Consider the following 57,671-nt stretch of genomic DNA (forward strand, 5'->3'; position numbering starts at 1 on the left):
GATCCAAAGAGTCTCAATGAACCCAATGGCAAGCCCTGAGATTTTAGGAATTAGCTCTGGTGCGGCACTGGCATTAGTTTTAGGCGCAGTTTCTGGTATTGCAATAGATAGGCATGAACAGATGTTACTGGGTACTTTAGGGGCATTAATCGTCACGTTTGTTATTTGGATTATGGGAAGAAAACATCATTTTGCTCCAACTCAAATGCTACTAACAGGAATAGCCTTAAGCGCAGGGTTAGATGCGTTTTTACGAATTGCCTTATCATCAGGGCAAGATAACGTTAAAGCGCTATTAACCTGGTTGTCAGGTTCAACTTATTTAGTCTCGATGAGTGATGTGTATTTACTTGCGATAGGGGTGTTGTTGTTTTTTATTTTCGCGATGAAATCTCATCGATGGCTAGATTTAATGGGATTAGGAGACACAGTAGCGAGTAGTGTTGGTTTATGTTGTCGCCGAGTTCGATTGTTTTTATTGTTGTTTGTCGCCGCCTTAACCACGCTATGTACGATTATTATTGGGCCTCTTAGTTTTATTGGCTTATTAGCTCCCCACATGGCACGCTCTCTTCATCAATATCAAGCTTCACATCAACTCATTGCTGCGAGTTTGTTAGGCGGTTGTTTAATGATTTTAGCGGATTGGATAGGCCGAGTGATGTGGTTTCCATGGCAATTCCCAGCAGGATTATTAGCATCATTAATTGGTGGTATTTACTTCTTATATTTAATGCGAAAGTAATATCCTTGTTTTAATTATTGATATTAAACATATTTTTATGGTGTAGAACAAAATCCAAATTATTTTATAAATTCGTTAAAAAACAGTTGATCATTTTAATGAGAATCATTAGCATTCGCATTCGTTAATTAAAAACAACGGAAATGTTATGAAAACTAATGATGAGTTTGACTACGCAATAAGGGGAGGAAATGATGTTCCTGCTGCCTGTTTCCTTAATTCTTTGGCTAGAGAATGTGCTGCAATTCAAATAGTGAAAAATCAATATGAAGCTTATTATCGAATCCCTTTAGGTGGCTCTGATGAGATTCAAATTCCATTAAATTACGTTTCATCAGTTGGCTTACATGAGTATTGTTTCCCTGCTGTATTGTATGCCGAGAAGTCCAGAGCCATCGGCTTTGAAGAGGTCGTAGAGAAAATATTAGAACAACCAGCCTTGGTAGGGCTTATAACGAAAGAGCAGAAAGAAACGTTTCTAGAGCGAGTAAATGAAAGTTACAGTAATACGTATATTGGCGTCAGAAATAACCCATATTCAACGATTCTATTCTCTGAAGCATTAAATTTCCAACAAGCAGAACAAGGTTTACTGATTGGACATTCTTTCCATCCTGCCCCTAAAAGTCGTGAGCAATTCAGTGAAGAAGATGCGAGAAAGTATTCTCCTGAGCTAGGTGGTGAGTTTGCTTTATGTTGGCTGGCTGTTGATTCATCAATTCTTATTTCTGGTTCTTCTGGCCAGTACAATGCGAAAGAGCGATTAGAGCAACTGGTTTCTCAAGATCACCTTTTATCTTTAGCCTTGAGTGGTGTTATTCATGAAGGGGAACACCTTTTTCCCGTTCATCCTTGGCAGTGGACGACCTTACAAGAGCATGAAGATATTCAATCTTATATTCAGTTTGGGTTAATTAGAGAGCTTGGTGAGATCGGTTCAACATGGTATCCAACCTCATCAACTCGTTCACTGTATTCACCAACTTTACCGTATATGCTGAAGTTTTCATTAAGTGTGAAGTTAACCAATTCCATTCGTAATTTATCTTTAAAAGAAGTGATACGCGGAACCCGATTAAACCAATTATTTAATGATACTGAGTTAAATAATGAATTGGGACAAGAACAAGGGTTTCAAGTTATGCAAGAACCCAGTTATTTGGGATTAACCAACAAAATGGGTGAAGAGATAGACGATAGTCTTGTGGCATTTCGTGATAACCCATTAAGCTCAAAACCGGAAGAAGAAGCCGTTGTTCTTGCTACATTAACACAACAAAATCCTTATGGTGGTGAAAGCTTATTAGCGAAAAGAATCAAGCATTATGCAAATTTGTCTCAGTTGTCGTTATCTCAAGTCGCAGAGCAATGGTTTAGTGCTTATTGTCAGTATACGGTTATTCCTTTATTTAACCTTCAGGCTAATTATGGCTTGGTTTTTTTAGCTCATCAGCAGAATATTGTTATGCAGATGAAATCAGGATTTCCTATCGGTATGTATTATCGTGATTGTCAAGGGACGGGATACACGGACTTAGCGTTTGAGTGTTTTCCTGAAGCTTTAAAACAAACTAAGCAAGATATTGAAAACTATTGGAATTACGACAAGGTAAGGCGCTATTTTGCTTATTATTTAATTATCAACTCTACGTTTAATGTCATTGCATCTATCTCAGCTTATTGTGGCGTGAGTGAGCAAACTTTATTACAAGAGTTGCGCAAACAACTTGAGGTATTAAAAGCAAAAGGCGTAAAGGATCCTCGTTGTTTAGATTATGTATTAGAGAGTGAAGCGTTGTGCTGCAAAGGTAATTTTTATTGTTATTTGCAAAACATGAATGAGAACTCAATTCCTGATCCATCAGTTATTTATTTTGATTTACCTAACCCACTAGTTCATATAAAGGATGCGATGAATGTGTAAATATACAACGCTCATTTTTAATGTAGAGCCAAGCCCCACACTCACTTTTACGGTTTCAAATCAGGATCTTGAAGACACTCAGCTTATCAAGAAATCTTTACAAGAAATTGATCATATTTTTAGTACTAACTCAATTATCTCTGAAATTTATTTTGAATCCGAGATACCAAGCCTATTGGTTCAATCACTTCCTAGCCTTTATCAAAATAGGTTATCAAGAGAAGGGTTTTATCAACAAGTTGAACCATGGCATTTGCATTCACCCTCTACTCTGTTTCCTTGGAGAGAAGTTCAGACACTATTACAGTACCGCCATCATCCGTTGCGCCCTGAAATGTCAAAAGGAAAAGTGTATCAACGCTATGATCATAATATTGACGCAGAAATTAGTTTTAGAGTGTTTGATCTTGAAAAGGATTTAGAGCGATTTACTGCATGGATGAATGATCCTCGAGTTGCTAATTTCTGGGAGCAAGCATGGAGTTATGAAAAGTTGGCTGAATTCATTAAAGAACGGTTGGATGACCCACATATTATCCCTCTTATTGGTGAGTTTAATGGTGAACCATTTGGTTATGTTGAAGCATATTGGGTAAGTGAAGACAGATTAAGTCCGTATTACGATGTTCAACCTTATGATCGTGGGATTCATCTTTTGGTGGGGGAGCAAGCATTTAGAGGACCAGAGTATTTTAATTGTTGGATGCGAGCGATCAGTCATTACCTCTTTATTGATGAGGCGAGAACTCAGCGAATTGTATTGGAGCCAAGAGCGGATAATCACCGTTTATTCAATCGCATACAAGAAGTTGGGTACAAAAAATGTTTTGAATTTAATTTCCCTCATAAACGTTCAACATTAATGATGATTAAACGACAGGCATTCTTTTTGGAGCAGTGGTGATGGAGCAAATTGCGTTACATACTCACTGGCCAGCGGCAAACCGTAAAATGGTGGCTAAATTAATCAGTGAGTTAGCTTATGAACAAGCGTTTAAAATAGAGCAAAATAACCAAGGCTATGTATTGAGGCTGGATGATGGTGTTTGTTACCAATTCTTAGGTAAAACTAATATTTGGGGGCAAATAGTTATCGAACCTACTTCGTTAATTCGTAAACAGAAAAGTTTAAATTCTGATGTATTAGCAACGCAATTTATGATGGATGTTCAGCGTGTTATTAACATTGGTGATGAATCGTTAGCTGAACATTTTGAAGATTTAAATGCTACCTTGTTAGGTGATTGCAAGCTTGCACAGCGTAAAATGAATATGTCTGCAAATGAGTTGGCTTTTTTATCATGTGAACAACAACAGCTTTTGTTTAATGGTCATCCTAAGTTTGCTTTTAATAAGGGACGTAGAGGGTGGGGAACACAAGATCTTTCATTATACGCCCCAGAGGCTGAGCGGGCATTTCGGTTAGCTTGGGTTGCGGTACATGAATCCATTTTAGAGAAAGCGACCAATAGCAAAGTGGACTGGAAATGCTTGGTACTTTCTGCGGTGAGTAATGCTGAATTTCATGTTATGAATTCACAGCTTTCGTCATTTAATGTTGATAGTAGCGAATATACTTTTGTACCTGTGCACCCTTGGCAGTGGGAGCAAAAATTATCACTTCTATTTTCTAGAGAAATGGCTGAGAAAACGTTGGTTTACTTGGGGAAATTTGGAGATGAATTTTTACCGCAATTATCAATTAGAACGTTGAGTAATGTAACGCGTCCAGAGAGCTATGATATTAAACTGCCTTTAACAATCATGAATACTTCTTGTTATCGTGGTATTCCTGGTCGTTATATTCTTGCGGGGCCAATAGCATCCGATTGGTTGGATTCTATTTTTAAATCGGATCCTTTATTCGTTGATAAAAAAGCCGAAGTGTTACAAGAGCCAGCAGCAGGGTTCGTTGCTCAGGCTGACTATAAGCTATTGACAGATGCCCCTTATCGTTATCATGAATTGCTTGGTGTGATATGGAGAGAATCAGCGCAATCTAAACTTGGTGAAAATGAGAGTGCGATATTAATGGCCGCACTGATGGAGTCTGATGAATCTGGTGTGCCTCTGATTTCTGAGTATATTCAAGCCTCTGGATTATCAATAGAAGCATGGTTAGATAAGCTGTTTGATGCCGTTGTGATCCCTTTTTATCACTTACTCTGTAAATATGGTGTATCCCTCATTGCGCACGGGCAAAACGTAACGTTAGTTATGGAAGGTGGGATACCAAAGCGCATTTTATTGAAGGATTTTCAGGGAGATATGCGCCTTGTTGAGCGAGATATTCCAGAGCAAGAAACCCTTGCTCCTTTAGTTAAAGAAGTGACAGTTAAATTACCTGAAGAGTTAATTATTCATGATTTGCAAACAGGTCATTTCGTTACGGTTCTTCGCTTTATCTCGCCACTTGTCGAAACTTTAGGATTGCCTGAAATCGAGTTTTATAAGGTACTTGCTCAACGAGTTCACACTTATATGGCTATGACTCCTGAATATAAAGACAGATTTGAACGTTTAGATCTGTTTAAACCCAGAATATTACGTATAGGGCTTAATTTAGCTAAGTTTCGACATAGTACGGATTCGAGTGCTTCTCGTATGCTTCCAGATATGGACGATAAGGTAGATAACCCACTGTACATCGCTTTAAATCAATAACAATAATATTAAATGGAGAAATAATAACATGACAGTCAGATTGGATTTGGCAGGGATCGGTGTTGGTCCCTTTAACTTAAGCATAGCGTCGCTTTTGGATCCTCAAAAACACATTAATGCGACCTTTTTTGAAAGTCGAGAGTCTTTTGCTTGGCACCCCGGCTTGTTACTTGATAACACCAATATGCAGACGATGTTTTTAAAAGACTTAGTTAGTGCGGTGTATCCTGAAAGTCCTTACTCTTTTTTATCTTATTTAGTGAAGAATAAGAAATTCTATCGGTTTTTATCCGCAGAATTAAGTTGTATTAGTCGTCATGAGTTTTCAGATTATTTGGCATGGGTTTCTCAGCAATTAAGTAACGTGAAATTCTCAACCCATGTTGAGAATGTAGAATTTAACGGTGATTCATTTGAAATCCAAACGACTAATGGAGTGTATGAGGCGAAAAACTTATGCATTGGTACAGGTAAGGTTCCTTTTATTCCTGAGTGTGCCGTTCCACATATAGGTCCAAGTGCTTTTCATGCCGCGGAAATGGGATTACGTTCGCGTGATTTTACGAATAAGCGTGTTGTGATTGTGGGTGGTGGCCAAAGTGGTGCAGATATATTTTTAAATGTACTGCGAGAAAAATGGGGTAAACCTGCTTCATTAGATTGGGTTTCACGACGCTCTAATTTTCAACCATTAGACGAAGCATCATTTACTAATGAATTTTTTACTCCTGATTATGTGAATGCGTTTGTTAACTTGGCTCCTAATGTTAAACAATCAGAAATTGAGGCTCAAAAACTCACTTCAGACGGCATAACTCAACTTGCACTATTAGACATATATCGAGAGTTATACCATCGTTTTGATGTACTAAAAGAAGATAAATGGGTTCGTTTGTTACCACATAGAACGATGAATTCATTGAATATTAATGAGTTTGAATTTTCGCTAGGTATTCATAACGCATTAAGCCAGCAGTTAGAAATACATCAAGCGGACATTGTCATTTTAGCGACTGGTTTCAAGTCTCCTTATCCGGCTTGTTTAAACTCCATCCTTCCTTTGTTGGATCTTGATGATCAAGGTCGATATCAATTAACGCCTGAATTTGAATTGAAATGGAAAGGCAGCAAGAACAACAAGATATTTGCTGTTAATGCTGGTATGCATAGTCATGGTATTGCAGAGCCCCAGCTGAGCCTAATGGCATGGCGTAGTGCTCGTATTATTAATCAGTTAACAGGCACTGCGGTATATGACATTGCATCTAACCCTGGAATGATTGATTGGATCTCAGAACCTAAGGTGTGCGAACCCTCAACTGTGTAGATCTTTATAGTTTGGTTTTATAAAAATAGTTGAATACGGATTTTTATCATTCGTATTCATTTGTTGTGATAATAATATAAAAAGAGAAAGTAGATGAACGTTAAAAAAGGGAATTATCCGTTAACTTTAGTTGCAATGGCAGTCGCTGTTGCAACGACGAGTGCTGCTATGTCAGTTCAGGCAGAGGAATATACATCGACAACTGAAGAAACCATGGTGGTTGTTTCAAGCCGGACACCTAAAGCTATCAGTGAAATTCCAGGAACAGTATGGTTTGTTGATTCGGAGCAAATTGAACAAGAATACCGTGGTGGTAAAACACTGGGTGAGATTTTGGCAACGACGATTCCATCCTTAGATGTAAGTAGTGGTGCAAGAACCAATTACGGTCAAAATTTACGTGGCCGTGCAATGCTTGTGATGATTGATGGTGTTTCGTTGCAATCTTCTCGCCCAATCAGTCGTCAGCTTGATGCGATTGACCCATTTAATATTGAGCGAATTGAAGTACTCTCTGGCGCAACTTCGATTTATGGTGCGGGTGCTACTGGCGGTGTAATTAACATCATTACAAAAAAAGCAGACAGTGATGAATTGCAATTTGAAAGTTATGTGAGTGGTAGTTCGGGCTTTAATAGCGGAGATGATTTCGATTATAAACTCGCACAATCAATTTCTGGAGGTACAGAGAAAGTAAAAGCGAGAGTATCTGCCGTATATACTGAAACTCAGGGATATTATGATGCTAATGGTGATATTGTTACGCCTGATATATCTCAAGGGTCATTGCAATATAATGAGACAATTGATTTACAAAGTACGGTAGATGTCGCTATCTCTGATACGAAGAACATCAATTTTTTAGCTCAATATTATGATAGCCAACAAGACTCCCCTTACGGTCTTTACATTAAAAATTATAAGTTTATTGATGTAAGAAAAGGGTTTGAGTCGGATCGCCAACATGGTACTGAACGTATTATGTTAAGTGCTGCTTATAGTGATTCAGAAGTGTTAGGTCACCAGTTAGTTGTAGAGGCGTCTTATCGTAAAGAAGATCAAACTTATACGCCATATTATCAAAGTGCCTCTCAGCAAACGACGGATGTTATCTCTTTAAAAACAGCACTTGCGAAATCATTTGGAAAAGTGAATTTGGTTTATGGTGTTGATGCGTACATGGATAAGTTTGATAGTAATCAGGCTTTATTTGATCCAACCATTGCCAATAACTCTGGAAATTTGGTTAATCAAACGTATGCAAAAGTTGGGCGTTATCCCGGGGTAGAAGTTGGCTCTGTTGCTGGCTTTATTCAAGCCGATATTAATATCACTGATGATTGGTCTATTGAGGGCGGTTATCGCTATCAATATATGAATAATAAGATCGATGATTTTGTCGATTATAAGATTCAAAAGAAAATTGCTGCGGGAAATGGTGTTTCAGCTGATGTTGTACCAGGTGGTGAGACAGATTATACCGTTGGTTTGTTTAACCTTGGTACGATATATAAATTGACCTCAGAGTCACAAATATGGGCGAATTTCTCACAAGGTTTTGATTTGGCCGATCCTGCTAAATATTATGGGCAAGGTTCGTATTCTGCAGTTGATGCAAATGGTCATTATACGCTTCAAAATAGTATTAATGTTGCTGGTTCTAAAATGTCAGGGATAAAAACAAACAGCTATGAAGTTGGTTTTAGAACTGACCAAAGTGCTTTGAGTTTTCAAACTGCGGCGTATTTTTCTCAATCGGATAACTCAGTTAAATACAATAAGAAAACGTTGTTAATTGAAGATGTAGATAATGAAAAACGTGTTTACGGTGCTGAAGCATTAGTATCGTATTGGGTGATGGATAATCTTCAAGTAGGGGCTTCTGGTCATTATGTTATTTCAGAATTACAAACGGATGGGAAATGGGACGATTTAAGTGCTGGTGAGGCAAGTACATCTAAAGCAAACTCCTGGGTTGGTTGGTATGAATCTGATTTGGCGTTAAAAGTTCAAAGCCAAACCATGTTCGATTATAAAGATTCAAGTGATAATGAATTATCCGGTTATACCGTGTTTGACTTAGTGGGTAGTTATGAATTGCCAGTCGGAAGTTTAGGTTTTGGTATTCAAAACTTGTTTAATAAAGATTATACAACGGCTTGGGGACAACGAGCTCAGATCTTATATTCTAGCCACTATGATGCAGCTGCATATGATTATAAAGGTCGTGGCCGCACCTACACTCTTAACTACCAAGTAACTTACTAACTGATTCTTTTGTAAATAAAATCAATAAGGCTATCTTTATGAGGTAGCCTTATTTTTATTAATAACTGCCGAGTGTGTCCATGTATTGATGGTAATAATTCGGTATGATTGAAATATAAGCATTTTATTTATAAGGTGTAGAAAGTTTAGCTATTTATAAATTAGAAAAGGATGACAGCGAATGACATATGACACATTAATTACCATCGGCGTTTTGGTTTTCTTGGTCTTAATTCTTATTGCTCTAGGGGTTAAAATGGTTCCTCAAGGGTATAATTGGACCGTAGAACGCTTTGGTCGATATACGCAAACATTGCAACCTGGTCTAAATATTATTATCCCGTTTGTTGATGGTATTGGTCAGAAAATTAATATGATGGAACAGGTTCTTGATATTCCTGCACAAGAGGTCATTTCTAAAGATAATGCTAATGTAACGATTGATGCGGTTTGTTTCGTTCAAGTTGTTGATGCAGCAAAAGCCGCTTATGAAGTCAGTGACCTTCAACATGCTATTCGTAATCTTACATTAACGAACATGCGTACCGTTTTAGGCTCGATGGAACTAGATGAAATGCTAAGCCAGCGAGATATGATTAACGTAAAACTATTAGCGATTGTCGATGCAGCAACCAATCCATGGGGTGTAAAGGTCACTCGTATTGAGATTAAAGACGTGCAACCACCTGCAGATCTAACTGCTGCAATGAATGCTCAAATGAAAGCTGAACGTAATAAACGAGCAGATGTACTAGAAGCGGAAGGGGTGCGTCAAGCTGAGATCCTAAAAGCAGAAGGTCATAAGCAAGCTGAAATTCTTAAAGCTGAGGGTGATAAGCAAGCTGCAATCTTGCAAGCAGAAGCTCGTGAACGTGCGGCTGAAGCAGAGGCTAACGCAACCCGAATGGTATCAGAAGCGATTGCTCAAGGTGATGTTCAAGCCGTTAATTACTTTATCGCTCAAGGTTATACTGAGGCAATTAAATCGATTGGCCAAGCAGAGAATGGCAAAATTATTATGCTACCATTAGAGGCAACAGGTTTAATGGGCTCTGTTGCTGGCATTGCTGAGATGTTCAAAGCAGATAAAGAGGTCCAAAAATAGGAGTTCACCATGGAGTTTTTTGAACAGATGAATCATTGGCACTGGTTGACTTTAGGGTTGTTACTACTTGCTGGTGAATTATTAGGAACAGCGGGCTATTTTTTGTGGATAGGGCTATCAGCGGTGGCTGTTGGAGCGTTATATGCCGTGATACCACTTAGTTGGCAAATGCAGTGGATCAGTTTTGCTGTTTTTTCACTCTTTACGACTTGGTTATGGTGGCGCTATCAGCATAAAAAAGACATGAGTTCTGATGCAAAAAGAGCGCTTAATCAAAAAGATAAGCAACTGATTGGTCAAACATCTCGTTTGGAAGAAGATGTTCATGCAGGTTCTTGTCGAATTGTATTAGGTGATACCACATGGTCAGCTAAAAGTGCCGTTGATATAGAAAAAGGAACACTAGTTCGAGTAGTTTCTGTTGATGGTATTATTTTGACAATTGAACCAGTAAAAAAATAATTTAACATTTTCATTTAAAGTGGATAATTTGTTGTGTTTAACCGCAATGAATTATTCACTTTTTTCACATATTCTTTGTGAAAGATATTTCTTTGTTTCAAATATAATTATCTTGCATTCATATATTCATAAATTAATGTACTTTTGTGCCTTTTTATTTTATTTTTTGCATCCTAGCCAAAGAATATAGCTATGGCGATAAAAATAATTATAAGTTAATTCAATGGACAAAAATTATGGATTATAAAAACCTAACGGTGCAAAAGAAAATTGCTACTGTTTTTTCTGTTATTGGTTTGGTAATGGTGGCTTTTGCTCTATTTCTTTTACAAGAATTAAATAAAGTAGAAGCAGAAGTAATTAACTTTACTGACTCCACAGTACCGAGTGTGTTGTCTGCAGAAGAATTATATTTCGAAATGAATGCATATCGTCGAAATCAATATGCTGCATTAAATTATGAAACGAAAGATGCATTAGGCTTTTTAACTATTCTGTCGAAGCAAGAAAATGACATAAAAGCTGAACTTGCTGCGTATGAAGCGACGGTAATTACTGAGCATGAACGCCGTATCTTTAATCACGTTAAAAATAGTTGGCAAACCTATACGACTCAACTTAAAGGTTTTAATAGCTTAGTTAGTAACCAAGAAATCAAACAAGCACAGAAAGAGTTAGTGAATACATTCATTTTATTTGAAAATGTAGGGGCAGCATTAGATGGGTTAATACAAATTAATATAGGATTTGTTGCGAATAATCGCACAGCCATCATGCATAGTGTTGATAATGTAACCACCGCAACAAAAGTATCATTTAGTGCATTAATTGCATTTATGATTTTTGTAACCTTCTTTTTAGCTCGTCAAATTTGCCGTCCATTACATTTGGTTGTTGAACAATCTAAAGCGATCGCTGCGGGAGATTTAACTTTTGAACTTCGTCGTGAAGAAATTGGTAATGACGAATTAGGTGCATTAGCAGATACAAATATCGAAATGCAGCATCAACTGCGAACTTTAATTGAAAATACAATTTCAGCGGTAACTCAACTTTCAGTCGAAGTGAAAGAAATGAATGATAGTTCGGAAAAATCGTTCGATAATACGACTGCAATGTCAGATATTACGGTTGTTGCCGCTGCAATTGACGATATAAAAACAGCTATTGATGAACCTAAAAAAGAGTCAATTAAATTAAATAGCATCATTGAAATCATGAACAATATTGCTGAAGAAACGCATACATTTACGACGAATATTGCGAGTGAAGCAGCTGTTTTGGATAAACAAAATGCTCGTTTTGAGGTGATGGTTACTGAAGCCCATGCTCTTGCTAGTCATACTCAACTATCAACGAAAAAAGCAGTGACGTTTATAGAATCATTGCAAGAAAATATGACGTATAAAAACATAGAGCAATCGAGAATAAAATTATCTCAATTAGCAAATACACTACAAACATTTTTGTCTTATTTTAAAGTGTAACTATATAATAATGGATATAATTTTATTTGACGTTATTATTTTGACTTTTGAGCTTTAAAAAAGTAATTTCACAATTATATTATCTAAAGTGGATAATTTATTATATTCGATATGATAAATTGTTCACATTTTTTACAAGCCTGCCTCAATGCCTTAACTGGATTAATATCCACCCCTAATTTGCTGTAATTATTGATATTTATCATATTTATAATTTGATGTACTTTTATGATCATTTCGTATACCTTCCGCGCCCTTGTCAGATACCTAATAAAAATAATGACAATAAAAATATAAATTAATCCAAAGGTCGTGAATTATGAGTTATAAGAATTTAGCGGTTCGCAATAAAATTGCCGCTGTATTTTTAGTTATTGCATTAGTAATTGTAGCATTTGCTACTTTTTTATTGCAGGAATTAAATAAAGTTGAAGAGAGGGTTATTAACTTTGCTGATTCAACGGTCCCTAGTGTTATTTCTGTTGAGAATTTGTATTTTGATATGAATACGCATCGACGTAATCAATATGCCGGGTTAACACTTAAGCAAGAAGATTTACCAAACTTGATTGCGACATTGGCATCTCAGGAAAGTATGATAAATGCTGAGTTAGCAAAATATGAAAGTACGGTAAGTAGTGATAATGAACGTCGTGTCTTTGATCGCGTTTTAACACATTGGAGAAAGTATGAAGATCTTTTAAAAAACTTCCCAGTGTTGATTCAAAATAGAGATATTGAGCAAGCACAATTAGAGCTTTCTAAATCTATTACACAGTTTCTTGAATTAGGTGATGCGATGGATGCTTTGGTTGAAACTAATTTAGGTTTTGTTGCGAACAACCGTACCTCAATTATGCGTAGTGTTGATAGTGTAACGATGGCAACAAAAGTCTCATTCAGTGCATTAATAGCATTTATGATCTTTGTTACTTTCTTTTTAGCTCGCCAAATTTGTCGCCCATTGAACTTAGTTGTTGAGCAATCTAAAGCCATAGCATCGGGTGATTTAACGTTTAAACTTAATCGTGAAGAAATTGGTAATGATGAATTAGGTGCATTGGCTGATACTAATATTGAGATGCAAAACCAATTACGTATTTTAATTGAAGATACGATTTCGGCAGTGACACAGCTTTCAACTGCAGTTGAAGAAATGAGTGCGATTTCAGAGCAATCTTCACGTGGTATGCAGCAGCAACAATCAGACATCACAATGGTTGCCGCTGCAATGGAAGAGATGAAGGCAACGGTTGCTGATGTAGCAAATAATACAGAAACAGCATCGACGTCTGCTTTAGAAGCGTCAGAAGAAGCCAAGCAAGGTAACCAAGACGTTCAATCTAACATTGAGCAAATTCAGATTGTTTCTCGTGATATTGAGCAAGCAGGTGAGTTGGTTGAAGAATTAGAGCGCGAATCAAATAACATCAGCGTAGTTGTTGAAGTTATTCGTGGCATTGCAGATCAAACAAACCTATTAGCATTGAACGCAGCGATTGAAGCGGCACGTGCTGGTGAACAAGGTCGTGGTTTTGCGGTTGTTGCCGATGAAGTTCGCTCTCTTGCTGGTCGTACTCAATCATCAACAAGTGAAATCGTTGAAATCATTGAAAAGTTACAAGCAAGTGCTGCACATGCTAAATCAGCGACAGATCAAAGTTGTTCTAAGATCCGTGTTTGTGTAGAGCAAAGTGTTCAAACAGGTAACTCAATTCAAATGATTGAAGAAACCATGATGAAAGTAACGGACACGAGCATTCAAATTGCAAGTGCATGTAGCCAACAAGACTCAGTAACAGAAGAACTGGGTCGCAACATTCAAAGCATGAGCCTATCGGCAAGTGAAGTTGCACTAGGCGCAGAGCAAACGGCTCAATCAAGTGTTGAGTTAGCGCAGTTAGCAAATAAATTACAAACTTCTTTATCGTACTTTAAAGTTTAATTTTTGATTGAGTTTAAAGAGCAAAGTGATGGCAAATGTCATCACTTTTTTTATGAGTCCATAGGAAATCAATAATAATAGAAGGAATGAATAAAAAAATTTTTTCCAAAAAAAATATTGGCGTCTTTTTTGTTGGCGGTATAATTTTGACCTTTGAGCCGGAGTGAAAATTATTTCACATTTTTTCATTGAAATTAGGCAAATTATTACTCTTATCAATAACACCCTGCTTACCTTTTTTACTATTAAAGAAATGCAATGGTTTGCTTGTTGTAAGATTAAATAAGTGTTTCATTGTTTTAACTTTTATTGCAATTATAAAACCATGTGACTTTTTACATATTTTATTTTATTTTCTCGTTCACCTGCCGATAACGTTCGCAGATGAGTTAATTCGTTGACTCAAATAGCAATGCTCATGGAACGAGTGAGAAGAATAATTTATAAGGTTGTAAAATATCATGAGTTACAAAAATTTAGCAGTGCAAAAGAAAATTGCAGTTGTCTTTTCTGCCATTGGTTTGGTGATGATTGCGTTCGCTTTTTTCCTATTACAAGAATTAAACAAAGTAGAGTCAGAAGTTATTAATTTTACTGATTCTACAGTTCCAAGTGTGTTGTCAGTTGAAGACGTATATTATGAAATGAATGCGTATCGTCGTAACCAATATGCTGCATTAACTTATCAAGAAAAAGACTTACCTAATTTATTATCAACATTATCTAAACAAGAAGCTCAAATTAAATCTGATCTTGATGCTTATGAAGCAACGGTTGCGAGTGAAGATGAGCGCCGTGTTTTTGATCGTGTTGCAAATGGTTGGAATAAGTATTTAACTGAATTAAAAGAATTTAACGGCTTAGTTGCGAATAAAGATCTTAAGTTAGCCCAACAGGAATTGTTGGATTCTTTCTCTCAATTTGAAGAAGTTGGCGCAGCAATGGATGGGTTAGTTCAAAAAAACCTTAGTTTTGTTAGTAATAATCGCCAATCAATCATGAATAGCGTTAATAGTGTAACGTTGGCAACAAAAGTATCGTTCAGTGCATTAATCGCATTTATGATCTTTATTACTTTCTTCTTAGCTCGTCAAATTTGTCGTCCATTAAACTTAGTGGTTGAACAGTCTAAAGCGATTGCTGCGGGTGATTTAACGTTTGAACTTCGTCGTAGTGAAATTGGTAATGATGAGTTAGGTGCATTGGCTGATACTAATATTGAAATGCAGCATCAATTACGTATTTTAATTGAAGATACGATTTCTGCTGTTACTCAACTTTCAGCAGCGGTTGAAGAGATGAGTGCGATTTCAGAGCAATCTTCACGTGGTATGCAACAACAGCAATCAGACATCACAATGGTCGCCGCTGCAATGGAAGAGATGAAAGCAACGGTTGCAGAAGTGGCAAACAACACTGAAACTGCATCAACGTCTGCTTTAGAAGCGTCAGAAGAAGCCAAGCAAGGTAACCAAGACGTTCAATCTAACATTGAGCAAATTCAGATTGTTTCTCGTGATATTGAGCAAGCAGGTGAGTTGGTTGAAGAATTAGAGCGCGAATCAAATAACATCAGCGTAGTTGTTGAAGTTATTCGTGGTATCGCAGATCAAACGAACTTATTAGCATTGAACGCAGCGATCGAAGCGGCACGTGCTGGTGAGCAAGGTCGTGGTTTTGCGGTTGTTGCTGATGAAGTTCGCTCTCTTGCTGGTCGTACTCAATCATCAACAAGTGAAATCGTTGAAATCATTGAGAAGTTACAAGCAAGTGCTGCGCATGCTAAATCAGCAACAGATCAAAGTTGTTCTAAGATCCGTGTTTGTGTAGAGCAAAGTGTTCAAACAGGTAACTCAATTCAAATGATTGAAGAAACCATGATGAAAGTAACGGACACGAGTATTCAAATTGCAAGTGCATGTAGCCAACAAGACTCAGTAACAGAAGAACTTGGTCGCAACATTCAAAGCATGAGCCTATCGGCAAGCGAAGTTGCACTAGGTGCAGAGCAAACGGCTCAATCAAGTGTTGAGTTAGCGCAATTGGCTTCAACTCTTCAGCAGTCTCTATCGCGCTTTAAAGTGTAATTTGACGATTCATTGAATTGAGTTAGTGTGTACTAGAAACTAGAAACTAGAAACTAGAAACTAGAAACTAGAAACTAGAAACTAGAAAGGAGATCATATGATCTCCTTTTTTTATGTCTTCATGCTTATATGGTTTGGTATAAACTTAAATTTTATTTTTAATGGCTTTAATCAAGATTGATGTATCCATTCTGCCTAAGCCTTGTTCTTGTAGGCTTTGATACTCTTTATCTACTTCTTCCGTTAAGGGAAGTGAAATACCATTAGCTTTCGCTTCATCTAGACAAATACCAAGATCTTTTCTCATCCAGTCGATTGCAAAACCAAAATCAAATTTATCTTGTGCCATGGTACTTGCACGGTTTTCCATTTGCCACGAGCCTGCTGCACCGTGTTTTAATGTTTCAACAACAAGGTCAATATCTAGGTTAGCTTTTTCAGCAAGGATCAATGCTTCACTTAATCCTTTTAATACACCAGCAATACAGATCTGGTTTGCCATTTTACAGCGTTGCCCTTGGCCGTTTTCACCAAGAAGTGTAATGGCTTTTGCAAAACTTTGAATAACTGGTTTTGCGATATTGAAAGCCGCTTCATTACCGCCGCACATTACGGTTAATACACCATTTTCAGCACCAGCTTGTCCTCCAGAGACAGGAGCATCAATAAAGTGATTACCTTGATCTTCACAGGCTTTTGCTAATTCGATTGCTAGTGTCGCTGATGTTGTGGTGTTATCCACTAAGATAGCACCAGGTTTTAATCCTGCAAGAATGCCATCGTCGCCATAAATCACGCTACGGACATCGTCATCATTTCCAACACAAATGAATACGATATCTGAGCCTTCAGAGGCTTCACGTGGCGTCGAAGCGGACTGTCCTTTATATTCTTCTGCCCACTGCTTTGCTTTCGCTTCGGTACGATTATAAACCGTTGTAGAATAACCTGCATTTTGAAGGTGACGAGCCATTGGGTAGCCCATAACGCCTAAACCGATAAAGCTAACATTAGTGATTTCCATGTCGTTCCTTATTTATGTTGTAATGTGATAGTCGTTTAATCTACTTTCTAAGTATTTATATGATTAATAGCTTGTTTATAGGACTCATGAGAATTAAAACATATCTTGTAACAGTTTAATATCTGAATATTAACCATGTTTTTATCGAGGTTAATATTTATTCAACAAGTCGATATTGAAACTGTTTAGTTCAATACCAAAATTAATTTCAGCTGCTTTTTCATATATTTCATTAATGTTTTTTTGAACTGAAGTAATCGTAAGTGTATTGTTATCCAAAATGAATACTTGCTTTTGAGTTGTATAATAGAAGGCCAGTATTAATAGTGAATCATGGTCATTTTGCTCTGCTTTTGTCTTTATCGCTGCAAGTTTTCGGTAAATACGATGATGGAGCTGTTTTAGTTTCCAAACATACATAATGTCATCGAAGTATGGGTAAGTTTTAACTTTATTCATAATGAAAGAAGTGGCGATGAGACTTAAGATGACGCCTAAAACATTGAGGTGAAAGTTACCTGTAGAACCTGATTCTGTCACACCTTCAAAACCAAAAAATGCAATCAGAATGGATCCAAATAAAATAGCAAGAGCTGCAAGTAAAGCAACAAAATACACCATTATAAGATTGGTTTTCTTTCGGTAAGTATCTTTATCTATATTTTGAATTTTCATATCCGATCTCTCTAATTCGACTTATGCTTATTGATAAGTGTAGCGCGGAAATAAGTGGAATTGGAATTAAGAAAGAGTAACCGTTAGTGTTATCAAAAATTTAGCTATGAAAGGGCCAACACGCTCTATTGAATTGTAATAAAAAGTAAAAAGCCATATCAAGAGGATCTGATATGGCTGATTTTTATGATGTAATGTCTTTTAATGCCAGAGTATCTTAAAAGATAAACTGGTATAAGAAACCGGCTCCCATTGCCATACCTAAAATCACAGTTAGAAAGGCAATAATCATTTGGTTTTTGAAGATAGATTTCAATAAAATTACTTCAGTTAAACTTGCACCAGCACTGCCAATAATTAATGCCATAACTGCTCCTAGGCTCATCCCTTTTGCTGCTAATGCCGCACTGAGAGGAATAACCGCTTCAGCTCGAATGTACAGTGGAATACCAATAACTGCAGCTACAGGAATAGCAAATGGGTTATTTTCACTTGCCACTTTAGCGACAAATTCTGTTGGCATAAAACCGTAGATCATCGAACCAAGAGCAATACCGCCGATTAAGTAAGGTAATACTTTTTTGAAATCACTCCACGTGCTGTTCCAAATTTTCATCCATTTGCTTTGAGGTGCTTTTTTCTCTCCGCCACAAGTAGAACCACAGCATTTTGGTTCGGGTGCAAGGTAAGCACTTTCTTTTACGTATTTTTCAAAACCGAGTTTTTCTAATAAGTAACCAGCAATAACCGATATACCCATTGCAATCGCAAAGTAGAAAACGGTCACTTTAATACCGAAGGTAACCGCGAATAACCCAATAATAATAGGGTTAAGTAGTGGACTTGCAAATAAGAATACCATCATGGTACCAAACCCCGCTTTTGCTCTAAGTAACCCTTTTAAAAAAGGGATCGTTGAGCATGAGCAGAATGGAGTAATAGCACCTAATAAACCCGCAACAAAATACCCTCTGCCATTTTTTCCACTCAAGATACTTTGGATTTTTGAAGGTGGAATATACTCCTGCAAAACGCCAACTAGATAACTAATTAAAAGGAAAAGCACGGTTAGCTCTGCGGCTAAAAATGCAAACATATTAAGGGTGTCCATCACCATGTCTTGTGTAATTGTGAACATAACTCTAAATCTCTATATTTCTGGAATAATCGAAATATACACTTTTCAATTAGCATGATCAACATATTTCTAGTAATATCGAAATATAAATTTAATGAGGAATAAATAATGGATATCGAAATTATTGCTAAAGCATTGAAAGAATTAGGACATCCGACACGTTTGGCTATTTATAAAGGGGTTGTACGTGCGGGTTATCAAGGAATTGCAGTGGGTGGATTACAAGAAAAATTGAATATTCCAGGTTCTACATTGTCACATCATGTATCAGGATTAGTCTCTGCAGGCTTAATTACACAGCGTCGGGAAGGGCGTACTTTATTTTGTGTTGCTGAGTATGAAAAACTCACGTCGGTGATTGATTTCTTGCAAGATGAATGCTGTTTTGATGAAGCTAGTGAAGCTAATGCGGATAAGTAGTTAATACAAAAAGGAATAATTAAATGAATGTTTATACTCAATTTGAAAGTCCATTAGGTCTTGTGACTGCTAACGCGAATGATGATGGCTTACTTGGTGTTTGGTTTGAAAGCCATAAAATGGAATTAAGTGATTTTGGAACGCGAGCAGATGATCATCCTATTCTGAAACTTACCGTTCTTCAGTTACAAGAATATTTTAGTGGTGACCGTCGTGAGTTTTCTATTCCATTAGCAGCCAAAGGAACGGAGTTTCAAAATAAGGTATGGAAAGCACTAACCACAATCCCTTATGGTGAAACATGGTGCTACAAAGATCTTGCTATTGCGGTAGGTAACCCAAAAGCATCTCAAGCCGTGGGTGGTGCTAATGGCAAAAACCCTATCTCTATTATTGTTCCTTGCCACCGAGTGATTGGCAAAAATGGTAGCCTCACTGGATATGCTGGTGGTGTTGATATTAAACAAGCATTATTAGAGTTAGAGGCGAAATCGTAATATAAAGTTAATTTGCTTCTTTGAGGATCTCATAAGGGCGATCTTGTGTCGTCATCATGGGAGATGATCTCAATACTAATGTCGGTTCTAATAAGTACTCTAATGGTTTGTTGATACAACTTTGCTCTATGTGTTCCCCTTTAAGGGCATCAAGCATTAATTCAAAGCCACGAAGAGCTATTTGATGCATCGGTTGGTGAACACTAGAAAATCCGAGTGATTGTGCAATAAAGGTGTCATCAAAACCAACTATCTCGACCTGTTTAGTTAGATTAGTGTTATTAAGCAGGTTATACACATGACTTGCTGAAATATCATCAGAGCAGAAAAGTGCTTCTAATGGTGTATCTGAGTTTAGTATGTGGTCTTGTATGAACTCTTTCAAAGATTCTGCGGTATATGGAGTGAGAATACATTCCCCGTTAAGCTTTCTGCTTTTATTTAATAAGGTATTTTGAAAACCAATAAAACGGTCAGATTGTTGGCTAGTACTGCCAATAAAGCCAATACGTCGATAGCCTTGTTTAATAAAATACTCTGCGACTAAATTACCACCATGCTTATGATACGTTCCAATACTTAAACAAAGTGGTGAAGTCACCGTTAATAAGATCACTGGAAATGGCAGGCTTTGAAGAGGGCGAATATGTTGCTCTTTTAAGGAGCGAGGAATAAGAAATACGCCATCCACATTATGATGTTTACACTCTTCTAAAAATGTCTGTTCAAGTTTTAAATTATTACGACTGTTGAACAGCAGAATACTGCGCCCGTGTTTATATGCTTCCTCTTCTAGCACATCAATGAGTTTAGCGAAAAATGGATTGCTCATGTTGCGTACAATTACACCAAACAGCTTGGTTGCTTTTTTTCTCTTAGGCTCCGGTTTTTGGTAATTGAACTTAGCAATAGCGGCTTCTACTGCGTGTCGTGTAGCATCAGATACCTTGTCATTGTTATTGATCACTCTTGATACCGTAGCGATAGAAACGCCTGAATATTTTGCAATGTCTCTAATGGTCATTTTATATTTCTTAAAAGGTAACTTGGTGGTAGCGTTCATCATACGATTATTTGTGTAACAAGTTTTTGTGTTACATCACATAATTCTAGTCAATATATATAAATGATAGGTTACTTATCTATTGGTTCTTGTGAATAGTTTCTAAAGTGAATGCGAGACTCTATTATCAACTCAACAAGTTAATGATTGGGTATCACCGTGGATTTAGATAAATATAAAACGATTAATCTTGCAACGGAACAAGACAATGAAAAGTTTAATACTATTCGTGGCAATACAGTATATCGACCACAATTACATATTACGCCACCGCATGGATTATTAAATGACCCAAATGGGTTTTGTTATTTTAATAGTGAGTATCATTTATTTTACCAGTGGTATCCATTTGGTACTTTTCATGGCATGAAACATTGGATGTATTTAACATCGAACGATTTATATTCTTGGAATGAACACGGAAGTAAAATAACGCCAGTAGAAAAGTATGAATCACATGGCGCTTATTCTGGTGCGGCTTTTGTTGAGGATAATTCTGCGTATTTATTTTATACGGGTAATGTGAAAAATGGCGAAGAGCGCGATGCAAATCAGTGCTTCGCTATTTTAGATAAAGAGAATCAAGTAACAAAATCAGAGCACAATCCAATTATAAAGTCGTTCCCTAAAGGGTATACGGGCCATGTAAGAGATCCCAAAATCATTAAAGACGGCGACGTTTACTACATGCTGCTTGGAGCTCAAAGAGAGGCTGATTTAAAAGGGTCTATCATTGTTTATTACTCTGATAACTTAGTTAATTGGGTATTAAAAGGTGAACTGTCAATTGATAGTGATGCGGATTTTAATGAAGCCTATATGTTTGAATGCCCAGATTTACTTGAAGTAGACGGGCAAGACGTACTTATCTTTTCTCCACAAGGTATTTCACCAAAGCAGGAGCGATTTCATAATCGTTATAACGTCGTGTATTGCATTGGTCACATTGATTGGGGAGCACTGACCTTTATTGTGGATCATTGGGATGAACTTGATCGTGGGTTTGATTTTTATGCTCCGCAAACAATGAGCAACAACCCAAATGAACCAACATTAATCGCATGGGCAGGAACAGACGATGATTTACCATCAAAACAATACGGTTGGATTAACTGTTTAACGGCACCAAGAAAACTATCGATTAAAGAGAATAAACTTTATCAAGAATTAGAACCAATTAATGAATGTAAACTGAATTCGGTATTAGTAAATGAAAATATAACGGCGGATAAAATAATTAAATTAGAGTCATTGTCCTTTTTATTAGATATTGATTTTAGCCAAGCTGAAAATATATCGGTGATTATTTTTGATGACTTTAATAATGAGTTTTTATTTACGGTTGATAATGAAAGTAAACAACTAATACTAGATAGATCAAATTATGATCATAATGAAAAAGAGTATGAATTTGGTTCAATTCGTTCTTGTTCATTAACTAAAAAAAGTGAAAATCTGACGTTATTTTGTGATCAAAGTATTATCGAAATATTTTCAGACCAAGGATGTAATGTATTTACGTCACTGTTTTTCCCATCAAAAGGAAACCAATACTTAAAAATAACTTTTGATGAGCCTGCTGAAATAAAAGCAACCCTACAATATGTGAATGGAATTTAGGTATAACATTATGAATTATGACGCTATTACCAATGAGATACTGGATAGTATCGGTGGAATCGACAACATTAAAAACGCTGAACACTGTGCAACACGCTTACGTTTAATTTTAAAAGACAACGATAAAGTCAATGTTGATGAAGCCAAAGCGATTGAACAGATCAGTGGTTACTTTTATCAATCAGGTCAGCACCAGTTTATTATTGGAACGGGTAAAGTTACTCATGTTTATAATGCATTAAAGCAGAAGCTAGGTGGTGCAGCAGAAGGTGGTGATTTTAAGCAAGACGCGTTCTCGGATATGACTGCAAGCCAAAAAGTGGTTCGTACTTTGGCGGATATTTTGGTTCCACTTATTCCTGCGCTTGTAACAACAGGTTTGTTAATGGGTTTACGTGGCATGCTTCTGCATTCGGGTGTGGAATTCTCACCTGAGCTATTGGCACTGTTTAGCATGTTAACCGATACCGCTTTTGCCTTCTTACCGGTATTGATTGCTTTTTCTGCCTCGAAAAAATTTGGTGGTAATCCAGTTATTGCAATCGTAGTTGGTTTGATGATGGTTGCACCGCAACTGCCTAATGCATGGGCGGTAGCAAGTGGTGGTGCAGAACCGATGATGGTCACTCTATTTGGACTCTCTTTCCCATTAGTTGGTTATCAGGGGACGGTATTACCTGCTATTTTCGCTGGTTGGTTTACGTCTTATCTTGAGCGTAATTTAAGAAAATATGTACCAACGAGTATGGACTTAATTGTTACGCCGTTTGTGACCATTACTATTGCGATTGTGGTTATCTTGTTTGGCTTTGGTCCTTTACTGCAAAGTATTGAGCATGGTTGTACATCGTTAGTACGTTCGGCACTTGATCTTCCATTAGGTATTGGCTACATATTATATGCTGCTTTCCAACAAATGATTGTAATTACTGGTCTTCATCATGCTCTGGGTGTGATTGAAATCGGTCTATTAAATGACACTGGGTTGAACCCACTGCAACCATTAGGCACTGCATCTATGGCGGGTCAATTTGGAGCAGCTATTGCGGTAGCAACGCTATTGAAAAACAAACAGAAAAAGAGCAATGCTTACGGTGCATCAATGTCGACATTGTTTGGTATTACAGAACCACTACTGTTTGGTGTAAACCTTCAATACGGCAAAGTATTCCTGTTTGGTATGGTTGGTGGCGCTGTAGGTGGCTTGGTCACTTATGTATTAAATATCAGTGCAACAGGTATGGGCATTACCTTTATCCCTGGTATCTTATTATATTCACATTCACTGACTGCGGTTTTGGGTTACTTAATGGTGATCGTAAGTGCATTTGTAACCGCGTTCATGTTAACTCGAATTTATAATCCGATTAAAAGAGCAAACTAATTTAGCGATTAGAACCCCGATAGTTTGGCGTCGGGGCCTTTTTAGAGTGAAAAAAGATGAATAAAGTATGGATAACGGGTGATGCCGTAGTGGATTTGATCCCTGAAACATCGACAACTTATTTAAAATGTCCGGGTGGTGCGCCTGCAAATGTGGCGGTAGGCATTGCTCGTTTAGGTGGTGATTGTGCCTTCTTTGGTCGTGTTGGAGAAGATCCTCTGGGCCGCTTTATGCATGAAACACTAAGATCTGAAGGGGTAGATGTAACCTATCTTCAGCTTGATAAAGCTCAACGGACTTCTACTGTTCTGGTTGATCTTGATGACACTGGTGAGCGAACCTTTACTTTTATGGTAAAGCCAAGTGCTGATCAATTTGTTGAAAAATCGGACGTACCTTCTTTCTCATCTGGTGAGTGGTTACATACTTGTTCAATTTCACTGGCGAATGAACCCAGCCGAAGTTCGACATTATATGCATTGTCTTCGATTAAAGCGGCGGGTGGTTTTGTTAGTTTTGACCCTAACTTACGTGATGAAGTTTGGAAAGATCCATCCGAGATTAAAGATGTTGTGATGAAAGCCGTCGCATTAGCAGATGCAGTAAAATTCTCTGAAGAAGAGTTACTGTTTTTAACTGATACTACGGATTTGCAACAAGGATTAGCGTCTATTGCATCACTGAATATACCTTTAGTAGCGATCACTCTAGGTGCTAAAGGTGCATTAGTTGTATTTGAAGGTAAGCAGCAAGTTATTACTGGTATCTCTGTCGATGTCGTAGATACAACCGGTGCAGGAGATGCTTTTGTTTGTGGCCTTATCGCTCTGTTAGCTCATTATTCTGATTGGAAACACATAGAGGTGATTGAAAAAGCCATTGGTTGGGGCAATATTTGTGGTGCATTGGCGACAACTCAAAAAGGAGCTATGACAGCGCTCCCTACTCTAAATTCATTGGTGGCTTTAGACTGTAAAGATTAATCATATAATCAATTATAAAGGAAAGATAAGCAAAAAAGTGGTTTTCTTTCCTTCCGATTGAACGGAAATATCGCCGTTATGTAGGTTAACAATTGAACGTACAATAGTTAAGCCTAAGCCTGCTCCTGTGCTACTTGAATGTTGTCTGGATTTATCCGCTCGATAAAAGCGTTCAAAAATAAAAGGTACATCTTTATCAGGAATCTCATCACCTATATTTGAGATAGATAACATGATGTTACTCTGGTTTTCCTTAATCTTAATTTGAATATCGCTATCGGGTGCAGAGTGACGTATAGCGTTAGAGAGTAGGTTATTTGCTACGCGTTGAATCATGGATTTATCACCCCAAAGAGATCCATTCCCTGAGAGATGAATCGTTACTCCTGTCTCTTCAGACACAATGCTGTAATACTCAATAATAGGAGCGAAGAGTTGTCCTAAATCTAATTGCATGTTGTCTTTTAATAGTAAGTCATTTTCGGATTTAGCAAGATACAAGGTATCGTTAATGGTTTTGTTAATGCGTTCTAATTCTTCTAAGTTTGAAGATAAGATCTCTTGATATTCATAAGGTGTTCTTGGTTGCGATAAGGTGACATGAGTCTGAGTCATAATATTTGAGAGCGGCGTTTTTAATTCATGAGCGATATCAGATGAAAAATCGCTGAGTCGTTCAAATCCAAGTTCTAACCTGTCCAGCATTTGGTTTTGTATTTTAGCAAGTTCAATTAGCTCATTAGGTAAGTGTTCATCGGATAACCGAATGCTTAACTTATTTGGTTGCACTTGCTTGATTCGATCTTGTAAATATTGCAGAGGTTTAAACCCCATATTTACGATGATAAAGCTGTAAATGAAAGAGAGGAGACTCGCGATACTAATTGACCATATTAAAATGCCTTTTAGTCTCTTATTGAACTCGATGTGGTGATCAATATTAATACCAATAAGCAGTCCGGTATAATTATTCTCGTTTTCTAGTGGGTAGTAGAGTGTTCGAAATGTACTTCCAGCATAAGTCCATTCGTTGATTTTTTTTGATTGTTTAAAGGCGCTGTCATTTGGGATGACATTGGTATTTTGTGTCAAGGTGCCATTATCATTGGCAATCCAAATATTAATACCACGACTTTTCAAGGAAGCAAAAATTTCATCACTTGTGATGCCTTCATTTTCCAATAAAACGAAAATGGAAGTACGGTTAGCATTAATTAAACGAAGGTCTTCTTCATAAAAATGGGATTGGACAAGGTATTGAATGGCAAAGCCTAAGCCAATAAAGACAAATACTGAAGTAGAGAAAAACATTAATGTCAGTTTTAGTTTCATTGATAAGTAATGTTTTTTCATATAATTAGCATTCGTCCATTTTATAGCCCATACCGCGAACCGTATGAATCAGTGGCGTGTCGTAGGGCTTATCTATTTTAGCTCTAAGTCGTTTCACTGCGACATCAATGACATTGGTATCACTATCAAAATTCATGTCCCAAATCAGGGAGGCGATTGTTGTTCTTGATAATACTTCCCCTTGTTTACGCATAAACAGTTCGAGTAATGAAAACTCTTTCGCTGTAAGGGTAATGTTGTCTTGGTTTCTTGTTGCGGTTCGTTTTAATAGATCCAGTTGTAAATCAAGTAAGACCAATTGATTTGATGATGAAGCTTGTGATGTTACAGATTTTGCGCGAAGGGCATTTTCAATGCGGGCTTTTAGTTCAGCAAAAGCAAAGGGTTTAATAAGGTAATCATTTGCTCCTAACTCAAACCCTTTAACTCTATCGTCAATTTGATCTTTGGCGGTGAGCATAATGATTGGCGTATCATTTTCACAATTGCGTAGTGTTTGTAGAATTTGCCAACCATTTAGCTTAGGTAACATGACATCTAAGATGATTAAGTCGTATTGATTGGTGGTTGCGTTATATAAACCGTCAGCACCATCTTGTGATAGGTCAACAGTATAGCCAGATTCTGTTAACCCCTTTTTTAGGTATTCTCCTGTTTTAGTTTCATCTTCAATAATAAGTAGTTTCATATTCTTACTTCTTTAATGCGTGGAGAATAATCAATGGTTATCAATACAATATAGACGTATCGTTCTTAGATGACACGTTGATTTAAATAAAATAACATAAAAAATTAGTCATTTGAGTTGCGTTCTAGATAATGATAATTCGCATGAATTAATCCGGTGTATTGTATTTCCCCTTGCATATTCATTGTTTCTTGAACGGTAATATAGCTATCATCATCTAAGCCAATGCTTTGTGTTGTTGTTGATTCAAATGATGCGACTTTTAGGGCTTTTTTCAGTTCTTTTGGTGTACTTTTATCTAATTGATTTAATTTTGTTAACGCTTGATTATAAGCCGCTTGTTTTGTTGATAGGTTATCAGTGTGAATTACAGTACTGTTACTTTTGCTAATGTAATTACCGCTTGTGATTACTGGATTGGCCATTGCGCTTGAGCTTGCAACAATAATTAGAGTAGTTAAAGCAAGTGATTTGAATGATTTCATAATAGACTCCTTAATGAGCTTTTCTTGTTTAAGTAGGTTCATCATAATCAAGTGATGGTGACAACAAAGGGTCTATTGAATGACATTTTTGTCATCTTTATTTTTGTGTTTTTATCATTGAATTGAATTCACGGTTGCACTCTTAATTACTCAAGATTAGAATGCGAACGATTTTCATTTGAATGGTAAATAAACGTGTCCCGTATTTTAGTTGTTGATGACGACATTGAGTTATGCAATTTATTGCAAGAAGTATTACAAGATGAAGGCTATGATGTCGATTGCGTACATTGTGGTGAAAGTGCTCTTGAATTTATTCAAACGCACTCCATTGATCTTGTTTTGCTTGATGTAATGTTACCAAAGCTAGATGGTTACCAAGTGGCTCGTCGTATATGTCAGCGTTTTGCTACCCCAATTCTTATGCTTACGGCTTTAGGCGATGAAGCGTCTATGCTTGATGGATTACAAGCGGGGGCGGATCATTTCATTGCAAAACCTTTTAATGTGCCAGAGTTGCTTGCAAGGATCACAGCGATTTTACGTCGTGTAGGACTTGAACGTCAGCGTCAAAGCTATGTAGGTGCAACAGAAGATTTAGCGGAACAATTCTTACGTCTACCTTTAACTGAAACGGAATCAGAGTTACTGCAATACTTAATTAAAAATACGGATGTTGTTGTATCTAAAGCCGATTTACAAACCAATATTTTGAAAAAAGAGTTATGCCCATTTGATCGTAATTTGGATATGCATATCAGCAATATCCGCCGTAAATTATTGCAATCAGGCTTATCGAAACAGCATATAAAAACGGTTCGTGGGCGGGGTTATAGTTTTATTAAAGTGGTTAATGGGTAGGGAGAATGACGTTGCTTCGATGGTTTGAGTCGTGTCCCTCTTTTATTTGTAAATATAAAAATGGCCTAGCATTCCGTTTATTTAGTGCTTTTGCTGTGAGTTTATTTTTAATTATCTCTTTGCAGAGCTTGGCCGAAATTGCGTTGATGAAATCCATGCTCCGTATTCCTAGCTCTATTCAGACTAAAATGTTGGACTTAGCTGATCAAGCTAACATTTTAATAGAAGAAGGAGATATGGATGAGTTAGCGGATTGGGCGAGCGCGCAAGAGTATTATTTATTTGTTTTGGACCAAAATAATCGTCCAATTACTCACCGTGATATGCACCCTCACTTTGAGTTTAAACTGAAACTTTTACGTCCTTTAAATACGCAATTGGATAATGAAGTTAATCAACCCATTATTGGTATTCCATTAGAAAAAGGGTTAACTATTGTGATTCAAATGCCGTATCAATATCACCCAGCTAAAAATTTCCCTCTTTATTTTGGGATTATTAAATTAGTTATTTCAGTATTGATATTAGGGTTGTTCTCTTGGGTTATTGCACGATATTTACAGCGACCTTTAGATAAGTTGAGAGAGGTTAGTCATAAGCTTGCTCAAGGTGATTTTGACGTAAAGGTGAGTCACGAAATTGGAAATTCGGTTCGAGAGTTCAGTGAATTAGCTCATGATTTTGATAACATGACACATGAAATTCACTCGTTAGCAGAAAAACAGCAGCGACTTATTCGTGATGTTTCACATGAATTAAGAACCCCATTGGCTAGACATAATCTTGCACTTCATTTATTAAAAAAGAAGGTTGATCCTGATTATATTCATTTAGTTAACCGTTTGGAAAATGAGTCTAATGAGATGAATGATTTAGTTGGAGAAATCTTAGAATTTAGTAGATTAGAGAATTCTCGCTATAATACTAAACTAGAGCCTGTATTGCTTGAAAGCTGTATTTCCGCACAAGTGATTCAAAGCCGTATGGATTTAAAACCTGCACAATGTTTGGATTTTATCTGCTCTAAAGAAGCTCCAGTTGTTCATGCTGAGCCTCGCTTAGTAACTAGAATGGTTAAAAACTTAATAACCAATGCGATTAAGTACGCTGGCGATAATGCATATATTCAAGTGGTTATCACAGAGTATCGAAGCCGTGAGAAAAACCATGTGGCAATTATTGTTGAAGATAATGGTCCGGGCATACCAGAAGATCAGCTTTTAAATATATTCTCACCCTTCACACGTTTAGAGTCGGCAAGAGATAAGCAATCAGGCGGTTATGGACTCGGCTTGGCTATTGTAAAAGAATCGATGTCCGTAATGAAAGGCCGAGTTGTTGCGGAAAACCGTAAAGAAGGCGGTTTAAGAGTATCGTTGTTGTTTCCTGTTTAGTATTGTTTTACAGATTAGATAAAAAGAAACCCGAGTGCGAATGTACTCGGGTTTTTTATTTATTAAGGCTTATTTATTAAGGATTACCCATTCATTGGTGGAGTAAATGCCGTTAATGTTGGTGCAACACCTGTGAATTTTTCAATTTTCACTACACCTGAGTTACCACAGTTACCGTTACCTAGACGTGATGTTGGTATATCCATAGTTAATACGTTTGGACCACCGTTTTTACACATACCAGTTTTAGGATCTAAGTCAGGCCATGCACCTTCATGGATACATACACTGCCTTTTTTGATGCCATCAGAAACATGAGCACCAACCAAAACTTGACCACGTTGGTTGTAAGCGCGAACTAAGTCGCCATCTTTAATACCACGAGCTTTAGCATCTTCTGGGTGAATCGTAATTGGTTCACGATCTTGGATTGCATACTCTTTACGAAGATCAGCATAGTTAAATTGACTATGTAAGCGGTGTGCAGAGTGCGACGTCATTAATTGAAGTTCGCCATCTGTGTAGTTGAACATCCACTCTGTTGGCTCCATCCATACAGGGTGTGGAGGACAATCATCTAACTTAAAGCCTTCGATGGTTTTTGAGAAGATTTCAATCTTACCACTTGGTGTGCCTAGTGGGTTCATGATTGGATCTTTACGGAAGTCACCAAAACGAACAAACTCGGCATTCTTCGCATTCCATTTCATTTCGATAAGTTGGTTCGCTTCCCAGAACTTAGAGAAATTCATCATAGGAATACGTGCATTACGACCGCCTTGTTGTGCTGTTTTATAGAAATCACGAAGCCATTCCATCTCCGTTTTATTTTCCATGTACACATTACGGCCACCTGGTTTTAGATGTTCAGCCATATCTGCGAAAACATCTAAATCGTTACGTGCTTCATGCTGTGGTTCAACAACTTGCTTCATTGGAACAAGGTGTTGGTTAGAGTAATCACCAGTCATCGTCATGTCATTACGCTCAAATGAGGTAGTAATTGGTAACACGATATCTGCGTGTTTAGCAGCAGCAGTCCAATATGGTTCTGAAATAACGATCAGTTCAGGTTTTTGCCACGCTTTAATTAAACGGTTGGTATCTTGGTGGTGTGTAAAGTTTGCACCGCCTGCCCACCAAATCATTTTTAACTCAGGGAAGGTTAATGTATGACCATTGTGTTGAAATTGAGAGCCTGGTTTTTCTAAACATTCAACAATACGAGCAACAGGGAAAGCCGTTACTGAACCTTGAACTGCCCAGTCGTTACCTGCCGATGAACCACCGCCTAATGACGCTGACATTGCTGGTAATACACCTGCATCACGTGTTGGGTTACCGCCATTAGAGTAGTGGTATGAGTAACCAAAACCACCGCCCGGTAGGCCAACTTGACCAAGCATAGAAGCAAGAACGGTTAACATCCAGTGGCGCTGTTCACCATGTTGTTGACGTTGCATACCCCAACCAGCCATAAGCATTGTGCGGTTTTCTTTGAAGATTTTTGCCAGCAATTCCATCTGTTTTGCTGGTACACCACAAATCGCTTCTGCCCATTGTGGTGATTTCTCAATACCGTCTTCTTTACCCATTAAGTACGCTTCAAATTGATCGAAGCCGACTGTGTATTTAGAAAGGAACTCAGTATCGTGCTGCTGTGTTTTCACTAATTGATGAGCAATACCCATCATCATTGCCACATCTGATTGCGGGTTCGGTGCAATCCATTGTGCATTATCACCAAAGAATTCAGCGGTTTCTGAACGCATTGGGTCAATAATGATGATAGTTTTGCCTGATTTTTTCAGTTGATGGAAAAACTCAAGACCTTGTCCGTCTGTTGAAGACCACGCAATTTTTAGTGTGTTTAATGGGTTAAGACCCCATAGCACAACCACTTCACTGTTTTCTAAAATTACCGGATAAGTGGTTTGTTGCTCATACACTTCGATAGAGCCAACAACGTGCGGCATGATAACTTGAGCTGCACCTGTTGAGTAATCGCCTAAGTGGCCAGCATAACCACCAGACATGCTCATGTAACGTTGCAGTAGGGTTTGTGCTTTATGTAACACACCACTTGAACGCCAACCATAAGAGCCGGCAAAAATAGACTCAGGTCCGTTTTCTTTACGAATGCGCATATGTTGTTCGTGAATTAGTTTGTATGCCTCATCCCATGAAACACGTACAAACTCATCACTACCACGAACACCTTGAGGGTTGCTTGGGTTTTCTAAGTAACCTTTACGAACCATTGGGTATTTTACACGAGCTTTTGTATAAACTTGCGATGGACCCGTTTGTTGTAAGCTATTAGGTACGGTTTGAGCTAAACCACTTTTGGTTGATAGCAGTTCGCCATCTTTTACTTCACAAAGTAATGGACCCATACGACCAGCAGTTAAAACCAATGAATCTGTGCGACCAGCAGTAGCGGCATTAACAGATAAAGGAGCGATAGACGTAATCGCTAGTGCACCAGCTGATGCACCTGCGCCTTTTAAAAAGCCGCGACGAGAAATGTTAGTCATAGTCACTCTCTCTTATTTGTGATTAGCCACGTCTTTAGCGTGGTTTTGGAAGAATTTAGTTAGGATTTCTAGGTTAAGTGCTGAAATATCAGTACGTGCACCCATGCTTTTAGCTACAGGACCCCAAGAGTTCACTGTGAAGTGATTTGCTGGAATTTTGGCATGACATGTTGAACAGTACACATTATCAAGCTCTTCAGCGTAGTCCCATAAAGGTTGGTTTGAAGCTAGAACAGGAGCATCGATTGTGCCTGTTAATTCGGCGCTGCGCCATTCATTGCCGTAAGCATCGGTAGTTGCTTCACCCAGAGTCAATGCTTTAATGCCTTTTTCTGTTAGTGTCGCGATGATTGAACGTTGGCCTTCACCCATGTAAATAACTGATTCAGCCCCTTTCATTTGGAAGCCTGAAACCGTTACCGTACGAGTTTCATCTTTTGCACTCACTGTTGTAAGTTCAACCGTAGGGTTGATGATGGCAAGATCAGACATCTTAATATTTTCAATAGGGTAAACTTTTTCAGCATCAAGCTTGGTGTTCTTCGCCATATCAAATAAATGATCGAATGCAGACGTATCTAACTTAGCTTGAGGTGCAAAGTGAGCAACACCTTTGTGGCAGTCGATACAAGTTTGGTTGTTTTCTTGTCCATAAGCGTGCATTTTTTGTGCACTTACTGATTGGTCATAGGTTTCCATTGCATCAAAACTATGACAAGAACGACATGTCGCTGAATCATTTTCACGCATTTGTTCCCACACCGTTTCAGCCATAGCTAAACGATGTTCTTCGTATTTTTCATCTGTATCAATTTTACCAGTAACGAATTCATGATAGATGTCTTTAGAGGCACGGATTTTCGTAATTAAGTAATCAATAGGTTCTTGAGGAATGTGACAGTCTGCACATTCAGCTCGAATGCCTTTTTGGTTACTAAAATGAACGGAACCTTGATATTCATGCAGTGGTTTTTCCATCGTATGGCATGAAACACAAAACTCAGTACTAGAAGTGGCGTGGAGAACTGCTTGCGTACCGCCAAAGGTTAACCAACCAATGGCAATACCTACAGCAGCGATTAAAGCGATATAGCGTTTGTTCATAATAATGATCCTTAATTTAGCCACATTCTATGTGTGGTCAATCGCAATATTACCACTTTGGGGTTAACGATATATAAGTAAAAAATAAAATATTTCAAAAAGTGTAATCTAATGCTCAAAAATGAGAGTTCTATTAATAAGCTGTTTTATATTTCATTGCCGTATTGATGAAAGTCTGTTCATTAATTGTTGAACCTTCAGTTTGATTTTGTTGAAAAGTATTTTTTATGCGTAACGCCATCTTTACCTTTCTTTACGAATGCAAAGAATGTAAATTTAATGCAAATGGTAACAATTATCATTTATATTCCATCTCAGATTTTTATCACCCTTAAATAAATGTTTGGAGATAATGGAATATGTTTTCTAAAAGTCAGTTAGCTCTTGTTATTAGCGCCGTTTTATCAACGCCTTTTGCTTACGCTGAAACAGATGCATCAACAACTGATGAGCACATGGTTGTTACTGGTCGTGACTATGGTTACAAGGCCGATACAAATTCAAGCTCAATGCGAATGGAGGCAACTCAATTAGAAACTCCAGGACAAGTTAGTGTTATTGATGAACAACTGATTGATGAACAACGTGCAAGTACGCTTGGTGAAGTATTGAAGAATGATTCAAGTATTGGTGCTGGCGCAACAACGCGTAATCGTGAACAATTTACGTTACGTGGTTTTGAATTAAGCAGTAGTTCAGGTTTTTTGCGTGATGGAAAACAGCATTGGTCCCATTATCGCCAACCAATTGAATTATTAGAGCGTGTTGAGATATTAAAAGGCCCTTCTGGTCTGTTATATGGTCAATCAGCTCCGGGTGGTTTGGTTAATATGGTTGCTAAAAAACCTACCTACGAAACTCAAGTGAGTGTGAGTCAAGATCTAGGTTCAAATAATGATTCTCGAACAACTGCAGATGTAAGTGGTGCATTGAATGATGACCAAACATTACGTGGTCGTGCTATTGTATCAAAGCAAACTTACAACTCATGGCGCCAATACAGTGATGGTACGGTTCCATCTACAGAGCGTTTTGTTGGTGGTTTATTCTTAGATTATGACATTAATGATGACATCACTGTGTCATTCCATTATGACCGTACAATTGATGAAGGTAGTGTCGATTCTGGTGCTTACATTAAAGATGGTAAAACGGTTGTTAATGATAAATACATTTGGGATGCACAGTGGTCAAAAATCGAAAATGATGTAGAAAACATTGGTATCGATGTTGCTGCAAACTTAACTGATGTATGGCGCATTAACGCAAGCTTTAATCACCAAGACTTTAATCGCCATGACGTAGAGAGCTTCCCTAAAGAAGAAACTTATAACCCAGCAACGGGTGAATATGTTCAAGGCGGTAGTGATCGTAAAGATAACTGGGTATTTAAAACAGCAAGTATTGATTTAATCGGTGAATTTGATGCGTTAGGCGTAAGCCACCAAATGCTATTTGGTAGTAACTGGTTAGGTTACCGTTATGACCGTTTAGAGTACTCATTTAATAGTTCTGTAGGTCAAGTTGGTGAGCCAGCTCCTGCTCCAGAACGTAATCCAAATAAAGATCCTAGAGATACAACATCTAAGTACGATACATGGGGTTTCTATGCTCAGGATATGATTACGTTTAATGAGCAATGGCAAGCATTAGTTGGTGTTCGTTTAGACCGTCAAGTTGAAGAAGGCCTAGCAGAAGAAGCAGTATCACCTAAACTTGCGATTATTTACCACCCGATGGATATTGGTTCTATCTATGCAACGTATTCTGAAAGCTTTGAAATGCAAGGTGAAGTATCAGGCAGTGAATACGTGAATGACGGCCAAAAACTGGATCCTTTACGTGGCAAGTTGTATGAGCTAGGTACTAAATGGGAATTAATGGATAACCAGCTGTTTGTATCTGGTGCTGTATTTGATATTACCCAAGAAAACTCAACGATTGATGTTGATTTAGGTGGTGGTAAAAAAGAAAAAACACAATCAGGTGAACGTGTTCACCGTGGTGTCGAGTTAGCGATGCAAGGCTTTATTACCGAGCAGTTATCGATGAGTGGTTCAGCAACTTACCTAGATGCTGAATATGCGAAAGATGAGAAATATGAAGGTAACCGTCCTGCGGATGTGCCTGAATATACTGCAAGTGTATGGACTCGCTATGCATTTACTAATAGTACCGATGCGAACTTAGGCGCTATTTATGTTGGTGAGCGTTACGGTGATGCAGCGAATACCTTTAAAAAAGATGGCTATGCACGTTTCGATCTAGGGTTATCTCATACAATTAAGTATGACCAAGACTTAACCTTTGTCGCTCGCTTTAATGTTGAAAACTTGTTTGATACTGACTACTTAGCAGGTGGTGGTTCAACTGGTAAGGGTGGTTACGCAACCGATGGGGCATCGAATGTTGTTATTGGTGAAGGCCGAAACTACATGGCGACACTGCAAGTTAAATACTAATTTATTGTAATAAAAATAAGGGAGGCCTCGGTCTCCCTTTAGTGCGTTTATTTGAATACAAATTTTTAAGAGATTGTTCTTAAAAACAAACAGTTAAGAAATTGATAAATATGAATATTCTAAAAACCAGTATCGGTATTGCATTAGCAACCGTGATCACAACCGCTCAGGCTACTGCACTTGATCAAGCACGAGTAATTGAAAATAAATCAAATACTTCTTCAGCGATAAGCCAGCAAAAAATCGATAAAAGTGCAGAAGCGACATTAGCTTATAAAGCTGAAATTGAGCAGCTTCAAGAAGAAGTGAAAAACTTGGCTGTGTATCGTGATCACTTAACGGGTTTAGTGAATAGTCAACAGCAAGAGATGGTAAGTTTAAATGACCAAATTGACACCATTAAAGAGACCAGACAAGGCGTTGTTCCTTTAATGTATAAGATGCTATCTGGTTTAACGACATTAGTTGAACAAGATAAGCCAATTAAAACAGAAGAGCGTTTACATCGTATTGCAAAGCTTGAACATATGATGACAAGAGCGGATGTGAGTGATGCAGAAAAATATCGCCGACTTCTTGAAGCCTATCAGATCGAAATGGATTACGGCACAAAGCTAGGTACATACCAAACGCAGATCATTGTTGAAGATAATGAACAAATTGATGCTGATATGCTGCATTTAGGACGCGTATCTTTACTTGCTCGTCGCCTTGATGCTTCTCAATATTGGAGTTGGAATACGTACACCAACCAATGGGAGGCGCTGGACGCTGAATTTAATGATGATTTAGCAAAAGCCTATTCAGTTGCTTATAAGCAAGTTGCTCCAAGTTTATTGACTCTGCCTGTATCTTTATCACTAAAAGAGGTGAAATAACATGACAATTAAGCCACTGATTTTAGCTATTTCACTGCTTGGTCTTTCGATTAATACGGCGACAGCAAACACTGAATTGTTGAAAGAGACAAAACAAGCAAGTCATGTACAAAAGCAACATGATGCACAACGAGAGTCTGGTTTTAAACAAACAGAACAAAGCTTAAAAGCTCAAAGAAACGCGTTGATTGCGGAGCGTAAAAAGCTGCAAAAAGAAAGCGATCAATTAAGTGCTACCTTCAGCAAAAATGAAAAAACACTCGCAACATTAGAGCAGCAACTGCACTTAGAAACAGGCAGCTTAGGTGAACTGTTCGGTGTGGTAAGACAGACTGCAAAAGACGTGAATGCAGAGTTAAAAAACTCGATGTCAGGATCTGAAAATAATAAATATAATCAGTTAATTGCTGATATCGTTGCAGCGAAATCTTTGCCATCTATGACGCAACTAACGGGGTTATGGCAAACCATGGCTCAGCAAGTTAATGCTAGTTCAGAGCTAGAGTTAACGACAGTTACCATGATTAATGGTTCTGGCCATCGTCAATCTATCAATGCTTATCGCTTAGGTAATATGGCACTGGTTGGTGAAGGTGGTTTTTTGCAGTGGGACAATAAAAAGCAAGTTGCGACTTATTACGCTCAACAGCCAAAACTGACACCGACAACGACGATCTTATCTGAGATGCCAAGCAAACATGTCATCATGATGGCAAGTGATCCTTCACGCGGTATCATGCTAGAACAATTAGCGAATACGCCAACAATGAAAGAGCGTCTTCAAGCGGGTGGCGTGGTTGGTAAAATCATTATTGGCTTATTGCTGATTGGATTGATTATTTCATTATTTAATGGCGTGAGATTGTTTGTTATTCGCCAACAAATTAGAAAGCAATTAAAACAGCCACAAGAGCTTGGTCAGAATCCATTAGGTCGTGTGCTTGCCGTTTACGATGCAGAAAAACAACGTTCAGTTGAAGCATTAGAATTACGTCTATTAGAAACCATCGTTGATGAGCAGCAAGGGTTAGAAAAAGGGTTGTCTATGCTTAAACTATTAGCAGCTTTGGCTCCAATGTTAGGACTTTTAGGTACAGTTACTGGCATGATCGAAACATTCCAAGTGATTACACAGTTTGGTAATGGTGATCCAAAAGTGATGGCGGGTGGTATTTCGATGGCGCTAGTTACTACGGTTTTAGGTTTAGTTGCGGCAATGCCACTATTACTTACGCATAATATTTTAAGCTCACAAGCTGAAAGCATTCGCACTATTCTTGAAAAACAAGGTCTAGGGCTAGTTGCAGAACAAGCTGAAAAAGCAGTGCAGCCTAATGCAATGGATATGGCAGCGTAATGACGGCTTTTCTTTCACATTTTATGGCTCAAGGCGGCCCCATTTTATGGTGGTTGGCCGCAGTGGTTGCATTGTGTTGGTTATTGGTTATCGAGCGAATTTTTTTTATATCGTTTAGTTTTCCAATACAACGAAAATTATGGGTTGAGCAATGGCAGCAGCGCAATGATCATGAATCTTGGTATGCCAAGACCATTAGAGATGGGTGGATCAGCGAAGCTCATCTGCAACTAAATCAATATTTGAATTTCATTAAGGTATTAGTGGCAATATGCCCTATGTTAGGTTTGTTAGGTACGGTTACTGGAATGATCTCTGTGTTTGACGTCATGGCAAATCAAGGAAGTAGCCAACCTAAATTAATGGCATCAGGTATTTCATTAGCGACATTGCCAACGATGGCGGGAATGGTTGCAGCCTTGGCGGGGATGTTTGTTCATGCTCGTCTCGCTAAAATTTGTCGTCGTAAAGAGCACCAATTAGAAAAAGCATTAAGGAGTCAGTCATGAGACTTGGCCGTCGTTCTTCACATCAAGAAGAAGCACAAATCGATTTAACGTCAATGTTAGATATCGTCTTTATTATGTTGATCTTTTTTATTGTTACGAGTTCATTTGTACGTGAATCTGGCGTAGAAGTTAATCGTCCTCAAGCTAGCAATGTATCAAGCCAAAAAGACGCGGGTATATTTGTGGCTATCACTGCATCAAACGATATTTTTATTGATAAACGCATGGTAGATGCTGAACGAGTGCAAGCAACCTTAGAGCATTTATTACTTGAACAGCCAGAAGCATCATTAGTTATTCAAGCGGATGAACATGCGTATAACGGTACGGTTATTAAAGTGATGGATGCAGCGAAAGGTGCTGGTGTTAAAGGTATCGCTTTAGCTGCGGAGAAAGGCTGATGTGGCGTTTATTTTTAGCTTTACCAATCGCGATATCCATGACGTTTGGCATATTCACATTCATGGCGTGGATGGTAGACAACGGTATTCAAGATAAGCCTGAAAGCAGTGAAACGGTTCGTTTTGACATGGTGATGACAGAGCAAGAACAAGATGTACAGCGTCGCCAACGCCGTGTGCCTGAAAAGCCAGATACACCAGAGCCTCCACCACAAGCGACCCCAATGGCAGCTCAAACTCAAACGTCAATGGCGGCACCACAGAGTCCAATGCCACTGATTGGGTTGGACTCAAGTATTTCTGGTTTAGCTATTAGTGCGCCAAATTTTGCGGACTTTACGGGTAATCAGCAAGCTATGCCATTGTATCGTGTTGAACCTCGTTATCCTTCTAAAGCGATGAAAAGAGGAGCTGAGGGCTTTGTTGTTATGTCGTTTACGATTGATGAACAAGGTCGTCCTACTGACGTAAAAGTAACGGACGCAAAACCACGTAGAATGTTTGAAAGAGAAGCGGTTAAGGCGTTGAAAAAATGGAAATATCAGCCAAAAGTGATTGATGGTAAAACCATTGCTCAAATCGGACAAACCGTGAAATTGGAGTTTACATTAGCAAAATGATGAAATTTATCTTCCTTCTTTTTAGCGTTGTTTTGATGTTCAGTGGATTTGCTCAAGCGCAGCAACTAACCCAATATAATGCGGCAAAAGTACAGCGCGCAATTCAATTGCAGCAACAAGATAAAATAGTGAAAGCTATTGATGTTCTCACTGAGCTCTCACCATCACAGCCTTATGATAAAGCCTATGTGCAGCGAATGTTAGGTGTTTTTCATTGGCAAAATGGGAACAGTAAAGCGGCGGTAAAATACCTTTCAACTGCAGTTAACAGCCAGCAACTCGTTGATGAACAAGCGTGGGTAACACAGCGCATGTTAGCGGATTTATTATTAACAGAACAACGGTTTAAAGAGGCATTACCTCATTACTACCAATTAACGAAAACAGTACCCGAAAATCAAAAAATAGGGGACTTATGGTTTCGGATTGCTCAAACACATTATCAAATCTCACAGTGGGATAAGGTGTTATCTGCATTAAATAATCATCAAAAAGTAGCGAAAATTCATAAAAAACAAGACAAAAGACAATTGTTGGTTTTGAAGCTTGGTGCGCAATTACAACGTAAATATTGGAAATCAGCGATACCAACGTTAACCGCCTTGATTGAATTAGAGCCTGAGCAGGCGGGGTGGTGGCAGCAATTATCAAGTATTCAGTTGCAATTGAATCAACCAAATAATGCGCTGGATACCTTGGTGTTAGCACAGCGTCAAGGTATTGTGTTAAGCCAATCTGAATTGAAAATATTAGCGCAGTTATATGCACAACGTGGCATTCCTGAAAAAGCGGCACAAGTGATGGCGCAATTAGCGGATTATGAAACAGATAAAGAAATAATAATTACGCAAGCAAGTTACTGGCAGGCCGCAAAAGAGTGGGATAAAGCGATTGCAGTTTGGCAAAAAGCCGCGCAGTTTGATGGTCAATATTATTGGCAAGTTGCTCAGCTTCAGATTCAAGAAGGGTATTATCAACAAGGGCTAAAAAGTCTTGATAAAGTAAAGGATTACAATAAAACCGATGATGTAGCATTAGCTAAAACTCGCGCTTACTATAAGTTAAATCAACTGGAATTAGCGCTTGTTAATGCTAAAAGAGCTAATGAGTTTAAGCCATCTAATGAAGCAAAAGGGTGGATACAATATTTGTCTCAAATGAGGCAGATTAAGGGTTAATACAATTAATGAAGTGAGTTTGAAGTGTGAATATTTGAAGGTGTCTGTTTTTCATTCCAAGCCACACTTGCCATTAATTTAACGTGATTTTCAATTAATGTATTAGCTTCGTTATTCCATGTGGGTTGATCATGTTGTTGGTTACAGAACTCTAAACTTAATACAGTAATGTGCTGTAGTCGTTTAATACACCAATCTTTGATCTCAATATCTGCTGCAGAGTTAAAGGCGGCCATTTCTAACTTTGAGCTGATGTATTGTAATGTTTGAAATGCTTTTGCAATATTATGATACTTAGCATGCTCAAAAACTCGTAGGCATCCATCTAGCCAGCAAGCAATCGCTTTACTTTGATTATCGGTTAATTCTGGCCCCCAAATGGATGTTGGCGCCGAATAAACCAATTGTTCAAGTGAATCAAGCGACCTATCGTGCTTTGCTTGATACCAGTCTGAAATTGAAGCTAGCCACGAAGTTAATGTCATTATATCGCCTCATTTTATCTGCACCTACAAAATAGTCTGGTCTACTTTTGTACAAATTGCCAAGTTAATATCAATCGTAGTAAATAACAGTTCATCCCATCGAAAAACACTGTCTCATTTTTGACTCTTGATGTTTGAAAGATAAATTAGAGTATTGACTTTAATTTTGTCTCATTTTTGGTATGGTTGGGGTAAGGACAAATTTGAATGGATTCAAACTCAATACAATAACTATAAATAAGGAATGCTGTATGAACAAATTAACAGCGCTACTCGTATTTTGCTTGATAACTCCTGCTATGGCTGCGGCACAAGATGATGTGTCTAAGCGTGCTTTGGCACAAGAGTTAAGCCGTGCTTTTCCACAATTAGAAAACAATTTAAAAAGTACAATTAATCAGTATCAAATGAGTGCATCATTATCTGATTTATCAACTCAAACTAAACCTCAACCACAAGTTCGCACTTTTATGGCTGCAATGACAACAGCAAATAAAACTGAGATCCAAGCTCGTGGTTTAGAAAAATATACCGATGAATTGCTTGAATTGCGCTTAGCTGATCCAAGTATGTTAGCTCGTTGGCAAGCAGGTCAAAGTCCATTATTTGCCTTTGAACCAGAAGGGGCTGAGAGCGAATGGCAATACATTGAGGCTTATGATATTGATGGCAATCTTCATTATTTAGATGTTTACGATGTTCCAGAACGTCCAGTATTAGTGGTTGATACTAATAACCGTGAAGAACTAAAAGCTGGTTTAGCGTTAATGCGTGATGAGTTTAAAGCACTGCAATCTAGTGAACCAAGTGAAAAGGTGAAGCCTGCGGCTTATGCGATGTTAAGATCTGCTGCGGAACCAACTGAAATTAATACTACTATCTTAAAAAAAATTCAGTTAAAAGATGATCATGAACCTTGGATCTCTGGTAAGGCTGAAATATACGCAATTGTATCTGGCGTCAGTCCTTCAAGAGACGAGCCAACAATTGATGTGATTGAAATGCCATACTTAGATTACGCAGAGCAATCATATCCTGCTAATCAGATCATGGTTTTTTGGGATCGCTATCGTTGGGGGGCTGCTGATATTATTCTAATGGAACAAGATGATAAAACGGATTATAAGCAGTTAGCGCAAACTATCTTAAAAGCAGCAAGTGATTTCTTAGCTACAATTCCTGATAAGGAAGCGCAAGCGTATTTGATTATTCCTCAAATGACGAGTGCAATTATCGCGTTACTTCCTGATGATTTATTCGTTAACGATGACGATTTTGTTGATGTGTTTTACACCATAATGAAAGACACTGAATACACGGAACACTCAGGCGCTGGAAACAACGCAACTGCAGATTTCGCACCGTTAATTATTCAAAAAACTCAATAGCATCTTACTTTAATAAGAGTGACTTAAAGGTTTAGTTCTTTAAGTCACTTATTTAATATCCAAACCCTGTCATCTCATTAAGTACAATATTGTTGTAACTTACCATTCCAATTATTTCTCCGTGTCTGATCACAGGGGCACGACTGATTTCAAAACGCTCAAATAGGCGAGCGCAATATTTTATGTTCATATCGGGTGAGACAGAAAGCACAGGTTTTGTCATGATTTCATAAATATTGATTCTCTCTGCAGAGCGGTTTTGCATGAGCACTTTTTTGGCAATATCGCTCAATAATACGATCCCGTACTCATCATCATCGTGTCGTTTTTTTATTATGAGTTCTTTTACTTGTTTTTGTTTAGCTAATAAGATCGCCTTCGGCGACTGTCATTAGTCCATCAACAATAACGTAAGTATTGGACATAACGTTTTCGACTTTCATTCTATTCATGACTTTTCTACTACATCTTTAATTAACGTTGCACCTTGATGAATAATTTTAAGTGTATCCTCAAGATCAATTAGTAATGTATATAGTATTTCAAATTTATGTCGTTTTTATGTCATTCGCTTTACGTTTATTTTGAAGTGGTTAGTTATTCATAAGAAATGGTAGAGATAATCAAAGTAAGTGTCTGTTCTATAAATTGAAGGGAATTAGGCATATAGGATATGAACTAAATTTCAGATGCTATCCCCCCAATCCTGGCAGGTATTTATAATCGTTCTAAACCAATTTTGAGGCAGTAATTGATGAATAAATATGACTTAGAAAAGCAAGTGCTAGTGAAAGTGATGAAAAAAGACCTTGAATTAGCATTGGTAGCTAAAGATATTAGCAAGGCTGATATCATACGTATGTTGAGTTATTTTATTAAAAAAACAGAAGCCTTGAGTGAATAAATTTTAAGTAAAAGCTAATTGAATCTCCCCCTATCAATTAGCTTTTTTTATTATTCTGATACTTGTATTTTTCGCACTTGATACCCAAAACCTAATGCGCTGTATGCTAATAAAGAATATCCGAGTAATTCCGTCCCTTCTTCCGCTAGATTCTTAACCGTTCGAATATATTCACCTTGTAGCAGAATTTGCCATAAGTGATTCATACCAACTAAGCGAGAAAAAACCAGAACCACAACTAACGCACAACTCATTGTGTAGAAGTAACGGCTATCAAAGAATCTTGCTGATGTAGAAAGTAAGCCCTGTTTATCTTTTAGGGCAAAGAAGATACACACAAAGGTGACGACGAGTGCAGGTACAAGCCAAAATCCATGGTAAACCTTATCAAGTACACCATCGCATTCTCTAATGAACATGCAACTGAAAAAACCGACGACTAAGATAGCAAATGAACGTGCCTTAGGATTTATTTTTGCGATGTAACTGACTGATAAGATAACAATTAAAAGTAAAAATTGTTGGTAATATTCAGTCAGTGACTGCTCACTTACCCCATCTTTTAATGTGATAATGTCAGTACGAATAACAAGATAGGCAATGGCGACAACAATGCATTGAATAAAGAATTGAAGCAGTCCTCTTTGGATCATTTTGATCTCTTTGGACTTTGAGTAGGAAAAAAGCATAACAGCCTCTCAAATAACGAACGGTTTGTTAGTATAAGAGGCTATTGAGTATAGATATGTATCTATTTATAAAAAATAGGATTCCATAACAACGGGCGGGTATACCTTAAAATTGTGGTTACGCATAATTCATAATATAAAACAATGAGGTAGTTGAAATTATTACCCAAAGTGTGACACCAAAAATAAGGGGTTTTGCGCCAGCCGCTTTAATTTTTTCGATTGAAATGCCACATCCAATAAAGAATAAGCATAAAACCAACAGCTTTTTCGATACATCAAAAATACCATTATAAACGACATCAAATTGTGGCAGGTTATCGCTTATCAGTATGGCTAAACAATAAAAAACAATGAAATAAGGAATAGTGATCTTCTTGCTATTGCTTCTAAATAATAATGCACTGATTAGAGCAACAGGTACAATCCATAAAGCACGAGCCAATTTTAATGTGGTGGCTGTTTTAAGTGCTTCTTCACCATAAGCGGACGCTGCCCCTACAACTGAAGAAGTGTCATGAATAGCGATTGCCGCCCATGTACCGAAAGTATGCTGGCTTAATTCTAATGCATGACCAATAACAGGAAAGATGAAAAGCGCAATAGAGTTAAGAACAAATACGGTTGCAAGAGCAAGACCTGTCGCCTCTTCATCCGCATTGATCGCAGGAGCGACAGCAGCAATGGCGCTGCCACCACAAATAGCTGTACCTGATGCGATTAGGTGTCCCGTAACTTTATCTAATTTCATCTGTTTTGCTAATAACCAACCTAAAATCAGAGTGCCTGTAATAGTGGCTAAAATAATACCGATGCCATTTGATGTTGCTTCAATGGCTTCATTAAGTTGAATGCCAAACCCGAGCCCAACGATAGAGTAAGCCAATAGTTTTTTTGTGACTTTGCCCAGAGCAAAATTGGTTGGAACGAATCCGAAACTGGCAAGAGCAAAGCCCATAACTAATGCGGTAGGAGAGCTAATCCAAGGTGTAAGAGTAAGTAGTGCTGCGATATAAAAAGGAGAGTAATGTAATAAGTGTTGTTTATTAAAAGTCATACGATTTATCTTTAGACATAGATTGCTGCAAGATATCACTTTTTATTTACTTAGTAAGTTTAATTAATCCGTATGTTAAGTTAAAAAATCCTTAACGATAGTGCGGGTTTTACTAAACGTTTCTATTTAAGTTAATTACTCTGGATTTGTCAAAAAATTCAATAAACTTAAGATATTTATACTCTTATAAATTTTCTCTTAATCGGTATACTTTTTAAACAAAGAAAAATAATAAAAATGGCTAGGTAGCAGATCCCAGGGAGGGTGTATGGAAGAGACAAAAACAGCAGATGGAAATAGCGGAAGAGAAAAAGCAGAAGAAAATAGCAGTGTACTGCAATGGGGCCGTCTTTCTCGTTTTAATCATATTATCTGGACAGTATTGGTTGGAACTCTCCTTGCCCGAACTACTTATTTTATGGCTTGGCCATTTCTCATTGTTATCTTATATCAAGATTTTAATGCCAGCGCAGTAACGGTAGGGGCAATTTTAGCTGGCTCGGCAGTAGTAGGTTCATTTACGGGACTATATTCAGGTTGGCTATCTGATAAATTTGGTCGTAAATGGGTCATGGTTGTAGGCTGTATTATTGCTGCGTTTTCCTATTCAGGAATTGGTATTGCGACTTCTATTTTTCAGTTATTTGTTTTAGTCGGTATGTGTGGCTTAATGCGACCAATGATAGAAGCTCCTGCAAAGGCGGTGATTGGAGATAACTTAGATGATGACAAAGACAGGGAGCTCGCGCTTAATATTCGTTATTTTTTGATTAATGTAGGTGGGGCAATTGGCCCTCTAATCGGTATTACTTTAGGTTTAGCTCATCCAAAAGTATTGTTCTTAGTCACAGGGATTACTTATTTAGCGTTTGGCCTCTTTTTGTTTATCTCTTTTGCTAAAAGTAATAGCGAAACATTACTGTCTAAAAGCATAAGTGATGTAACGTCCTTTTTCTCAACCGTTCGGATCATAAGTGAAGACAAGCTATTTATTAAATTGATTGCCGCAAATTTAATTATGATGTTTGTCTATGGTCAGTATGAATCTTCGATCCCTCAAGTTATTGTGCGTACCGATATTGTCGATGCTGCTAAGTTTATAAGTGGCTTGGTGTTAGTGAATACACTGACGATTGTTGTATTACAGTTTCCAATGTTAAAGCTGCTTGAGAATGTTCCATTATTTACACGTACTCGAATTGGTATGGTAATGATGGCGTTAGCTCAAATTGGTTTTTTAATGGTGCCAGTTGATTTCCCAGCAGGCTGGCTAATGGCGTGCTTTATTTTAAGTGTGGGAGAGGTGATTGCTTTTCCAACCTTAAATGTACAAATAGATCAATTAGCGCCTAAACATTTACGAGGTAGTTATTTTGGTGCCGCCGCGATCTACGGGCTAGGGTTTGCACTTGCTCCCCTCGTTGGCGGAGTGCTTATTCAACTTGGTGGTGCGACTCCTCTGTTTATTGCTTGTTTTGTTCTTTCTGTGTTAATGATTGGGTTATATAAGTGGGCGGAGAAGGAAATACCAAGTAATTAGTTTGGTGTTGATTTAGTCGAAAGGTACGTCATCACCGCACTATGACCAGAGCCTGAAAACTGAGGTAATGCTTCACGCTTACAGATAAATAGCGATGGTTTCTCTGAATTTCTTATCCAAAAATGGTCTTCTAAAGTCCTTTTTATACATCTAGCCTCCATTTATTCCACTTTATTCATTAATAGTTTTTTAAAACATAGGGTAATGGACTGGTGAATAGCCTTGCTTCATCGCATCAACCATTTTTAACATTACAGGCAGAGCGTGTTTAAAGAATATTTCGTAGCCTTCACATAATACATTGTGATCTTCACCATTATTGGTTTTATCTACTCTATTTTTAGGGCACCCACCATTACACAAGGGTTTAAAATCACAACGAAAACACTTTTGATTCAACGAATCGTGTTTATTTTGCCCAAATAGCATTTGCTCTGGTGAGTTAACCATCTGTGCTAAAGAGGCATTATTATCATTGATATTACCTATTCTATAGTTGTTATAGGCGTAATGATCACAACTAAAAACGTCACCGTTAGATTCTATCATCAATTGTTGGCCGCAAGTTTCTGCATGGTGGCACATTTGGCTTTGATTACCCATTAAGATCATTAAGCAGTTTTCAAAAAATTGCACATAGGTTTTACCAATATCATTGGCTGCCCATTCATCAAATACATCACACAGAAATTGCCCCCATTGTTTACCTGATAGTGTCCAATCGTAATCAAAGCGACGATCCATTTCGTGATCAATACATGGCTGAAATTGTAGATAAGTGCTGCCATTCTCTTTTAAAAATCGATAAATGGCTTTGCCATGTTTGTAACTTTTGTTATTGATGACTGTAAGAGTATTGAACTCTACATGGTGATCTTTTAAGTGTCGCATGCCACGGATGGTTCGCTCAAAAGAAGAGTGACCAGATTTGTCTATACGCGCAATGTCATTAATGAGCTGTGGCCCATCAATACTGATCCCGACCATAAAATGATGTTGGGCAAAGAAGGCTGCCCAGCGTTCATTAATGAGGGTGCCATTGGTTTGAATTGTGTTTTGGATTGGCGTTGTCGATTGATGTGCTTGTTGAAGCTCTATCGCAATTTGATAAAACGCTAACCCTTTCATCATAGGCTCTCCACCATGCCAAATAAAATCAATAACAGGTATTTGTGGTGGTTGAGATTGAATATGATTAGAAACCAGTTTATCTAGTGTTTCTGTGTCCATTCCTGGTTTGTTTTTATCTTCATTTTTCAAATAATAACAGTAATGACAATCTAGGTTGCATCTCGCACTTTCAGCTTTAATAAATAAACCATATGGTGTTGATGATGTAGTTGCTAACTGTTCTGTCATTATTGTGCCTCATTAAATGATCATTGCTGACACTTATTAATTTAATGAATTCCTCCTATATAGTCGAATTGCATTTTTTAATAGAGGGTATTCATTCTTTCAATTGTTCTTCTTTATTTAGAGTCGCTAGTCTGGAGTTATATTTATAAATAGAGGTTCTACTATGAAAAAGGCACTCATAGCAACGGTAATTACGAGCAGTTTATTAAGCAGTACAGCTGTATTCGCAGCACAATTAACGCCAATTAATCCTCAAGAAGAATTAGCTTATACCTTAGGGCTGCAAGCCTTTATTTATGGTGCTGGCCCATTAACCGTAGCACAAGTTAGAGCCGCGTCGACGAATGTAGATGCACCAATGGACAATGGAGCAGCACCATTGAACATGATGGGGAAGACACTGGCTCTCGCAGGGCCTGAAGACAGAGTCGTTCCAACTGTTAATAATGATACCTTGTACTCTCAATCTCATATTAATTTAAATGATACTGGTCCATTAGTTATTGAAATCCCGCCAACAAATAATCGCTATTTTATAGTGCAATTATTAGATGATTACTCAGAAGCCGTAGGTAATTTAATAGAAGATAACGTGGGTAAAGAAGGTGGGAAATTCTTATTGGTAAATAAAGGATGGAAAGGAATCGAAGGGGGAATTCCTGATGGTATTGATGGCATTATTGAATCGAGAACGCCTTTAGTTTGGTACATTCAGCGAACTGGGGTTTCAGGAAATAAAGACTTGACGGCAGCACTTAATGTTCACGATGGATTTATTAATTATCCTTTATCTGAACTGGGACAAGAGCATAAACCGGTTAAGTTAACTCATGCAAAAACAGGTATTTCTCCAGTTCCTCAACCAAAAGGTTTAGGGTGGTTTAGTTTGATTGATAAAGAGCTGCGCAATAATCCAATTGCATCAGATGCCTCAATTGTCGATCAATTTAAATATATTGGTATCGGAGGAGAGGAGCCGTTTGATCCTGATAAACTAACAGAAGATCAGAAAAAAGGATTGATGCGAGCACTTAATGCTGCCCCACAAATTATTCAATATGCAAGTCGTGATTTAGGGACGAAAAATAACGGCTGGGCAATGATGTACGAGGGAGGGCGCTACGGTAATGATTTCTTGAGTCGTGCTAGCATTAATTTTCGGGCTGCAGGTTTAAATACGAAAGAACGCGCCTTATACCCAAATCGTTATACGGATTCGGATGATCAGCAGTTATCTGGACAAAATAAATACCGCATGACCATGCCGGCAGATGCTCCTGCTAAGGCTTTTTGGTCTTTAACTATGTATGATGCGAAAAATCTGTTTATGGTTCCAAATAGCATTGATCGCTATTCAATATCAACAAATCGAGAAGACGAGCTTATTTATAATAAAGATGGATCATTAACGGTATGTATTCAAAATAATAAGCCCACAGATACGAACTGCAATTGGCTTCCTGCGCCAAAAGATGATTTTTATTTACACATGCGTTTGTACGAACCAACTCAAGCTGTATTAGATAATGCTTACGCTTTACCTCAAGTTATTAAGCAATAAATCACTATTTAGATTTAAGAGTGCCTTGTTTTTAAGGTGCTCTTTTTTTGTTAGCTATAAGGGTTAATTATGAAAACTTCTTATTCTTTAACTTTTTTAAGTTCTGTTTTATTGCTTGCTTTTCAAGCTAATGCCGCAGGAACGTTAGTACAAGAAATGAGTAAAATGACAGTAGGTACAGCAGGAGCGGGTAGTGCTGCGTTAGCTGAAAATGCTTCTGTTGCTTATTCCAACCCTGCAGGTATGAGCTATATTGATGGGGATGCGTTAAGTGTTAATGCCGCAATAATGGACCTAGACATCTATTACCATGATGCTAGTGATTCTAGCAAAGACAGTGATAATGCTGGCGGTGTTCAACCCTATGGTTCTTTATATTATGTGCATCAGCTGAATGATGAAATGCATTTGGGAATGAGTGTTTCAGCACAAGGAGGAAGCGCATTAGATTATGGGGCATCTTATGCTGGCGCACGTAATTTAAATGATCTTCGTTTATCTGTTATACAGTTTAATCCTAGTATTTCTTATCAAATTAATCAGCAACTATCGATTGGTGCAGGACTTCAAATTGATTATGCAAGTTTTGAAGAAACCTTACTATATGGACAAGGTAGTCTTGAAACTGACAGCTGGACACTTGGTTATAATCTAGGGTTAATGTATCAACTTGATGAGTATAATCGGTTCGGTATATCGTATCGTTCTCGAATGAATCATGACCTCACGGGATCATTTAATAGTAATGCTATGACTGTATCGGTGCCTATTCCGGGTCCAATTCCAGGAGCAGTTGATAAACGCATTCCGGCTATGTCTGGTCAAGCAGGGTTAAATGTTTTAAATCCTCGTCAAATTGAAGTATCTGGTTTGCATCAACTGACTAATCCATTGAGTTTGGTATGGAGTTTAGGTTTTGAACAATGGAGTGATAATGATTCTACAATGATTTCGATTAATAATGGGAATCGTATATCCCAAATAGAACGCAACTTTGATGATGTATGGAGTGCTGCATTAGGAGCTCGTTATCAATTAACATCGCGTTTGCGTCTAGAGTCAGGTATTGGCTATGCGACGTCACCATTAGAGCACCCTGAATATCAAGGTGCAGATTTGCCTGTTGATGCTCAGCACCGATATAGTATGGGAGCAACTTATCAGTGGGATAAAGATATAAGCTTAACTACCTACTATAGCTATGTTGATTATGGTGAGCCAGAAATAAATAATAACGGCATGAATGGTCAGTTTGATAATGTGAATCAATTTTTGGGTATCACTATTAATATGATGTTTAACTAACTAGCGTCATAGTTATTAACCAAATTAATGAAAAAACAGTAAACCATAAGTTTATCTTCAGTAAATCTTAAGTTTGATATGTGACACTCGTCTCATTCTTAAGGTGCTAAAGGTATGCTTGTTTTGTCTAATCTGATCTCAAAAATTAAAAACCATAAAATATCGATGAATATGGTGTCACTTATTACGATAGTTTCACTTTATTTTGCTGTGGTTTTTAACTATCCAATTAATGAAAAAATTTATCAACTATCACAAGGGCAAGAGGTTTTTCTCTTTTTAACGCCGGCACTGCTTACTTGTGCTTTTATTATTATCTTTTCCTTTATTGCTTTTCCCTATGTGTTTAAAGGTATTGTCGTTGTATTGACCGTAACGTCTGCTATGGCTTTTTATGCAGCTCTTCAATATAACACCATGTTTGATTACGCAATGATAGAAAACATTTTTGAAACTAATGTAGATGAAGCCTCGTCGTATTTAAGCTCAGCATCCATTGGTTACTTAATTGTGTTTGGACTTATTCCATCGATTTTATTATTGAAAGTGAATATTGTGCGTCATGCCTCTTGGTTAAAAGAGCTTTTTCATCGTGCGATACTAATGAGTGTTGCGATTGTTGGTTTACTTTTAATCTCAGTTTTTTATTTTAAAGATTACGCATCGATTGGTCGTAATAATTCATACTTAAATAAAATGATTAACCCCGCTGATGCATTTAATACCGTTAAATACATTAAAAATGAATACCTGACTGCACCTTTAGAGTACATCACGATTGGAGAAGACGCCGTTGTCACCCCTGCTAAAAATGGCAAACCAACGTTAATGGTTATTTTAGTTGGTGAAACGGCTCGTGCACAGAACAGTGCTTATAACGGTTATGAAAGAGAAACCAACCCATATACAAAAGATCTTGGGTTAATTACCTTCCAGAATGTGACTTCTTGTGGAACAGCAACAGCGCACTCATTGCCTTGTATGTTCTCTAATATGACACGAACGAGTTACAATAAAGATCGTGCGAATAATCAAGATAATGCATTAGACGTATTAACTCACGCTGGTGTGAAAGCAGTATGGATTGATAACGATGGGGGCGATAAGGCCGTAGCAAAAAATATCGAAAAAGAGATGATTACGGATCATTCAGAGTCCAACTTATGTAATGGTTCGAGCTGCTATGATGAAATTTTATTAAAAGGGTTGGATAAACGAATTGCAGAGACACAAGGTAACCAAGTGTATGCTCTGCATATGATTGGAAGTCATGGCCCTACCTACTGGAAGCGTTATCCAAAAGAGATGGCAGTGTTTGGTCCCGCATGTAACCGTAGTGACATTGAGAATTGCAGTGATGCGGAAATAACGAATGTATATGATAATACCTTGGTTTATACCGATTATGTTATTGCTCAAACGGTTAAAAAATTACAAAGCTATTCAGATAAATACAATGTAGTTATGCTTTATATTTCTGACCATGGAGAGTCACTAGGTGAGAATGGACTTTACCTCCATGGTGCACCTTATATGATGGCGCCTAAAGAGCAAACTCATGTGCCATGGTATATCTGGATGAGCGATGATTACGCAAACCAAAAAGGCATTGATAAAGCGGCGGTAATCGATAATTCTGCAACGGGTGATTATTCACATGATAATTTATTCCATACCATTTTGGGCTTATATGGCGTAACAACAAAAGCTAAAGATAATGCGTTAGATATTATGGCGAATTAATTAAAACGGGCTTACATAGAAGAGAAATAGGCTAATCATGAGAATGGTTAGCCTATTTTTGTTATTATCTGCTTATAAAAATATAAGGTGATAAGAACGATGAAGATATTGTTGATTGAAGATTCAGAACATTTACGCCGAAGTTTGATTGTCGGATTAAGCAATTTAGGTTTTACTGTTGATGAAACAGGTGATGGCTCAAAAGGGTTATCGATGGCGATCACCAATGATTATGACTTTATTATCTTAGATCTTATGCTACCCAATGTGGATGGTATTACGCTTCTAAAAAGCATTCGTAAAATGGGTAATGATGTAAAAGTGATTATCTTATCAGCAAAATCACAACCAGAAGATCGTGTTGAAGGTTTGATGTCTGGAGCCGATGATTACCTTGTAAAGCCTTTCTCTTTTGATGAACTTCATGCTCGAATACTAACGGTAGGAAGAAGAGGACAGGTGAAAAATAGCGATGATGATATAAGTATTGGTTTATTTAAGCTTGATCTTGCAAAGAAAACCTTGGAATTTGATACGAAGTTCATTGATTTAACGAAAAACGAATACAAAATCATTGAATGTTTGTTCTTATCTAAAAATCAGGTAATGACCACTGAAAATATCAGTGATTATGTGGTTGGATCGTTTGATTCGTTATCAAAAAATACCATTGAATCGCATCTGTCTTCTGTGCGCAAAAAAGTGAAAATTCTTGGTGGAGAGTTGCCAGTTAAGAATAAAAGAGGGTTTGGCTATTACGTGGAAAAAGACGCATGTACTCAATAAAAGACCGATTAGTTAACGCCTTAACCGTGATCATTGGCATTATTTTGTTAGTGGTGTTTTTGTCATTAGATTTTATTTTGGATGCATGGGTTGATCAGCAATTTGATGATGCATTAGTCGAGAAATCAAATTATTTTAAATCTTTGGTTGAAGTGGAAAGTGATGGCATTGAGTTTGAATATCATAACGGGTTTATGCCTCAATTCGAGCGTAAAGAAAACGCGCAATATTTTCAGATTTGGCTAGATGATCAAACTTTTGCGAAATCTCAATCTTTGTCTTATTACAAAAATATCGATCTTGATTATCGCGATGTAGCGACACATGATAGCCGTATTTTTACAATAAAATTACCTGATGGCAGTATGGGAAAGGCTATATCTTCGCGCTTTCAGCCTCAATTATCACATGATGTGAAACCTGAAGATGTAACTTATATTGGTACAATGTACTTGACTCTTGCGATTTCAAATCAGCGTGTATCAAACATATTATTATTTGCTGACTTGGGACTTTTGTTTGTATTTGTTACTGCGATTTTTGGTGTGAGAACCGTGGTAATAAAAGTGGTGGATAGAGAATTAGACTCGCTATATATACTCAACAAAGAGATATCAGAACTGGATGCGAATGCTGAGCAGATAAAAGAAAACCCAAAAGAGAGTAAAGAAATAGCACCCATACGCAAAGAGTTGAATCGATATATTGAATTAAATATTCAAAATGTGGCTAATGAAAAACGTCTCTCATCTGATATTGCTCACGAGCTTAAAACGCCGATTGCAGAGATAATTAGTCTTAGTGAAATGAACATTCGTTTTCCCGATGATGTAAGGATTTCGGCGACATATAAAGAAGATGTGCTATCGATTGCGAACAATATGAAGAATATTGTGAATCAGTTGATGGCGTTAAATCAAAGTTCTTCGAGCCATTATCATATTGAAAAAAGTGAGGTTGATATACGGGATCTTGCTAAAGAAGTCAGTATTGATTTAGAGTTTAAATACCCAGATGCAGAAAAGCGTTTAACGTTTATTTCGACATTGTCTTCACCAGTCATTTATGTTGATCGTTTTAGTCTAGAAACTGTCGTCAAAAACTTATTAGATAATGCCTTATTTTATAGTAAAGAAGGTTCTGAAATTGTGGCTTCAATTGATAATTACGATGCAGAACATTTTGTACTAAAAGTGCAAAATAGAACGTTAACAAAATTGACAGAAGAGCATCTTGAAAACCTGTTTAAGCCTCTTTATCAAGTAGATAAATCAAGAACGCATACAGGGAGACATGGGTTAGGGTTGTCGATAGTAAAGAATATCGCTCATGTAAATAACTATGAACTATCTGTTGATTATACAGATGAACAAGTGATTACATTTAATGTCATCATTCCAAAAGAGCAATAAGTTAAAATGAAATATAAAAGAGGAGCGATGAACGCTCCTTTTTTATTGATTGGCTAGAGTATCAAATTTATTTCACAGAATTATCAGACATTCCAATACCACCTGATTTTTGGCGTGGTGGGAAAGCTTTCAATGATTTTTTATATTCACCAATCTTTTTCTGTAGTGTAGGGACTATCCAAGAACGTTCCTTCATCCATAAGAACCAACCATTAGTATCAACGCTTCGCTCCCATGGATCCGCTTTTATGTCTAAGATAATGCCAAGAGGCCATGCTTTTGCTGGTTCAGTCCATTCTGTTTTAGTTTTTAAATGCACTTTCCAATTGTCTACGCGGATAGCATTCAAATCTTGTTCATTGTAATAGAAGAATTCATGACGCTTACTTGGGCCTTTTTTAGTTAGCATGTCCATTTGGTTATAGCCATCTAAATGAGCCTTGTATTTTGTTCCATTAATTTCTTTGCCTGTTAGTAGCTCTTGCTTAATTTTGGTATCACCAGTTGCAGCAGCCATTAAGGTTGGAACCCAATCTTCTGATGTCATAAATCCATCGGTATATTCGCCTTCAGGTATATGTCCAGGCCAACTGATCAGCATAGGTACTCGGAATGCTCCATCCCACGTTGTTCCTTTTTGACCACGAAAAGCGGCGGTACCAGCCATTGGCCAGTGATCAAGGTTAATGCCGTTATCAGACGTAAACATGATGATGGTGTTGTCTGTCTCACCCAGAGCATCTAATTTATTTAGTAATACACCTATTTGGTCATCTAACTCTTTTAATGCATCAAAATATTCGGTGTGACCACTGACTCCTAAATATTCATCTTTTACGTGTATTTGTTGATGCATACGTGATGGATTAAACCACAAGAAAAAAGGCTTATCTGGTGTTTGTGCTTCATGCTTTTCTAACCATTGTGTTGTGAACTCAACGTATTCATCATCAATGGTTTTCATTCGCTCAGAGCCAAGAGGACCTTTATCTTCGATACGCTGTTTACCAATTTCACCCCAACGAGGTTGTACGGTTTTGTCGTAGTTCTCTGTGGCAAAGCTGTGAAGCATATTTCGTGGACGGCCAATAAAGTCAGGGTCTTTGGGGAAATTAGGTTGCTCTGGCATTTCCATTACATTTAAGTGATAAAGAAAACCATAAAATTCATCAAAGCCATGAACCGTGGGTAAAAACTTATTGCGATCGCCTAAATGACTTTTACCAACATGTATGGTGTCGTAACCTTTTGCTTTTAGCATGTCAGCAAGAGTGGGGTCTTCTTTTTGTAAACCAATATTAGAGCCTGGTTGGCCAACCGTTGTTAATCCCGTTCTAAATGGATATTGCCCTGTAATAAAGGCGCTTCGTCCTGCAGTAGAGCTTCCTTGTGCATAATAATCACTTACCATCATGCCTTGTTTGGCTATACGATCAATATTTGGCGTGTTAATTGCGCCTAACCCTCGATGGTAAGCTGAAATATCCATAGGGCTAACGTCATCAACCATTATGGTTACAATGTTCGGTTGAGTTTGTGCTGCATGAGTTCCAAATGAGGTAACGGCAAGAGCTAGTGCTGTTTTTGCTATCGTTTTTGTTTTCATATTTATTACCTTGCAGTAAAAATTTATTTATATGGTGTTGTTTAATTTGTTGGTTGAATTGGTGGTACTGTCCATTTCATATTAAGGATTTCTTGAGACGGTATATAAAGACGAGTGATGGCATAAAAGTTACCTTTTGGGGTTGGCAACCAGTTTGCTAAGTCTTTAGGATTTGTTGGCTTTTTATTTGAGAGAACAAGATCGAAAGAACCGTCGCTATTTTTTTGGATAGGGGTTTGATCATTAATGTTGAAACGATGAATATCATTAGCAACTAACATTTTTGTTTGGGCGTCATAAACGGTAATTGACCAAAAAGCAGCAACGGGTGGTTGGTTATCGAAATGTATGCTGTAGTCTTTCTCACCTGAAAGAAATTGATTGTTTACATCTGTGTAAGCGATCGGATACATAGCTTCTTTTGCTCCTTGGCCACCAAGATAAGGGTGGGCCACCAGAGAGCGAAGTGCATTGTCATCACCAAATTGGTCTAAAACAAATGAATAGAACCAACCATCTTTTGTTTTTAAAGTGACAGGGTTTGATGCTTGAACTGAAACTATTTTTTGACCGTCTTTAATGGCTTTTTCAAGTTGAACTTTCATTTTTGAAGTCAGCTTTGTTCGGTCGAAACCATCTTTACTTAGACCAATTTTATTAAATTGACCTAATAAGGCTTGTTGACGCTCAGCAATAGGATTGTCTTTTATATAAGCCCCTAATTCTTCATAGAAGCGAAGTGGATCGTTTTGTTTTCCAACACGGGAGGGGAGAGGTTGGGATACAAAATCACTTGAATCATGGGCTAGATATTTACTTAATGGCGTTAAAGTATATTGATTTTGGATATCATGGACATTCTGGTAATCCTTCTCGCCAAATACTTGAGTTCGTCCCCATAGCCATATTTTTGTAGTAGGCGCTTCGATAACGGTTAAGCCTGTTGGGATATCTCCAACCCAATTTGGTGGCACAATCATTATCTCTTGTGCATTTTTGCCTGTTTCTCTTGTTCCTACGTATTTAAAAAGATTGTGCCACATATCAAATAAATCGATTACAAAGTAGCGATCTTTAACTGCTGGTGTTGATAATATGATCGGTTCATTGGAGACATCAACAACAGCACTTGAATATAAGGTGTCACGGTTAGCGGTTGGCATATCTGTATCTAGATTGGTCGGAAGCCTG

Annotated in this window: 49 protein-coding genes and 1 pseudogene (2 of these 50 cut by a window edge); 33 read left to right on the forward strand and 17 right to left on the reverse strand. The window is 37.6% G+C overall.

Annotation, left to right across the window (positions count from 1 at the left end; genetic code table 11):
* The 11 genes from fhuB to HC728_RS13175 form a co-directional block, all read left to right on the forward strand.
* Positions 1-745: the 3' end of a Fe(3+)-hydroxamate ABC transporter permease FhuB gene (fhuB, locus tag HC728_RS13125; protein ID WP_190395616.1), read on the forward strand. Its footprint begins 1,259 nt before the window's first position; 745 of the gene's 2,004 nt are visible here — the last part of the coding sequence; the start codon falls outside the window, past its left edge; the stop codon is at positions 743-745.
* A gap of 148 nt (positions 746-893) precedes the next feature.
* Positions 894-2,669 carry an IucA/IucC family siderophore biosynthesis protein gene (locus tag HC728_RS13130; protein ID WP_190395617.1) on the forward strand — a complete coding sequence of 592 codons (1,776 nt, stop codon included), beginning with the start codon at positions 894-896 and terminating at the stop codon, positions 2,667-2,669.
* Positions 2,662-3,573, forward strand: coding sequence for a GNAT family N-acetyltransferase (locus tag HC728_RS13135; RefSeq protein WP_190395618.1), 912 nt, complete (start codon positions 2,662-2,664; stop codon positions 3,571-3,573). Before HC728_RS13130 ends, HC728_RS13135 begins: the two co-directional genes overlap by 8 nt.
* Entirely contained in the window at positions 3,573-5,333 is a 1,761-nt protein-coding gene (locus HC728_RS13140; RefSeq protein ID WP_065598113.1) for an IucA/IucC family siderophore biosynthesis protein, read from the forward strand. Before HC728_RS13135 ends, HC728_RS13140 begins: the two co-directional genes overlap by 1 nt.
* Positions 5,334-5,361: 28 nt before the next feature.
* A complete protein-coding gene (locus tag HC728_RS13145) occupies positions 5,362-6,660 on the forward strand; it encodes a lysine N(6)-hydroxylase/L-ornithine N(5)-oxygenase family protein (RefSeq protein WP_065621212.1) in 1,299 nt (432 codons plus the stop codon).
* Positions 6,661-6,753: 93 nt separating this feature from the next.
* A complete protein-coding gene (locus HC728_RS13150) occupies positions 6,754-8,928 on the forward strand; it encodes a TonB-dependent receptor (RefSeq protein WP_065621209.1) in 2,175 nt (724 codons plus the stop codon).
* Positions 8,929-9,109: 181 nt separating this feature from the next.
* Positions 9,110-10,033 (forward strand): SPFH domain-containing protein, encoded by a 924-nt coding sequence (locus HC728_RS13155; protein ID WP_017019351.1) that lies wholly within the window; start codon positions 9,110-9,112, stop codon positions 10,031-10,033.
* A 9-nt stretch (positions 10,034-10,042) separates the two neighbouring features.
* Positions 10,043-10,495 carry an NfeD family protein gene (locus HC728_RS13160; RefSeq protein WP_012535553.1) on the forward strand — a complete coding sequence of 151 codons (453 nt, stop codon included), beginning with the start codon at positions 10,043-10,045 and terminating at the stop codon, positions 10,493-10,495.
* A 236-nt stretch (positions 10,496-10,731) separates the two neighbouring features.
* Entirely contained in the window at positions 10,732-11,982 is a 1,251-nt protein-coding gene (locus HC728_RS13165; RefSeq protein WP_065598111.1) for a methyl-accepting chemotaxis protein, read from the forward strand.
* A 319-nt stretch (positions 11,983-12,301) separates the two neighbouring features.
* On the forward strand, positions 12,302-13,927 hold the full coding sequence (locus tag HC728_RS13170; protein ID WP_065598110.1) for a methyl-accepting chemotaxis protein: 1,626 nt from the start codon (positions 12,302-12,304) through the stop codon (positions 13,925-13,927).
* A 461-nt stretch (positions 13,928-14,388) separates the two neighbouring features.
* Positions 14,389-16,014, forward strand: coding sequence for a methyl-accepting chemotaxis protein (locus tag HC728_RS13175; protein WP_065598108.1), 1,626 nt, complete (start codon positions 14,389-14,391; stop codon positions 16,012-16,014).
* 145 nt (positions 16,015-16,159) lie between these two features.
* Here the strand turns inward: HC728_RS13175 and HC728_RS13180 are convergent, their stop codons facing one another.
* From HC728_RS13180 to HC728_RS13190, 3 genes are all read right to left on the reverse strand, one after another.
* Positions 16,160-17,038 carry an NAD(P)-dependent oxidoreductase gene (locus HC728_RS13180; RefSeq protein WP_017019355.1) on the reverse strand — a complete coding sequence of 293 codons (879 nt, stop codon included), beginning with the start codon at positions 17,036-17,038 and terminating at the stop codon, positions 16,160-16,162.
* Positions 17,039-17,188: 150 nt separating this feature from the next.
* On the reverse strand, positions 17,189-17,713 hold the full coding sequence (locus tag HC728_RS13185; protein ID WP_017019356.1) for a DUF3087 domain-containing protein: 525 nt from the start codon (positions 17,711-17,713) through the stop codon (positions 17,189-17,191).
* Positions 17,714-17,930: 217 nt separating this feature from the next.
* A complete protein-coding gene (locus tag HC728_RS13190; RefSeq protein WP_017019357.1) occupies positions 17,931-18,851 on the reverse strand; it encodes a permease in 921 nt (306 codons plus the stop codon).
* 108 nt (positions 18,852-18,959) lie between these two features.
* On the opposite strand from HC728_RS13190, the gene HC728_RS13195 reads away from it, so the two are divergent.
* Entirely contained in the window at positions 18,960-19,271 is a 312-nt protein-coding gene (locus tag HC728_RS13195; RefSeq protein WP_017019358.1) for a helix-turn-helix transcriptional regulator, read from the forward strand.
* Positions 19,272-19,294: 23 nt separating this feature from the next.
* Positions 19,295-19,768, forward strand: a complete 474-nt coding sequence (locus tag HC728_RS13200; protein ID WP_017019359.1) for a methylated-DNA--[protein]-cysteine S-methyltransferase — start codon at positions 19,295-19,297, stop codon at positions 19,766-19,768.
* Between the two features lie 7 nt (positions 19,769-19,775).
* Here HC728_RS13200 and HC728_RS13205 read toward each other — a convergent pair whose 3' ends face one another.
* A complete protein-coding gene (locus tag HC728_RS13205) occupies positions 19,776-20,792 on the reverse strand; it encodes a LacI family DNA-binding transcriptional regulator (RefSeq protein ID WP_017019360.1) in 1,017 nt (338 codons plus the stop codon).
* A 198-nt stretch (positions 20,793-20,990) separates the two neighbouring features.
* On the opposite strand from HC728_RS13205, the gene HC728_RS13210 reads away from it, so the two are divergent.
* The 3 genes from HC728_RS13210 to HC728_RS13220 are packed head-to-tail and all read left to right on the forward strand — an operon-like array spanning position 20,991 to position 24,818.
* Positions 20,991-22,451, forward strand: coding sequence for a sucrose-6-phosphate hydrolase (locus tag HC728_RS13210; RefSeq protein WP_190395619.1), 1,461 nt, complete (start codon positions 20,991-20,993; stop codon positions 22,449-22,451).
* Between the two features lie 10 nt (positions 22,452-22,461).
* Entirely contained in the window at positions 22,462-23,835 is a 1,374-nt protein-coding gene (locus tag HC728_RS13215; RefSeq protein ID WP_017019362.1) for a PTS transporter subunit EIIC, read from the forward strand.
* Positions 23,836-23,891: 56 nt separating this feature from the next.
* Positions 23,892-24,818 (forward strand): aminoimidazole riboside kinase, encoded by a 927-nt coding sequence (locus HC728_RS13220; protein ID WP_017019363.1) that lies wholly within the window; start codon positions 23,892-23,894, stop codon positions 24,816-24,818.
* Between the two features lie 12 nt (positions 24,819-24,830).
* Here HC728_RS13220 and HC728_RS13225 read toward each other — a convergent pair whose 3' ends face one another.
* The 3 genes from HC728_RS13225 to HC728_RS13235 form a co-directional block, all read right to left on the reverse strand.
* A complete protein-coding gene (locus HC728_RS13225; RefSeq protein ID WP_190395620.1) occupies positions 24,831-26,171 on the reverse strand; it encodes a heavy metal sensor histidine kinase in 1,341 nt (446 codons plus the stop codon).
* A 4-nt stretch (positions 26,172-26,175) separates the two neighbouring features.
* Complete coding sequence (locus HC728_RS13230) at positions 26,176-26,859, reverse strand: heavy metal response regulator transcription factor (protein ID WP_017019365.1); 684 nt, start codon at positions 26,857-26,859, stop codon at positions 26,176-26,178.
* 104 nt (positions 26,860-26,963) lie between these two features.
* Positions 26,964-27,344: a DUF3316 domain-containing protein gene (locus HC728_RS13235; protein ID WP_054775476.1), complete on the reverse strand. Its 381-nt coding sequence runs from the start codon at positions 27,342-27,344 to the stop codon at positions 26,964-26,966.
* A gap of 195 nt (positions 27,345-27,539) precedes the next feature.
* Here HC728_RS13235 and HC728_RS13240 point away from each other — a divergent pair, with 195 nt between their 5' ends.
* Positions 27,540-28,205: a response regulator transcription factor gene (locus tag HC728_RS13240; RefSeq protein ID WP_005421996.1), complete on the forward strand. Its 666-nt coding sequence runs from the start codon at positions 27,540-27,542 to the stop codon at positions 28,203-28,205.
* Positions 28,206-28,210: 5 nt separating this feature from the next.
* Positions 28,211-29,599, forward strand: a complete 1,389-nt coding sequence (locus HC728_RS13245; RefSeq protein ID WP_190395621.1) for a sensor histidine kinase — start codon at positions 28,211-28,213, stop codon at positions 29,597-29,599.
* Between the two features lie 83 nt (positions 29,600-29,682).
* Here HC728_RS13245 and HC728_RS13250 read toward each other — a convergent pair whose 3' ends face one another.
* Both HC728_RS13250 and HC728_RS13255 read right to left on the reverse strand, forming a co-directional pair.
* Positions 29,683-32,136, reverse strand: coding sequence for a molybdopterin guanine dinucleotide-containing S/N-oxide reductase (locus HC728_RS13250; protein ID WP_012535262.1), 2,454 nt, complete (start codon positions 32,134-32,136; stop codon positions 29,683-29,685).
* Positions 32,137-32,148: 12 nt separating this feature from the next.
* The gene (locus HC728_RS13255) at positions 32,149-33,246 is read right to left on the reverse strand and encodes a NapC/NirT family cytochrome c (protein WP_026029330.1); all 1,098 of its coding nucleotides are present in this window, start codon (positions 33,244-33,246) and stop codon (positions 32,149-32,151) included.
* A 353-nt stretch (positions 33,247-33,599) separates the two neighbouring features.
* Here HC728_RS13255 and HC728_RS13260 point away from each other — a divergent pair, with 353 nt between their 5' ends.
* The 7 genes from HC728_RS13260 (at position 33,600) to HC728_RS13290 (ending at position 40,645) form a co-directional block, all read left to right on the forward strand.
* Entirely contained in the window at positions 33,600-35,702 is a 2,103-nt protein-coding gene (locus HC728_RS13260; protein WP_190395622.1) for a TonB-dependent siderophore receptor, read from the forward strand.
* Between the two features lie 110 nt (positions 35,703-35,812).
* The gene (locus HC728_RS13265) at positions 35,813-36,580 is read left to right on the forward strand and encodes a DUF3450 domain-containing protein (RefSeq protein ID WP_065622875.1); all 768 of its coding nucleotides are present in this window, start codon (positions 35,813-35,815) and stop codon (positions 36,578-36,580) included.
* Between the two features lies 1 nt (position 36,581).
* Positions 36,582-37,937, forward strand: coding sequence for a MotA/TolQ/ExbB proton channel family protein (locus HC728_RS13270; RefSeq protein WP_190395623.1), 1,356 nt, complete (start codon positions 36,582-36,584; stop codon positions 37,935-37,937).
* Positions 37,937-38,446 (forward strand): MotA/TolQ/ExbB proton channel family protein, encoded by a 510-nt coding sequence (locus HC728_RS13275; protein WP_012534884.1) that lies wholly within the window; start codon positions 37,937-37,939, stop codon positions 38,444-38,446. The genes HC728_RS13270 and HC728_RS13275 overlap by 1 nt, the downstream gene beginning before the upstream one ends.
* The gene (locus HC728_RS13280; protein WP_011263091.1) at positions 38,443-38,847 is read left to right on the forward strand and encodes a biopolymer transporter ExbD; all 405 of its coding nucleotides are present in this window, start codon (positions 38,443-38,445) and stop codon (positions 38,845-38,847) included. The genes HC728_RS13275 and HC728_RS13280 overlap by 4 nt, the downstream gene beginning before the upstream one ends.
* Positions 38,847-39,467 (forward strand): energy transducer TonB, encoded by a 621-nt coding sequence (locus HC728_RS13285; RefSeq protein WP_065604541.1) that lies wholly within the window; start codon positions 38,847-38,849, stop codon positions 39,465-39,467. The genes HC728_RS13280 and HC728_RS13285 overlap by 1 nt, the downstream gene beginning before the upstream one ends.
* The gene (locus HC728_RS13290) at positions 39,464-40,645 is read left to right on the forward strand and encodes a hypothetical protein (protein ID WP_190395624.1); all 1,182 of its coding nucleotides are present in this window, start codon (positions 39,464-39,466) and stop codon (positions 40,643-40,645) included. The genes HC728_RS13285 and HC728_RS13290 overlap by 4 nt, the downstream gene beginning before the upstream one ends.
* Positions 40,646-40,650: 5 nt before the next feature.
* Here HC728_RS13290 and HC728_RS13295 read toward each other — a convergent pair whose 3' ends face one another.
* Positions 40,651-41,130 carry a transcriptional regulator gene (locus HC728_RS13295; RefSeq protein ID WP_065598096.1) on the reverse strand — a complete coding sequence of 160 codons (480 nt, stop codon included), beginning with the start codon at positions 41,128-41,130 and terminating at the stop codon, positions 40,651-40,653.
* Between the two features lie 251 nt (positions 41,131-41,381).
* Between HC728_RS13295 and HC728_RS13300 the strand changes: the two genes are divergently transcribed.
* Positions 41,382-42,518 carry a DUF3103 domain-containing protein gene (locus HC728_RS13300; protein ID WP_155662924.1) on the forward strand — a complete coding sequence of 379 codons (1,137 nt, stop codon included), beginning with the start codon at positions 41,382-41,384 and terminating at the stop codon, positions 42,516-42,518.
* Positions 42,519-42,570: 52 nt separating this feature from the next.
* Here the strand turns inward: HC728_RS13300 and HC728_RS13305 are convergent.
* Positions 42,571-42,970 (reverse strand): annotated as a pseudogene (locus HC728_RS13305) (CBS domain-containing protein).
* Positions 42,971-43,272: 302 nt separating this feature from the next.
* Here HC728_RS13305 and HC728_RS13310 point away from each other — a divergent pair.
* Positions 43,273-43,422: a hypothetical protein gene (locus HC728_RS13310; RefSeq protein ID WP_005422027.1), complete on the forward strand. Its 150-nt coding sequence runs from the start codon at positions 43,273-43,275 to the stop codon at positions 43,420-43,422.
* A 50-nt stretch (positions 43,423-43,472) separates the two neighbouring features.
* On the opposite strand, the gene HC728_RS13315 is transcribed toward HC728_RS13310, so the two are convergent.
* Entirely contained in the window at positions 43,473-44,075 is a 603-nt protein-coding gene (locus tag HC728_RS13315) for a hypothetical protein (protein ID WP_190395625.1), read from the reverse strand.
* A gap of 154 nt (positions 44,076-44,229) precedes the next feature.
* Entirely contained in the window at positions 44,230-45,168 is a 939-nt protein-coding gene (locus HC728_RS13320; RefSeq protein WP_017019378.1) for a YeiH family protein, read from the reverse strand.
* Between the two features lie 268 nt (positions 45,169-45,436).
* On the opposite strand from HC728_RS13320, the gene HC728_RS13325 reads away from it, so the two are divergent.
* A complete protein-coding gene (locus HC728_RS13325) occupies positions 45,437-46,708 on the forward strand; it encodes an MFS transporter (RefSeq protein WP_190395626.1) in 1,272 nt (423 codons plus the stop codon).
* On the opposite strand, the gene HC728_RS13330 is transcribed toward HC728_RS13325, so the two are convergent.
* Both HC728_RS13330 and HC728_RS13335 read right to left on the reverse strand, forming a co-directional pair.
* Complete coding sequence (locus HC728_RS13330; RefSeq protein ID WP_238933813.1) at positions 46,705-46,869, reverse strand: hypothetical protein; 165 nt, start codon at positions 46,867-46,869, stop codon at positions 46,705-46,707. The two genes, HC728_RS13325 and HC728_RS13330, sit on opposite strands and share 4 nt — an antisense overlap.
* Positions 46,870-46,897: 28 nt before the next feature.
* Positions 46,898-48,067, reverse strand: coding sequence for an anaerobic sulfatase maturase (locus HC728_RS13335; RefSeq protein ID WP_190395627.1), 1,170 nt, complete (start codon positions 48,065-48,067; stop codon positions 46,898-46,900).
* A gap of 163 nt (positions 48,068-48,230) precedes the next feature.
* Between HC728_RS13335 and HC728_RS13340 the strand changes: the two genes are divergently transcribed.
* The 5 genes from HC728_RS13340 to HC728_RS13360 all read left to right on the forward strand — a co-directional run bounded on the left by HC728_RS13340 (position 48,231) and on the right by HC728_RS13360 (position 54,874).
* On the forward strand, positions 48,231-49,628 hold the full coding sequence (locus HC728_RS13340; protein WP_190395628.1) for a DUF1254 domain-containing protein: 1,398 nt from the start codon (positions 48,231-48,233) through the stop codon (positions 49,626-49,628).
* A gap of 69 nt (positions 49,629-49,697) precedes the next feature.
* Positions 49,698-50,933 (forward strand): OmpP1/FadL family transporter, encoded by a 1,236-nt coding sequence (locus HC728_RS13345; protein WP_190395629.1) that lies wholly within the window; start codon positions 49,698-49,700, stop codon positions 50,931-50,933.
* 114 nt (positions 50,934-51,047) lie between these two features.
* Positions 51,048-52,676, forward strand: coding sequence for a phosphoethanolamine transferase (locus HC728_RS13350; RefSeq protein WP_017019383.1), 1,629 nt, complete (start codon positions 51,048-51,050; stop codon positions 52,674-52,676).
* 99 nt (positions 52,677-52,775) lie between these two features.
* Complete coding sequence (locus tag HC728_RS13355) at positions 52,776-53,462, forward strand: response regulator transcription factor (protein WP_017019384.1); 687 nt, start codon at positions 52,776-52,778, stop codon at positions 53,460-53,462.
* A complete protein-coding gene (locus tag HC728_RS13360; RefSeq protein WP_017019385.1) occupies positions 53,450-54,874 on the forward strand; it encodes a cell wall metabolism sensor histidine kinase WalK in 1,425 nt (474 codons plus the stop codon). The genes HC728_RS13355 and HC728_RS13360 overlap by 13 nt, the downstream gene beginning before the upstream one ends.
* A 67-nt stretch (positions 54,875-54,941) precedes the next feature.
* Here the strand turns inward: HC728_RS13360 and HC728_RS13365 are convergent, their stop codons facing one another.
* Together HC728_RS13365 and HC728_RS13370 are read right to left on the reverse strand one after the other, a co-directional pair.
* Entirely contained in the window at positions 54,942-56,480 is a 1,539-nt protein-coding gene (locus tag HC728_RS13365; protein WP_190395630.1) for a sulfatase-like hydrolase/transferase, read from the reverse strand.
* Between the two features lie 41 nt (positions 56,481-56,521).
* Positions 56,522-57,671: the 3' portion of a DUF1254 domain-containing protein gene (locus HC728_RS13370; protein WP_190395631.1), read on the reverse strand. Its footprint extends 293 nt past the window's final position; only the last 1,150 of its 1,443 coding nucleotides appear in the window; the start codon falls outside the window, past its right edge; the stop codon is at positions 56,522-56,524.

The sequence above is a fragment of the Aliivibrio sp. S10_S31 genome, assembly GCF_014694495.1.
Classification (GTDB): Bacteria; Pseudomonadota; Gammaproteobacteria; order Enterobacterales; family Vibrionaceae; genus Aliivibrio; species Aliivibrio fischeri.

What these genes read in the sequence shown, in the direction of transcription:
- HC728_RS13310 (WP_005422027.1), top strand. Translation starts at nt 43,273, where the DNA reads ATGAATAAATATGACTTAGAAAAGCAAGTGCTAGTGAAAGTGATGAAA.
- HC728_RS13355 (WP_017019384.1), top strand. Translation starts at nt 52,776, where the DNA reads ATGAAGATATTGTTGATTGAAGATTCAGAACATTTACGCCGAAGTTTG.
- HC728_RS13245 (WP_190395621.1), top strand. Translation starts at nt 28,211, where the DNA reads ATGACGTTGCTTCGATGGTTTGAGTCGTGTCCCTCTTTTATTTGTAAA.
- HC728_RS13325 (WP_190395626.1), top strand. Translation starts at nt 45,437, where the DNA reads ATGGAAGAGACAAAAACAGCAGATGGAAATAGCGGAAGAGAAAAAGCA.
- HC728_RS13285 (WP_065604541.1), top strand. Translation starts at nt 38,847, where the DNA reads ATGTGGCGTTTATTTTTAGCTTTACCAATCGCGATATCCATGACGTTT.
- HC728_RS13260 (WP_190395622.1), top strand. Translation starts at nt 33,600, where the DNA reads ATGTTTTCTAAAAGTCAGTTAGCTCTTGTTATTAGCGCCGTTTTATCA.
- HC728_RS13365 (WP_190395630.1), bottom strand. Translation starts at nt 56,480, where the DNA reads ATGAAAACAAAAACGATAGCAAAAACAGCACTAGCTCTTGCCGTTACC.
- HC728_RS13280 (WP_011263091.1), top strand. Translation starts at nt 38,443, where the DNA reads ATGAGACTTGGCCGTCGTTCTTCACATCAAGAAGAAGCACAAATCGAT.
- HC728_RS13225 (WP_190395620.1), bottom strand. Translation starts at nt 26,171, where the DNA reads ATGAAAAAACATTACTTATCAATGAAACTAAAACTGACATTAATGTTT.
- HC728_RS13230 (WP_017019365.1), bottom strand. Translation starts at nt 26,859, where the DNA reads ATGAAACTACTTATTATTGAAGATGAAACTAAAACAGGAGAATACCTA.
- HC728_RS13190 (WP_017019357.1), bottom strand. Translation starts at nt 18,851, where the DNA reads ATGTTCACAATTACACAAGACATGGTGATGGACACCCTTAATATGTTT.
- HC728_RS13290 (WP_190395624.1), top strand. Translation starts at nt 39,464, where the DNA reads ATGATGAAATTTATCTTCCTTCTTTTTAGCGTTGTTTTGATGTTCAGT.
- HC728_RS13160 (WP_012535553.1), top strand. Translation starts at nt 10,043, where the DNA reads ATGGAGTTTTTTGAACAGATGAATCATTGGCACTGGTTGACTTTAGGG.
- HC728_RS13250 (WP_012535262.1), bottom strand. Translation starts at nt 32,136, where the DNA reads ATGACTAACATTTCTCGTCGCGGCTTTTTAAAAGGCGCAGGTGCATCA.
- HC728_RS13150 (WP_065621209.1), top strand. Translation starts at nt 6,754, where the DNA reads ATGAACGTTAAAAAAGGGAATTATCCGTTAACTTTAGTTGCAATGGCA.
- HC728_RS13175 (WP_065598108.1), top strand. Translation starts at nt 14,389, where the DNA reads ATGAGTTACAAAAATTTAGCAGTGCAAAAGAAAATTGCAGTTGTCTTT.
- HC728_RS13300 (WP_155662924.1), top strand. Translation starts at nt 41,382, where the DNA reads ATGAACAAATTAACAGCGCTACTCGTATTTTGCTTGATAACTCCTGCT.
- HC728_RS13295 (WP_065598096.1), bottom strand. Translation starts at nt 41,130, where the DNA reads ATGACATTAACTTCGTGGCTAGCTTCAATTTCAGACTGGTATCAAGCA.
- HC728_RS13360 (WP_017019385.1), top strand. Translation starts at nt 53,450, where the DNA reads ATGTACTCAATAAAAGACCGATTAGTTAACGCCTTAACCGTGATCATT.
- HC728_RS13170 (WP_065598110.1), top strand. Translation starts at nt 12,302, where the DNA reads ATGAGTTATAAGAATTTAGCGGTTCGCAATAAAATTGCCGCTGTATTT.
- HC728_RS13155 (WP_017019351.1), top strand. Translation starts at nt 9,110, where the DNA reads ATGACATATGACACATTAATTACCATCGGCGTTTTGGTTTTCTTGGTC.
- HC728_RS13315 (WP_190395625.1), bottom strand. Translation starts at nt 44,075, where the DNA reads ATGATCCAAAGAGGACTGCTTCAATTCTTTATTCAATGCATTGTTGTC.
- HC728_RS13270 (WP_190395623.1), top strand. Translation starts at nt 36,582, where the DNA reads ATGACAATTAAGCCACTGATTTTAGCTATTTCACTGCTTGGTCTTTCG.
- HC728_RS13135 (WP_190395618.1), top strand. Translation starts at nt 2,662, where the DNA reads ATGTGTAAATATACAACGCTCATTTTTAATGTAGAGCCAAGCCCCACA.
- HC728_RS13205 (WP_017019360.1), bottom strand. Translation starts at nt 20,792, where the DNA reads ATGACCATTAGAGACATTGCAAAATATTCAGGCGTTTCTATCGCTACG.
- HC728_RS13265 (WP_065622875.1), top strand. Translation starts at nt 35,813, where the DNA reads ATGAATATTCTAAAAACCAGTATCGGTATTGCATTAGCAACCGTGATC.
- HC728_RS13200 (WP_017019359.1), top strand. Translation starts at nt 19,295, where the DNA reads ATGAATGTTTATACTCAATTTGAAAGTCCATTAGGTCTTGTGACTGCT.
- HC728_RS13330 (WP_238933813.1), bottom strand. Translation starts at nt 46,869, where the DNA reads ATGGAGGCTAGATGTATAAAAAGGACTTTAGAAGACCATTTTTGGATA.
- HC728_RS13235 (WP_054775476.1), bottom strand. Translation starts at nt 27,344, where the DNA reads ATGAAATCATTCAAATCACTTGCTTTAACTACTCTAATTATTGTTGCA.
- HC728_RS13165 (WP_065598111.1), top strand. Translation starts at nt 10,732, where the DNA reads ATGGATTATAAAAACCTAACGGTGCAAAAGAAAATTGCTACTGTTTTT.
- HC728_RS13145 (WP_065621212.1), top strand. Translation starts at nt 5,362, where the DNA reads ATGACAGTCAGATTGGATTTGGCAGGGATCGGTGTTGGTCCCTTTAAC.
- HC728_RS13345 (WP_190395629.1), top strand. Translation starts at nt 49,698, where the DNA reads ATGAAAACTTCTTATTCTTTAACTTTTTTAAGTTCTGTTTTATTGCTT.
- HC728_RS13195 (WP_017019358.1), top strand. Translation starts at nt 18,960, where the DNA reads ATGGATATCGAAATTATTGCTAAAGCATTGAAAGAATTAGGACATCCG.
- HC728_RS13275 (WP_012534884.1), top strand. Translation starts at nt 37,937, where the DNA reads ATGACGGCTTTTCTTTCACATTTTATGGCTCAAGGCGGCCCCATTTTA.
- HC728_RS13215 (WP_017019362.1), top strand. Translation starts at nt 22,462, where the DNA reads ATGAATTATGACGCTATTACCAATGAGATACTGGATAGTATCGGTGGA.
- HC728_RS13180 (WP_017019355.1), bottom strand. Translation starts at nt 17,038, where the DNA reads ATGGAAATCACTAATGTTAGCTTTATCGGTTTAGGCGTTATGGGCTAC.
- HC728_RS13335 (WP_190395627.1), bottom strand. Translation starts at nt 48,067, where the DNA reads ATGACAGAACAGTTAGCAACTACATCATCAACACCATATGGTTTATTT.
- HC728_RS13320 (WP_017019378.1), bottom strand. Translation starts at nt 45,168, where the DNA reads ATGACTTTTAATAAACAACACTTATTACATTACTCTCCTTTTTATATC.
- HC728_RS13220 (WP_017019363.1), top strand. Translation starts at nt 23,892, where the DNA reads ATGAATAAAGTATGGATAACGGGTGATGCCGTAGTGGATTTGATCCCT.
- HC728_RS13130 (WP_190395617.1), top strand. Translation starts at nt 894, where the DNA reads ATGAAAACTAATGATGAGTTTGACTACGCAATAAGGGGAGGAAATGAT.
- HC728_RS13140 (WP_065598113.1), top strand. Translation starts at nt 3,573, where the DNA reads ATGGAGCAAATTGCGTTACATACTCACTGGCCAGCGGCAAACCGTAAA.
- HC728_RS13185 (WP_017019356.1), bottom strand. Translation starts at nt 17,713, where the DNA reads ATGAAAATTCAAAATATAGATAAAGATACTTACCGAAAGAAAACCAAT.
- HC728_RS13350 (WP_017019383.1), top strand. Translation starts at nt 51,048, where the DNA reads ATGCTTGTTTTGTCTAATCTGATCTCAAAAATTAAAAACCATAAAATA.
- HC728_RS13340 (WP_190395628.1), top strand. Translation starts at nt 48,231, where the DNA reads ATGAAAAAGGCACTCATAGCAACGGTAATTACGAGCAGTTTATTAAGC.